At 70.3% G+C, this 55588-nt stretch carries 51 protein-coding genes and 8 pseudogenes; 29 read left to right on the plus strand and 30 right to left on the minus strand.

Features of this window, described 5'->3' with window-relative positions; all coding sequences use genetic code 11:
- Nucleotides 1-1833: tetratricopeptide repeat protein (locus ACZ7DL_RS09165; RefSeq protein WP_470772683.1), on the minus strand; the 1833-nt coding region annotated here is incomplete at its 3' end.
- On the minus strand, nt 1830-2057 hold the full coding sequence (locus ACZ7DL_RS09170; protein WP_470772685.1) for a hypothetical protein: 228 nt from the start codon (nt 2055-2057) through the stop codon (nt 1830-1832). The genes ACZ7DL_RS09170 and ACZ7DL_RS09165, both read right to left, overlap by 4 nt.
- A 749-nt stretch (nt 2058-2806) precedes the next feature.
- Here ACZ7DL_RS09170 and ACZ7DL_RS09175 point away from each other — a divergent pair.
- Entirely contained in the window at nt 2807-3943 is a 1137-nt protein-coding gene (locus ACZ7DL_RS09175) for a winged helix DNA-binding domain-containing protein (protein ID WP_470772686.1), read from the plus strand.
- A gap of 84 nt (nt 3944-4027) precedes the next feature.
- A complete protein-coding gene (locus ACZ7DL_RS09180) occupies nt 4028-4702 on the plus strand; it encodes a DUF5701 family protein (protein WP_470772687.1) in 675 nt (224 codons plus the stop codon).
- A gap of 93 nt (nt 4703-4795) precedes the next feature.
- Here ACZ7DL_RS09180 and ACZ7DL_RS09185 read toward each other — a convergent pair whose 3' ends face one another.
- From ACZ7DL_RS09185 to ACZ7DL_RS09195, 3 genes are all read right to left on the minus strand, one after another.
- On the minus strand, nt 4796-5587 hold the full coding sequence (locus ACZ7DL_RS09185; RefSeq protein WP_470772688.1) for a S1 family peptidase: 792 nt from the start codon (nt 5585-5587) through the stop codon (nt 4796-4798).
- Between the two features lie 234 nt (nt 5588-5821).
- Nucleotides 5822-8641 carry an ATP-binding protein gene (locus tag ACZ7DL_RS09190; protein WP_470772689.1) on the minus strand — a complete coding sequence of 940 codons (2820 nt, stop codon included), beginning with the start codon at nt 8639-8641 and terminating at the stop codon, nt 5822-5824.
- 153 nt (nt 8642-8794) lie between these two features.
- Complete coding sequence (locus ACZ7DL_RS09195; protein WP_470772691.1) at nt 8795-9625, minus strand: helix-turn-helix transcriptional regulator; 831 nt, start codon at nt 9623-9625, stop codon at nt 8795-8797.
- A gap of 168 nt (nt 9626-9793) precedes the next feature.
- Between ACZ7DL_RS09195 and ACZ7DL_RS09200 the strand changes: the two genes are divergently transcribed.
- Together ACZ7DL_RS09200 and ACZ7DL_RS09205 are read left to right on the plus strand one after the other, a co-directional pair.
- Complete coding sequence (locus ACZ7DL_RS09200) at nt 9794-11464, plus strand: AMP-binding protein (RefSeq protein WP_470772692.1); 1671 nt, start codon at nt 9794-9796, stop codon at nt 11462-11464.
- Complete coding sequence (locus ACZ7DL_RS09205) at nt 11461-13053, plus strand: AMP-binding protein (protein WP_470772694.1); 1593 nt, start codon at nt 11461-11463, stop codon at nt 13051-13053. Before ACZ7DL_RS09200 ends, ACZ7DL_RS09205 begins: the two co-directional genes overlap by 4 nt.
- A gap of 116 nt (nt 13054-13169) precedes the next feature.
- Here the strand turns inward: ACZ7DL_RS09205 and ACZ7DL_RS09210 are convergent, their stop codons facing one another.
- Nucleotides 13170-13961: a hypothetical protein gene (locus tag ACZ7DL_RS09210; RefSeq protein WP_470772695.1), complete on the minus strand. Its 792-nt coding sequence runs from the start codon at nt 13959-13961 to the stop codon at nt 13170-13172.
- Nucleotides 13962-14197: 236 nt separating this feature from the next.
- Here ACZ7DL_RS09210 and gcl point away from each other — a divergent pair, with 236 nt between their 5' ends.
- Entirely contained in the window at nt 14198-15985 is a 1788-nt protein-coding gene (gene gcl, locus ACZ7DL_RS09215; RefSeq protein WP_470772696.1) for a glyoxylate carboligase, read from the plus strand.
- Between the two features lie 69 nt (nt 15986-16054).
- Here the strand turns inward: gcl and ACZ7DL_RS09220 are convergent, their stop codons facing one another.
- The 18 genes from ACZ7DL_RS09220 to ACZ7DL_RS09305 form a co-directional block, all read right to left on the minus strand.
- The gene (locus tag ACZ7DL_RS09220) at nt 16055-16795 is read right to left on the minus strand and encodes a TIGR04222 domain-containing membrane protein (RefSeq protein ID WP_470772698.1); all 741 of its coding nucleotides are present in this window, start codon (nt 16793-16795) and stop codon (nt 16055-16057) included.
- A gap of 159 nt (nt 16796-16954) precedes the next feature.
- Nucleotides 16955-17188, minus strand: coding sequence for a hypothetical protein (locus tag ACZ7DL_RS09225; RefSeq protein WP_470772700.1), 234 nt, complete (start codon nt 17186-17188; stop codon nt 16955-16957).
- Nucleotides 17189-17598: 410 nt separating this feature from the next.
- Nucleotides 17599-19062: a catalase gene (locus tag ACZ7DL_RS09230; protein ID WP_470772702.1), complete on the minus strand. Its 1464-nt coding sequence runs from the start codon at nt 19060-19062 to the stop codon at nt 17599-17601.
- Between the two features lie 213 nt (nt 19063-19275).
- A complete protein-coding gene (locus ACZ7DL_RS09235) occupies nt 19276-20169 on the minus strand; it encodes a 2-hydroxy-3-oxopropionate reductase (protein WP_470772704.1) in 894 nt (297 codons plus the stop codon).
- A 49-nt stretch (nt 20170-20218) separates the two neighbouring features.
- The gene (locus ACZ7DL_RS09240; RefSeq protein WP_470772706.1) at nt 20219-21049 is read right to left on the minus strand and encodes a TIM barrel protein; all 831 of its coding nucleotides are present in this window, start codon (nt 21047-21049) and stop codon (nt 20219-20221) included.
- A gap of 149 nt (nt 21050-21198) precedes the next feature.
- The gene (locus ACZ7DL_RS09245; RefSeq protein WP_470772708.1) at nt 21199-21957 is read right to left on the minus strand and encodes a hypothetical protein; all 759 of its coding nucleotides are present in this window, start codon (nt 21955-21957) and stop codon (nt 21199-21201) included.
- 64 nt (nt 21958-22021) lie between these two features.
- Nucleotides 22022-22534 (minus strand): hypothetical protein, encoded by a 513-nt coding sequence (locus ACZ7DL_RS09250; RefSeq protein WP_470772709.1) that lies wholly within the window; start codon nt 22532-22534, stop codon nt 22022-22024.
- On the minus strand, nt 22507-23781 hold the full coding sequence (locus tag ACZ7DL_RS09255; RefSeq protein ID WP_470772711.1) for an MCE family protein: 1275 nt from the start codon (nt 23779-23781) through the stop codon (nt 22507-22509). Before ACZ7DL_RS09255 ends, ACZ7DL_RS09250 begins: the two co-directional genes overlap by 28 nt.
- The gene (locus tag ACZ7DL_RS09260) at nt 23778-25061 is read right to left on the minus strand and encodes an MCE family protein (RefSeq protein WP_470772712.1); all 1284 of its coding nucleotides are present in this window, start codon (nt 25059-25061) and stop codon (nt 23778-23780) included. Before ACZ7DL_RS09260 ends, ACZ7DL_RS09255 begins: the two co-directional genes overlap by 4 nt.
- Nucleotides 25058-26167 carry an MCE family protein gene (locus tag ACZ7DL_RS09265; RefSeq protein ID WP_470772713.1) on the minus strand — a complete coding sequence of 370 codons (1110 nt, stop codon included), beginning with the start codon at nt 26165-26167 and terminating at the stop codon, nt 25058-25060. The genes ACZ7DL_RS09260 and ACZ7DL_RS09265 overlap by 4 nt, the downstream gene beginning before the upstream one ends.
- Entirely contained in the window at nt 26164-27321 is a 1158-nt protein-coding gene (locus tag ACZ7DL_RS09270; protein ID WP_470772715.1) for an MCE family protein, read from the minus strand. Before ACZ7DL_RS09270 ends, ACZ7DL_RS09265 begins: the two co-directional genes overlap by 4 nt.
- The gene (locus ACZ7DL_RS09275) at nt 27318-28358 is read right to left on the minus strand and encodes an MCE family protein (protein ID WP_470772717.1); all 1041 of its coding nucleotides are present in this window, start codon (nt 28356-28358) and stop codon (nt 27318-27320) included. Before ACZ7DL_RS09275 ends, ACZ7DL_RS09270 begins: the two co-directional genes overlap by 4 nt.
- Nucleotides 28355-29611 (minus strand): MCE family protein, encoded by a 1257-nt coding sequence (locus tag ACZ7DL_RS09280; protein WP_470772719.1) that lies wholly within the window; start codon nt 29609-29611, stop codon nt 28355-28357. Before ACZ7DL_RS09280 ends, ACZ7DL_RS09275 begins: the two co-directional genes overlap by 4 nt.
- Nucleotides 29612-29616: 5 nt before the next feature.
- Nucleotides 29617-30432 carry an MlaE family ABC transporter permease gene (locus ACZ7DL_RS09285; protein ID WP_470772720.1) on the minus strand — a complete coding sequence of 272 codons (816 nt, stop codon included), beginning with the start codon at nt 30430-30432 and terminating at the stop codon, nt 29617-29619.
- A 3-nt stretch (nt 30433-30435) separates the two neighbouring features.
- Nucleotides 30436-31206, minus strand: a complete 771-nt coding sequence (locus tag ACZ7DL_RS09290) for an MlaE family ABC transporter permease (RefSeq protein WP_470772722.1) — start codon at nt 31204-31206, stop codon at nt 30436-30438.
- Nucleotides 31203-32132: an ABC transporter ATP-binding protein gene (locus ACZ7DL_RS09295; protein ID WP_470772724.1), complete on the minus strand. Its 930-nt coding sequence runs from the start codon at nt 32130-32132 to the stop codon at nt 31203-31205. The genes ACZ7DL_RS09290 and ACZ7DL_RS09295 overlap by 4 nt, the downstream gene beginning before the upstream one ends.
- A 144-nt stretch (nt 32133-32276) precedes the next feature.
- Nucleotides 32277-33248, minus strand: a complete 972-nt coding sequence (locus tag ACZ7DL_RS09300; RefSeq protein WP_470772725.1) for an RNA polymerase sigma factor — start codon at nt 33246-33248, stop codon at nt 32277-32279.
- Nucleotides 33249-33361: 113 nt separating this feature from the next.
- Entirely contained in the window at nt 33362-34372 is a 1011-nt protein-coding gene (locus ACZ7DL_RS09305; protein ID WP_470772726.1) for a lytic transglycosylase domain-containing protein, read from the minus strand.
- A gap of 233 nt (nt 34373-34605) precedes the next feature.
- On the opposite strand from ACZ7DL_RS09305, the gene ACZ7DL_RS09310 reads away from it, so the two are divergent.
- The 10 genes and pseudogenes from ACZ7DL_RS09310 to ACZ7DL_RS09355 form a co-directional block, all read left to right on the plus strand.
- A complete protein-coding gene (locus tag ACZ7DL_RS09310) occupies nt 34606-34854 on the plus strand; it encodes a YkoF family thiamine-binding protein (RefSeq protein WP_470772728.1) in 249 nt (82 codons plus the stop codon).
- Nucleotides 34851-35219, plus strand: a complete 369-nt coding sequence (locus tag ACZ7DL_RS09315; protein WP_470772730.1) for a helix-turn-helix domain-containing protein — start codon at nt 34851-34853, stop codon at nt 35217-35219. The genes ACZ7DL_RS09310 and ACZ7DL_RS09315 overlap by 4 nt, the downstream gene beginning before the upstream one ends.
- A gap of 126 nt (nt 35220-35345) precedes the next feature.
- Nucleotides 35346-35858 carry a 2-oxo-4-hydroxy-4-carboxy-5-ureidoimidazoline decarboxylase gene (gene uraD / locus ACZ7DL_RS09320; protein ID WP_470772732.1) on the plus strand — a complete coding sequence of 171 codons (513 nt, stop codon included), beginning with the start codon at nt 35346-35348 and terminating at the stop codon, nt 35856-35858.
- 4 nt (nt 35859-35862) lie between these two features.
- Entirely contained in the window at nt 35863-36285 is a 423-nt protein-coding gene (uraH, locus tag ACZ7DL_RS09325) for a hydroxyisourate hydrolase (protein WP_470772734.1), read from the plus strand.
- Between the two features lie 4 nt (nt 36286-36289).
- Nucleotides 36290-37237 carry a factor-independent urate hydroxylase gene (gene pucL / locus ACZ7DL_RS09330; RefSeq protein WP_470772735.1) on the plus strand — a complete coding sequence of 316 codons (948 nt, stop codon included), beginning with the start codon at nt 36290-36292 and terminating at the stop codon, nt 37235-37237.
- A 325-nt stretch (nt 37238-37562) separates the two neighbouring features.
- Nucleotides 37563-37751: pseudogene (locus ACZ7DL_RS09335) on the plus strand (purine permease); the annotation flags it as partial.
- A 69-nt stretch (nt 37752-37820) separates the two neighbouring features.
- Nucleotides 37821-39206 carry an 8-oxoguanine deaminase gene (locus ACZ7DL_RS09340; protein WP_470772737.1) on the plus strand — a complete coding sequence of 462 codons (1386 nt, stop codon included), beginning with the start codon at nt 37821-37823 and terminating at the stop codon, nt 39204-39206.
- A 239-nt stretch (nt 39207-39445) separates the two neighbouring features.
- Nucleotides 39446-40813 (plus strand): nucleobase:cation symporter-2 family protein, encoded by a 1368-nt coding sequence (locus ACZ7DL_RS09345; protein ID WP_470772739.1) that lies wholly within the window; start codon nt 39446-39448, stop codon nt 40811-40813.
- A gap of 105 nt (nt 40814-40918) precedes the next feature.
- The gene (locus tag ACZ7DL_RS09350) at nt 40919-41104 is read left to right on the plus strand and encodes a hypothetical protein (RefSeq protein WP_470772741.1); all 186 of its coding nucleotides are present in this window, start codon (nt 40919-40921) and stop codon (nt 41102-41104) included.
- Nucleotides 41105-41130: 26 nt separating this feature from the next.
- Nucleotides 41131-41340, plus strand: a pseudogene (locus ACZ7DL_RS09355) (DNA cytosine methyltransferase); the annotation flags it as partial.
- A gap of 19 nt (nt 41341-41359) precedes the next feature.
- Here the strand turns inward: ACZ7DL_RS09355 and ACZ7DL_RS09360 are convergent.
- Nucleotides 41360-41637, minus strand: a pseudogene (locus ACZ7DL_RS09360) (transposase); the annotation flags it as partial.
- Here ACZ7DL_RS09360 and ACZ7DL_RS09365 point away from each other — a divergent pair.
- The 5 genes and pseudogenes from ACZ7DL_RS09365 to ACZ7DL_RS09385 all read left to right on the plus strand — a co-directional run.
- A pseudogene (locus ACZ7DL_RS09365) lies at nt 41612-41776 on the plus strand (IS256 family transposase); the annotation flags it as partial. The pseudogenes ACZ7DL_RS09360 and ACZ7DL_RS09365 sit on opposite strands and share 26 nt — an antisense overlap.
- A gap of 111 nt (nt 41777-41887) precedes the next feature.
- Nucleotides 41888-42138, plus strand: a pseudogene (locus tag ACZ7DL_RS09370) (transposase); the annotation flags it as partial.
- A 39-nt stretch (nt 42139-42177) separates the two neighbouring features.
- Nucleotides 42178-42921 carry a methyltransferase domain-containing protein gene (locus ACZ7DL_RS09375; protein ID WP_470772743.1) on the plus strand — a complete coding sequence of 248 codons (744 nt, stop codon included), beginning with the start codon at nt 42178-42180 and terminating at the stop codon, nt 42919-42921.
- A 177-nt stretch (nt 42922-43098) separates the two neighbouring features.
- Nucleotides 43099-43931, plus strand: a pseudogene (locus ACZ7DL_RS09380) (IS5 family transposase).
- Nucleotides 43932-44008: 77 nt separating this feature from the next.
- Nucleotides 44009-44432, plus strand: a pseudogene (locus tag ACZ7DL_RS09385) (NF041680 family putative transposase); the annotation flags it as partial.
- A 22-nt stretch (nt 44433-44454) separates the two neighbouring features.
- On the opposite strand, the gene ACZ7DL_RS09390 reads toward ACZ7DL_RS09385, so the two are convergent.
- The 3 genes from ACZ7DL_RS09390 to ACZ7DL_RS09400 form a co-directional block, all read right to left on the minus strand.
- On the minus strand, nt 44455-45615 hold the full coding sequence (locus ACZ7DL_RS09390) for an outer membrane protein assembly factor BamB family protein (protein WP_470772745.1): 1161 nt from the start codon (nt 45613-45615) through the stop codon (nt 44455-44457).
- A gap of 987 nt (nt 45616-46602) precedes the next feature.
- Nucleotides 46603-46965, minus strand: a complete 363-nt coding sequence (locus ACZ7DL_RS09395; RefSeq protein WP_470772747.1) for a hypothetical protein — start codon at nt 46963-46965, stop codon at nt 46603-46605.
- Nucleotides 46966-47771: 806 nt separating this feature from the next.
- Entirely contained in the window at nt 47772-48386 is a 615-nt protein-coding gene (locus ACZ7DL_RS09400; RefSeq protein WP_470772749.1) for a TetR/AcrR family transcriptional regulator, read from the minus strand.
- A gap of 63 nt (nt 48387-48449) precedes the next feature.
- Between ACZ7DL_RS09400 and ACZ7DL_RS09405 the strand changes: the two genes are divergently transcribed.
- Nucleotides 48450-48932, plus strand: coding sequence for an SRPBCC family protein (locus ACZ7DL_RS09405; protein ID WP_470772751.1), 483 nt, complete (start codon nt 48450-48452; stop codon nt 48930-48932).
- Nucleotides 48933-49098: 166 nt separating this feature from the next.
- Here the strand turns inward: ACZ7DL_RS09405 and ACZ7DL_RS09410 are convergent.
- Nucleotides 49099-49241: pseudogene (locus ACZ7DL_RS09410) on the minus strand (IS3-like element ISRhosp5 family transposase); the annotation flags it as partial.
- 216 nt (nt 49242-49457) lie between these two features.
- On the opposite strand from ACZ7DL_RS09410, the gene ACZ7DL_RS09415 reads away from it, so the two are divergent.
- The 6 genes from ACZ7DL_RS09415 (at nt 49458) to ACZ7DL_RS09440 (ending at nt 53162) form a co-directional block, all read left to right on the plus strand.
- Entirely contained in the window at nt 49458-50453 is a 996-nt protein-coding gene (locus tag ACZ7DL_RS09415) for an ArsR/SmtB family transcription factor (protein ID WP_470772753.1), read from the plus strand.
- A 355-nt stretch (nt 50454-50808) separates the two neighbouring features.
- A complete protein-coding gene (locus ACZ7DL_RS09420; RefSeq protein WP_470772755.1) occupies nt 50809-51168 on the plus strand; it encodes an SRPBCC family protein in 360 nt (119 codons plus the stop codon).
- Nucleotides 51165-51686 carry a DUF6463 family protein gene (locus ACZ7DL_RS09425; RefSeq protein WP_470772757.1) on the plus strand — a complete coding sequence of 174 codons (522 nt, stop codon included), beginning with the start codon at nt 51165-51167 and terminating at the stop codon, nt 51684-51686. The genes ACZ7DL_RS09420 and ACZ7DL_RS09425 overlap by 4 nt, the downstream gene beginning before the upstream one ends.
- Complete coding sequence (locus tag ACZ7DL_RS09430; protein ID WP_470772759.1) at nt 51670-52083, plus strand: hypothetical protein; 414 nt, start codon at nt 51670-51672, stop codon at nt 52081-52083. Before ACZ7DL_RS09425 ends, ACZ7DL_RS09430 begins: the two co-directional genes overlap by 17 nt.
- Before the next feature lie 462 nt (nt 52084-52545).
- Complete coding sequence (locus tag ACZ7DL_RS09435; protein ID WP_470772761.1) at nt 52546-52875, plus strand: hypothetical protein; 330 nt, start codon at nt 52546-52548, stop codon at nt 52873-52875.
- An 8-nt stretch (nt 52876-52883) separates the two neighbouring features.
- Nucleotides 52884-53162, plus strand: coding sequence for a hypothetical protein (locus tag ACZ7DL_RS09440; RefSeq protein ID WP_470772763.1), 279 nt, complete (start codon nt 52884-52886; stop codon nt 53160-53162).
- Between the two features lie 157 nt (nt 53163-53319).
- On the opposite strand, the gene ACZ7DL_RS09445 is transcribed toward ACZ7DL_RS09440, so the two are convergent.
- Nucleotides 53320-54261, minus strand: coding sequence for an RNA-binding protein (locus ACZ7DL_RS09445; RefSeq protein WP_470772765.1), 942 nt, complete (start codon nt 54259-54261; stop codon nt 53320-53322).
- A gap of 130 nt (nt 54262-54391) precedes the next feature.
- On the opposite strand from ACZ7DL_RS09445, the gene ACZ7DL_RS09450 reads away from it, so the two are divergent.
- Nucleotides 54392-54766 carry a hypothetical protein gene (locus ACZ7DL_RS09450; RefSeq protein ID WP_470772767.1) on the plus strand — a complete coding sequence of 125 codons (375 nt, stop codon included), beginning with the start codon at nt 54392-54394 and terminating at the stop codon, nt 54764-54766.
- A gap of 460 nt (nt 54767-55226) precedes the next feature.
- The coding region (locus ACZ7DL_RS09455; RefSeq protein WP_470772769.1) for a hypothetical protein at nt 55227-55588 on the plus strand (362 nt) is incomplete at its 3' end.

The raw sequence follows: 55588 nt of genomic DNA on the forward strand, positions 1-55588 counted from the left end.
CAGCGCGTGGGGGTGGACGTTCCCGAGGAAGTACTCGCGTTGGACGAGGGTGATCTGGAGCAGGGGGATGGCCTGGTCGAGGTCTCCTGCGTCCTGGTAGGCGAGGGCGAGGTTGTTGCGGCTGGTCAGCGCGTGGGGATGGGCGTTCCCGAGGATCTGTTCGCGTTGGGCGAGGGTGGACTGGAGCAGGGGGATGGCCTGGTCGAGGTCTCCTGCGTCCTGATAAGCGAGAGCAAGGTCGTTGCGGCTGGTCAGTGTGTGGGGGTGGGTGTCGCCGAGGGTCCTCTCGCGTTGGGCGAGGGTGGTCTCATACAGGGGGATGGCCTGGTCGAGGTCTCCTGCGTCCTGATAAGCGAGAGCAAGGTCGTTGCGGCTGGTCAGGGTGTGGGGGTGGGTGTCGCCGAGGGACTGCTCGCGTTGGGCAACGATGGTCAGCAGCAGAGGGATGGCGCGAGCGGTGTGGCCCTGCTGGTGGAGGCGGTGGGCAGCAGCGCTGTACGCGTTGGTGAGGGGAATGGTGGCGGGAAGCCCTGCCGGGGTGGTGGCGGCGAGGGCGATCAGGTGGGGCGTGAGGGAGTCCCACCTGATTTCGTCGGCTGGTTCCTGGCTTACCGACGAGGGAAGGGCCTGCAGGACGGCCCGCTCGGCTTGGGCGCGTCCTCGTGGGAGGCGGCGCCTCCATGCCCGGGACCACCAGTGGCGAGGGGCTGGTGTGCGCAGAAAGGTCTGGACCAAACGGTGAACGGTGATGGTGGTGCCGCTGTCAGCGACCATGCTGTAGGCGGCGAGGGTGCCGATTGCCTTGGCGATCTCGTGCGGGTCGCTGTCGTGCGGGCCGAGCAGGGTGTAGGGGATGTTCTCAGGCGCCAGCCACGCGGCCATTTGCAGCAGGCTCACCGCGAGCGGATCGGCCTTCCTCAGAGCGTGCAGCGTGACGAGCCAGACGCGGGCGACGGTGCGCTCGGCGTCGATGCCATCAGCGACCTCCCGCATGTTCGTCTGCAGTCGGCGGCGGTAGGCGTCGATGCTGATACCGCGGTTCTGGTGGAGGTAGGCCCCGGCTTGTTTCAATGCCAACGGCAAGAAACCCAACTCAGCAGCGAGCACAGCTGCATCGGCCCGCTCCCGCGCTGTCGCGCTCCGGCCCTTGAACGCGAGCTGGCACAACAGGTCGGTGGCGTCGTCGGCGCCGAGTATGCCCAGCGCCAGGGTAGGCGCATGGTCCGGCCACCCCGTGGTGCGGCGACTGGTCGCCAGATGATGCCCGCCCTGCAATGCACCTGTGTATGGGGACAAGTCCTGCGGGTTCTCGACGTTGTCGTACACCAGAAGCCAACCGGGATGCCAGGCAAGCCATTGCAACGCCCACGCCACCCGCGACGCGGGGTTTGCCTCAGCCGCCCAGCCCGGCACTAATCGGTCGGTCAGTGTGGCCAGGGACTGCTCGATGGCGGCTGGGGACATGGCGTCGATCCACCACACAAGTGGATAGTCGCCGAGGCGACGGTGGTGATGGGCGTAGTGCAGGGCGAGCGTGGTCTTACCGACCCCGCCAAGGCCGTGCACCGCCCCGCTCTGTGTGATCGCGCCCTCTCCTTGACTCGTCAGCATCCGCCGCAGCTCGGCCAGCTCTTCCGCGCGTCCCAGACATAACCCCCCTTCCGGAAGGTTGGACGTGCCAGGCGCAGCCTCCGCCTTCTTCGGCGCGTCCGGGGACTCTGTGAGCAACACGTCCCCGGTGATCGCGATACCGATGTGCTGGGCGGCGATCGACGCCTTTCCCTTTGCGTGAAACGAGCTTCCTTGCGAGGGCTGGCGCTCGTTTCCGCTCATGAGCGCGGCATGTGGCCGTCCCCGGTGATCGCGGTCCCGATGTACTGGGCGGCGATCGACCGTACACCGGACGCCGTGATGATCGCCGAGCCCGCCGCCGGAACCAGCAGCAGCGCCGCCAATTCCTCACGCAACTCGGGATCGTCCCGCAGCGCCCGCTTCAGCACTGTCCGCAGTGCGGCCTCTGTGTCCGGGCCCCCCGGATCGCTGGCGTGCTCCACCACGGCCTGTTCCGGCTCAGCCCGCCCTGCCTCGCCCCTCCGCCGCCACAAAGCCTGCACAATGCGCTGCCCCGATCCCGCCGTCGCATCCGCGGCTGCACCCTGCGCCCGCGTCGGCACCGCCGCTCCATACGCCTCTACCGCGGCCGACCCCGCTGGCCCCGCCTGAGCCATCCACTGCGTGATCCCCATCCCTGCTGTCCCCCATCACACACAGGCCATGTTCCGAGCAGGCCCTGAGCAGTAGTGCGCCCCTAGATTAGGGACACACCGCTCACCACGAGCCGGGTTTACGGCACTTCGGGGCGCTGAAGGGCACACGGCTGGTGCCGACCGCAAGATCCATGCCGGGCCCGCGGGCTGCTCGCGCAGCTCGCGGTAGGTCTCGGCGAGGGTGGCGGGGGAGGCGACCCGGACGCCGTCGCGGTAGAGCGCGGCCCGCACGAGTCCCGCCGGTTCGGCGGCCTGTGCCGCTCCGGGTGCGGGCGGCTCGCCGGCGGGGGGCTGAGGCGGGGCGGGGGCGCGGCGCCAGACGGACCGGCGTCCGCCGTTCCTGGCGTGGGATCGCTCGGACATCGGCCGCCTCTCCGCGGAGCCTGCGTACGGCGTGCTCACTCAGCGCGGATACGAGCAGAATATCCACGGTCCCTCAACGCCGGCGCCCACGGCGAGCGGGGCCGGCCACGACCGGGCCCCGGGTTCGGTGGACGTCGCGGACAGAAGGTGTCCGCAAGGGGAGTCAGCGTGCGGTCATGACCAAGAGCAGCGTGCAGCACAGCGGTGTCGGCGGGAGCACCGCGGCCGGCCCGGTCCTGGACACTCGCGCCCTGAACCGCGCCACCCTCGCCCGGCAGCTCCTGCTGCGTCGCTCGGCGCGGTCCGCCCGGGACGCGGTCGGCCACCTCCTCGGCCTCCAGGCGCAGAACGTCAAGCCCCCGTACTACGCCCTCGCCGCCCGCCTGCAGGATTTCGCGCCGGAGCAGCTGTCCGCGCTCATGGCACACCGTGAGGTGGCCCGGCTCGTCACCCTGCGCTCCACGATCCACACCCACACCGCCGACGACTGCCTCGCCCTGCGTCCCTTCGTCCAGCCGGCCCGCGACCGCGAACTGGGGAACTTCCGCACGGGGCTGGCCGGCGTCGACCTGGACCGGCTCGCCGCCGTCGCCCGCGAACTGGTCGAGGCCGGACCGCGCACCATGGCCCAGCTGCGCCAGGCCCTCGGTGCCCAGTGGCCGGACGCCGACCCGCGGGCCCTCGCCGTCGCCGCCCGCTGCACCCTCCCGTTGGTCCAGGTCACCCCGCGCGGACTGTGGGAGGAGAGCGGCCAGGTCGCCCTCACCACCGCCGAGCACTGGCTGGGCCGCCCCACCGAACCGGAACCCACGCCCGACTCCGTGGTCCTGCGCTACCTCGCCGCCTTCGGCCCCGCCTCGGTGCGGGACATGCAGACCTGGGCCGGGCTGACCCGCCTGCGGCCCGCCTTCGAACGGCTGCGCCCGCGGCTGCTGACCTTCCGTGACCCGAACGGCGTGGAACTCTTCGACCTCCCCGACGCCCCGCGCCCCGACCCGGCGACCCCGTCCCCGCCCCGCTTCCTGCCCGAGTTCGACAATCTGCTGCTCTCCCACGCCGACCGCACCCGTGTGGTCCCGCCCGCCCACCACGGCCGCACCTGGCAGGACAACCAGGCCCACCGCACCCTGCTGGTCGACGGTTTCCTGGCCGGCCTGTGGAGACTCGACCCCGACGCCCTGGTCATCGAGGTCTTCGGTGAGTTGACGAAGGCCCGGCGTTCGGAGGTGACCGCGGAGGGGGAGCGGATGCTGCGCGTGCTGCACCCGGGGACGGCGTACGACATCCGGTTCGGGGACGTCGTACGACGGTGAGGCCCGGGCGGCCGGGCGGGAACCTTCCAGGGGGGCCGTCGCGTTGCCCCTGGGCCCACCCGACTCGTAGTCCCTGGGAGCATCGTGCCCGACACCACGCCCGCAACCACCACCGTCCTGCCCGGACTCCCGGCCCCGAGCGCACAGGCCGAGCGCCTGATCGAGCTGGGGGTGCACGAGGTCGCCGGACTGTCCGCCACCGAGCTGCGCGCCTTCGCCGAGGCCACCGAGGCCACCGCGGCCGGCGAGGGCGTCCTGCTCGTCGTGCACCCGGACCGCGTCCCGGCCTCCGCCCTCGCGCCGCTGCTGCGCCGCGACGGCAAGCCCGGCTTCGTGGTCACCGACATGACCGACGTCGACCTCTTCGCCCCCCTCGACACCGTGCCGCTGCCCGACGCCCCGCTCTATGTGCTCACCGGCCTCGACCGCGGCGACCGGATGGCCGACTGGAGCCCCGACGAGGCGCTGCCCGCCCTCACCGCCGAGGACCGTACCCCGCTACTGCTCACCGAGGGCATCCACTGGGTGCTTCAGCAGCCCGCCGTCCTGGAGCGCAACCACTGCTTCATGACCATCGGCTCCCGGCTGCGCAAGGCGGGCGGCGCGCTGGACGCGCGTACGCCGGCGATCTGGATCAGCAACGGCACCGGACGGGACGGCCGCGAGCGCCGCAACGCGCCCAAGGTCGGCTGGTGCTGGGCCGGCAACCGGCACACCTGGCTGGGCTTCGCCTCCGCGACGGGCCGCCGGTCCGGCTGACCCGGCATTGGATAGGGGGCGTTGCGGGCCGCTCGTGGTGGCTCGCAACGCCCCCTGGCAATCACCCGAGGGGTGCTCGGGAAGTCTTCCGGGTCACGAGTTGACCTGTGCGGTCACCAGGTCCGAGAAGGTGGTCAGCCGGGTGTAGACCCCCGGGTAACCGGCCTCCGCGCACCCCTCGCCCCAGGAAGTGATCCCTGCCAGGGCGCCCCTGATGAGCAGGGGACCGCCGCTGTCGCCCTGGCAGGTGTCCACGCCGCCGGAGGAGTATCCGGCGCACACCATGTCGGACTGGACGAAGTCCGAACCGTAGGAGGAACGGCAGCTGGAGTCGGACACGATCGGGACGGTCGCGGTCCGCAGCTGGTTGGAGGAGCTGCCGTTCTCCGAGGTGGTCCCCCAGCCGAGGATGCGGGCCGTGGTGCTGGCCGCGTACACGCCCGTCTGGGAGGAGGAGACGTATGACGCCGGGGTGTACGGCATCGACGTCGAGAGGGTCAGTACGGCCACGTCGTCGCCGTTCGTGGCGTCCGTGTAGTCCGGGTCGACCCAGATCTTGCTGACCCGGCTCACCGTGCCGTTGGTGCCGTTCAGGTAGGTCCGGCCACCGATCACACGGACGCTGCCGGCGGTCTCGCCGACCATGCAGTGCGCGGCTGTCACCACCTTCGTCGGCGCCACCAGGGTGCCGCCGCAGAACTGGTTCTGCGACGCGTCCGTGATCTGCATCATGAACGGGTAAGCGGTCGTCGTGGTGGTCGTACCGCCGACGATGGGCTGGGGGGCGGCGCTCGCCGTGGGGGAGGCGAGCAGCGCGGTCGCCGCGGCGGCGGCGGTGGCCACCAGGGTCGCGGCGGTCTGTCTGGCACGTCTGGGCCCGAACATGAGTCTCCTCAGTGGGGGTTGCACCGGTGGGGGGTCGCGCGGGTGTTGCATGGGGGCGGGGGCCCCTGCTCGAGCACAGTCGAGAGCTCGAGGGAGGGACCGACCCCCATATGCCCGGGCGAGCGGCACGCCCTTTACGCTAGGACCCGGAACCCTCGGCTCCCAATGAGGGAACCCCCTAAGGGGTTGGGTGAGGGAAAACCCTCGGTCCGGTTCAGTTAACCGGCCGTGTTCTCACTTCGCGCGCCGACTTGCCGCCAATCGGACGATGTCCACCCGCGAGCGGATCCCCAGTTTGCGATAGACCCGGGTCAGCGTCGCCTCCACCGTCTTCACGCTGATGAACAGCCGGGCCGCGATCTCCCGGTTGGTGGCGCCCTCCATGACCAGCGCGGCGACCTGACGCTCCATCGCGGCCAGCACGTCCAGGGCGTCCAGCGCCTCCGGCGCGGCCGGCGCCGGTTCCGGCTCGGGAATGGCGAGGGCTTCGTCCACCTGGCGCAGCCACGGCAGCGCCCGGCACCGCCGGAACATCCGGGCGGCCTCGTCATAGGCCCCGGTTCCGGAGCGTCGGCCGTGCAGCCGGGCCAGCGCGAACGCGGCCCGCGCCTCCTCCAGGCCGTAGCCGAGCTTGCCCAACCGGTCCTGAGCGGACGTCAGCTGGGCGAGGGCGGCCTCCAGATCGCCCCGGGCGGCGCGCACCAGGGCCTCGGACCGGTCGAGCACGGCGAGGACGCTCTCCCGGCCGAGCCGCAGCGCGTGTTCGCGGCTGACGCAGATGACGTCCTGCGCCTCGGCGGGTTCACCGATCCGGACCAGTGCCTCGGCGAGGTCGCCCTGCCAGCGGCCGCGGGCCGGGTCGGTGATGCCGAGGCCCAGCTCCAGGCTGCGCACCCGGCGCAGCGAGCGGACGGTGCCCACCGGGTCCCCGGCCACCAGCTGGGCGTAGCCGAGAGCGCCCAGTGCCCGGGAGAGGTACATCTGGTCGCCGTCCTCCTCGGCGTGCTCCACCGCCTCCCTGGCGAGGGCCAGCGCGCGGTCCACATCGCCGCCGGAGGCCTCCGCGAGCGAGGTGAGCATCGCCGAGGCGGTCTCGCCGATGCCCGAGTCCCGGGCGAGCCGCAGGCTCTCGCGGGCCAGCTCCAGGGCGCGCCCGCAGTGCCCGGCGCGCAGTTCGGTCTCGGCGAGGCCGCGCAGGAAGTGCACCTCGCTCTCCACCGAGCCGCGCCGGCGCACCTCGCGCAGCAGGCCGGTGACCGTGGCCCGGGCCTCGGCCAGCTGGTCGCCCATGACCAGCCAGCGGAACCGGGCGCTGCCCGCACCGTTGTGATGGCAGGCCACCCGGGGGTCCTGGGGTTCTCTGAGGGCCCGTTTGATGGTGCGGGGCGCCTCCGGATGGCCCATCAGGGTCTCGGTCTGCGCCTGGAAGGCGAGGGCGAGCAGTTCGGTGCGCCGGTCCTTGCCGCGGGCGGCCAGCTCGGCGGCGTGCGCGGCGGCCTCCCGGGCCTCGGTGAAGTCGCCCTCCACGATGAGTGCCCGCCAGGCCAGCTGGTAGTGGACCAGGGCCAGCAGCCGGGGGTCGTCGCCGGCGTCGGCGAGGGCCTGCGGGAAGACCGCGTCGACCTCGGCCATGGTGTGGCCGGCGGTGTCGATGACGATGATCCAGGCCCGTACCCGGTCGGCGGGCACGGTCGCCCGGGTCAGCACCTCCCGGGCGATGTCCCGGGCCAGGTCGACCTCGCCGGCGGTGATCGCGTCCTCGGCGGCGGTGAGCCGGCGCTCCTCCTGGCTCGGCACGCCGTCGGCGGGGGTGTGCCGGGCGGCGAGCAGTCCCAGCTGGGCGGCGACCGACGGGGCTCCGCGGTCCCGGGCGAGGGCAGCGGCCTCGGCGAGCCGGGCGGCGACCTCCGGGTCGGTGCCGGTGGTGGCCAGGGCCAGGTGCCGGGCCCGTTCGATCGGGTCGGAGGCGGCGGTGGACAGCGCCGCGTGCGCGGCCCGCCGTTCGTGCACGGGCGCCTCCGCGTACAGCGCGGCGGAGATGAGCGGGTGCGCGAACCGCACGGCCGGGGCGTCCGGTTCGGTGGCCAGCAGCCCGAGTTCGGCGGCCTGGGCGCACTCGGCCTCGGCGTTCTCCCGGCCGGCCGCGTGCAGCAGTGCCGGGGTGGGCCGGGCGCCGGCGCTGGCCACCAGCAGGGTCCGGCGGGCCTCCACCGACAGCATGTCCAGCCGGCTGAGGACCAGGGCGCGCAGCGAGGTCGGCACCGGCAGCGGTTCGCCGGGCCGGGGCGGGGCCGGGCGCTCGGCGAGGGCGCGGCCGAGTTCCAGGGCGAACAGCGGGTTGCCGCCGCTGGTGCGGTGGATCTCGCGGACCGTGGAGCGGGGCAGGCCGCCGTGGCCGCGGTGGTCGAGCAGCTGGGCGACCTGGGTGTGGGAGAGCGCGCCGAGCCGGACCGCGAGGGTGCCCGGCGGGCAGGCGCGCAGGTGGCGGTCGTACTCCTGGCCGTCCCGGCCCTCCGTGCGGACCGCGCACAGCAGTTGCACCGGGGTTCCCTCCAGGCGGCGGGCGGCGAAGCCGAGGAGTTCGGCGCTGGCCGGGTCCAGCCACTGGAGGTCGTCGGCGACGACCAGGACGGGGCCGTGGGCGGCGAGCGCGCGCAGCGCGGAGAGCACCGCCAGGCGCAGCGCGAGGCCGTCGCGCTGGAGGCTGGACTCGCCGCGGCCGGTGAGCGCCGACTCCAGGGCGGTGCGCTGGGCGGCGGGCAGGCGCGGCGCGACGTCGTCGAGGGCCAGGCCGAGGAGGTCGGCGAGGGCGAGGAAGGGAAGGTGGGATTCGGACTCGGTCGCCGAGCAGCGCAACACGGTGCGCGCGGTGGCGCCGTATTCCTCGGCCAATGCCCGCAGGACGGTGGATTTCCCTATTCCGGCGGGGCCGTGGAGCAGCACACTGCCCCCCGAGGCGAGTTGCTCACGGGCGCCGGCGAACAGCTCCTCGCGGCCGATGACCAGGTCGGGGCGGCACCTGGCAGGCTCCTGGAAGTCCCGTCGCACGGTCACCGCTCCCCTCGTATGTCGTGTCCGGGCCAAATTCTAGGCAACGATCCTTGAAATTCGGACGGAAGCCGTGGTGAGGGAAATAACAAACGCCCAAGCATAAGTAAATTCAAAGTGGCGCCAGGTGAATGGGCAGGTTTCCTTACCGCCGTCGGGCTACGGCAGCAGCCCCGCCCTGCGCGCCGCGGTCACCGCCTCCCCTCGGGTGTGCGCGCTCAGCTTCCGCATCGCCGAGCGCAGATAGCCCTTGACCGTCTCCGGGCGCAGGCCCAGGCGTTCGGCCACCGCCGCGTTGGTGGCCCCTGCCGCCACCCAGGACAGCACGTCGAGCTCGCGTGGCGCCAGGGTCACGTCCCCGGCTCGCGGCGGCGCGGTCAGCAGCCCGCACGCGGCCAGCAGTTCGGCCCGCAGACCCGCATCGGTGATCCGGGGTGCCAGGGCGCGCAGCGCCGCATGCGCCTCGCGCACCTGTTCCCAGGCGGCGCCCTGGTCGGTGCCGGCCGGCGCCGGGCGGGCCGCCGCCACCAGCCCCCGCGCGGCGTCCCGCACCACCAGCGCCTGTTCCACGTCCCGGGCCACCGCCATCGCCGCGCCGAGCGTGCGGTCGCCGAGCGGCTGGGCCGAGCGCAGCGCGCCGTACAGCACCCCGCGTACCCGGCGCCGGACCACGACCGGCACGGCGAGCACCGCGCGGATGCCCTCGGCGGCCACCGGGACGTCGTACTCGTGGCTGATCTGCCGTGAGCTGGAGTAGTCCGTCACCGCGCACGGCCGGGCCAGCGCCACCGCCTTGCCGCCGAGCCCGCTGCCCGAGGTCACCGCCAGCGAGCGCAGCGCGGCCGTGGTCGTCCCGCTCAGCTCGCTGATCCGGATCTGCGGCCGGCCCGACTCCATCAGCCCGCCGAAGGCGACCGGGAGCCCCGTCGCACGCCGCAACCGGGCCAGCGCGCCACCGATCTCCACCGTCCCCACCGCGTCTGCCGTCACCCTGTTCGCCCTTTCGGCCGCCCACCCCCCCGTTCGGGGGTGGTGAGACCTGTATCACGGATTAGACGATGCCAGAGAGCCGCCCGGCAATGGTCGGGAACAGGGGAGTGAGCCGGAGAGGCCGAGGACGCCTCGGAGGTGAACGACCGACGAGGTGGAGGAGGACGGATGACGACGGCGACCGAGGGTTTCAGGAGCGCACGGGACTTCCTGCTGGAACACCGTGCGGACTACCGCACCGCCTACGAGGGTTTCCGCTGGCCGCGGCCCGACCACTTCAACTGGGCGCTCGACTGGTTCGACGAGATCGCCGACGGCAACGGCGCGACCGCGCTGCACATCGTCGAGGAGGACGGCCGGGAGACCCGGCTGTCCTTCGGCGAGCTGTCGGTCCGCTCCGCTCAGGCCGCCAACTGGCTGCGCGCCCGGGGCGTGGCCGCCGGGGACCGCATCCTGGTCATGCTGGGCAACCAGGCCGAGCTGTGGATCACCGCGCTGGCCGCGATGAAGCTGCGCGCCGTCGTCATCCCGGCCACCCCGCTGCTCGGCCCCGCCGATCTGTGCGACCGCGTCGACCGCGGACGCGTCAGGCACGTGATCGTGCGCTCCGCGGACACCGGCAAGTTCGCCGAGGTGCCCGGCGACTACACGCGCATCGCGGCGGGCGAGCCGGTCGAGGGCTGGCTGTCGCTGGACGACCTGTACGGCGCCGACGCGGCGTTCACGCCGGACGGTCCCACCCGCGCCGACGACCCGCTGATGCTCTACTTCACCTCGGGTACGACCGCCCGCCCCAAGCTGGTCGAGCACACCCACACCTCGTACCCGATCGGGCATCTGGCCACCATGTACTGGATCGGCCTCAAGCCCGGTGACGTCCACCTGAACATCTCCTCGCCCGGCTGGGCCAAGCACGCCTGGTCCAACCTGTTCGCGCCGTGGAACGCGGAAGCGACCGTCTTCGTCTACAACTACACCCGGTTCGACGCGGCCCGGCTGATGGCCGAGATGGACCGGGCCGGGGTGACCACCTTCTGCGCGCCGCCGACCGTGTGGCGGATGCTCATCCAGGCCGACCTGACCCAGCTGCGCGCCGTGCCCCGCGAGGCCGTCGCCGCGGGTGAGCCGCTCAACCCCGAGGTCATCGAGCAGGTGCGCCGGGCCTGGGGCGTCACCATTCGGGACGGCTTCGGACAGACCGAGACCGCCGTGCAGGTCTCCAACAGCCCCGGCCAGCCGCTGAAGACCGGCTCCATGGGCCGGCCCAGCCCCGGCTTCCGGGTGGAACTGCTCGACCCGGTCTCCGGCGCGCCCGGCGCCACCGAGGGCGAGATCGCGCTCGACCTCGCCGAGCGGCCGGTCGGTCTGATGACCGGCTACCACGGCGACCCCGACCGCACGGCGGAGGCCATGGCGGGCGGCTACTACCGCACGGGCGACATCGCCGCCAGGGACGAGGAGGGATACCTCACCTACATCGGGCGAAGCGACGACGTGTTCAAGGCGTCCGACTACAAGGTGAGCCCGTTCGAGCTGGAGAGCGCGCTGCTGGAGCACGAGGCGGTGGCCGAGGCGGCCGTCGTGCCCGCCCCCGACGCGCTGCGGCTCGCCGTACCCAAGGCGTACGTCGTGCTCGCCGAGGGCTGGGAGCCCGGCCCCGACGCCGCGAAGGCCGTCTTCGAGCACTCCCGCGAGGTGCTCGCCCCCTACAAGCGCATCCGCCGGCTGGAGTTCGGCGCGCTGCCCAAGACCGTCTCCGGCAAGATCCGCCGGATCGAGCTGCGCGAAGCCACGGCCGCGGGCTCGCAGAACGAGTACCGCGAGGAGGACTTCCGGTGACCGCGCAGCTGTCGTACACCCACGGGACGTCTCCGACCGTCCTGCTCGCAGACACCATCGGCGCCAACCTGGACCGGGCCGTGGCGGCGTGGCCGGACCGCGAGGCGCTGGTCGACGTGGGGTCGGGGCGGCGCTGGACGTACGCCGAGTTCGGCGCAGCCGTCGACGAGCTGGCCCGGGCTCTGGTCGCCGCCGGGGTCGCCAAGGGCGACCGGGTGGGGATCTGGGCGGTCAACTGCCCGGAGTGGGTCCTGGTCCAGTACGCCACCGCCCGCATCGGCGCGATCATGGTCAACATCAACCCGGCCTACCGCACCCACGAGGTCGAGTACGTCCTCGACCAGGCCGGCGTCTCCTTCCTCTTCGCCTCCCTCAGTCACAAGAGCAGCGACTACCGGGCCATGGTCGGGGAAGTGCGGGGCAGGTGCCCGCAGTTGCGGGAGACCGTCCACTTCGGCGACCCGAGCTGGGAGGCGCTGCTCGCGCGCGCGACCCCGGACGCCTCGTTCGAGGAGCTGTCCTGCGACGACCCCATCAACATCCAGTACACCTCGGGCACGACCGGCTTCCCGAAGGGCGCCACCCTCTCCCACCACAACATCCTCAACAACGGTTACTTCGTGGGTGAGTTGATCGCCTACACCGAGCAGGACCGGATCTGCATCCCGGTGCCCTTCTACCACTGCTTCGGCATGGTCATGGGGAACCTGGCGGCGACCTCGCACGGCGCCTGCATGGTCATCCCGGCCCCGTCCTTCGACCCGGCGGCCACCCTGGAAGCGGTGCAGCGGGAGCGTTGCACATCCCTGTACGGCGTCCCCACCATGTTCATCGCGGAGCTGAACCTCCCGGACTTCGCCTCCTACGACCTCTCCACCCTGCGCACCGGCATCATGGCGGGCTCGCCCTGCCCGGTGGAGGTGATGAAGCGGGTGGTCACGGAGATGCACATGGAGCAGGTCTCCATCTGCTACGGCATGACCGAGACGTCACCGGTGTCCTTGCAGACGCGCATCGAGGACGACCTGGAGCACCGCACCGCCACCGTCGGCCGCGTCCTGCCCCACCTGGAGGTCAAGGTCGTCGACCCGGCCACCGGCGTGACCCGACCGCGCGGCGCGGCGGGCGAGTTGTGCACCCGCGGTTACAGCGTGATGCTCGGCTACTGGAACGAGCCGGAGAAGACGGCCGAGGCGGTCGACGCGGGCCGCTGGATGCACACCGGGGACCTCGCGGTGATGCGCGAGGACGGGTACGTCGAGATCGTCGGCCGGATCAAGGACATGATCATCCGGGGCGGCGAGAACATCTACCCGCGCGAGGTCGAGGAGTTCCTCTACGCCCACCCGAAGATCCGGGACGTCCAGGTCGTCGGGGTGCCGCACGAGGAGTACGGCGAGGAGGTCCTCGCCTGTGTCGTCCCGAGCGACCCCGCGGACCCGCTCACCCTGGAGGACCTGCGGTCCTTCTGCACGGGCCGGCTCGCCCACTACAAGATCCCCAGCCGGCTCCAGGTGCTCGACTCCTTCCCGATGACGGTGTCCGGAAAGGTACGCAAAGTGGAACTGCGGGAGACGTACGGGGTGTGAAACGGGTGGAACGGAGCATCCGGTGACTGCTCCACGGTGGGTCCCGGGCAGGCGCGCTGTCGGCGGCGCACTGCGCCCGGGGCCCGTCGGGGTGTTCGGCCGCGAGCGGCGACCGGTCAGGCGCGCCCGTCCCGCGCCCGGGTGCCCGGTTCCGGCGCACCCGTGGCGTGCAGGGTGCCGGCGGGGTCGTTCACCGGCTGCGGGACGCCCGTGGGGCCCAGTACGAACAGCGGGATCCCGAGCGCGTCCGCGCCCGTGCGGGCGCTGCCGGTGAAGCCGGCGAGCGAGAAGTACACACAGTCCGCGGACTCCGTCATCGCGGTCAGCCACAGACACTCCACGTCCCGCGGCGCGGCCGGGCGCGCGGTCGGGTCGACCTGGGCGAGCAGCCGGCGGGCGGCCAGCCCTATGCCGTGCGGGGGCCGCTGGTCGGCCCGGCGGATGCCGCGGTAGCCGAGCCAGCGCAGATAGAGCGCGGCGGTGGTGACGGCGTCGCGCGCGGTGCGGATGGGCCGGGGCTGGAACGGGGACCGCCGCCCGGCCGCCCCCTCGGCTCCCGCCGGCTCATGAACGGCGGGCTGTGTCGTGCGGGCCTCCGGCGCGGCCGCCGGGTCCGGCGGCATTCCGGCCGATGTGCCCGCCGGGGCCGGACCGGCCACCGGAATGCGCAGCACCGTGCCGCACGGGCAGCCCAGCTCCGGGTGGGGCCACTGATTGCCGCGCCCGCAGGCGGTGCACGGCACGGCGAGCCACTCGTCGTCCCAGGCGCGGTGTGCCGCCACGGCCGGCTCCGCCGCCGGATCCAGGCGCGGGGTGGTCGGCGCCCCGCACACACAGGGATACGACGGCGCGGTGTAGACGTGCGCGCGCCGGCAGACCGGACAGCGCACCGGAACCCTCTCGGGCATGGCCCACTCCAAGGCGTCGCGTCGGGACGGCGCTCCCATGGTGCTCCTTCCCGGCCGCTCCTGTCCGGCGCTTTCCGGGGAACGGACCGCTCTTGACGACCTTCGCGCGCCCCCCTACATTGCTTCCAGATAGTAGAAGTTAATTTCCGCAATGCGGAAGCTTGGAATCCTGGAGACTGTGCTCACCGCGGGGCGCGACGGGAGTACGCATCCGACAGCCGAAGCAGGAGTACTCGATGGCTCGTATGACCGCTGCCCGCGCGGCAGTTGAGATCCTCAAGCGCGAGGGCGTCACCGACGCCTTCGGTGTGCCGGGCGCGGCGATCAACCCGTTCTACAAGGCGCTCAAGGAGGGTGGCGGCATCAACCACACCCTCGCCCGCCACGTCGAGGGCGCCTCGCACATGGCCGAGGGCTACACCCGCACCAAGCCGGGCAACATCGGCGTGTGCATCGGCACCTCGGGCCCGGCCGGCACCGACATGATCACCGGCCTGTACTCCGCCATCGGCGATTCGATCCCGATCCTGTGCATCACGGGCCAGGCGCCCACCCATGTGATCCACAAGGAGGACTTCCAGGCCGTCGACATCGCCTCCATCGCCAAGCCGGTCACCAAGATGGCGGTGACCGTCCTGGAGGCCGCGCAGGTCCCGGGCGTCTTCCAGCAGGCGTTCCACCTGATGCGCTCCGGCCGTCCCGGCCCGGTCCTGATCGACCTGCCGATCGACGTCCAGCTCACCGAGATCGAGTTCGACCCGGAGACCTACGAGCCGCTGCCGGTCTACAAGCCGACCGCGACCCGCGCCCAGATCGAGAAGGCAGTCTCCTTCCTGCTCGCCTCCGAGCGCCCGGTCATCGTCGCCGGCGGCGGCATCATCGGCGCCGACGCAGCCGACCTGCTCGTGGAGTTCGCCGAGCTGACCCAGACCCCCGTCATCCCGACCCTGATGGGCTGGGGCGCGCTGGCCGACGACCACGAGCTGAACGCCGGCATGGTCGGCGTCCAGACCTCGCACCGCTACGGCAACGCCACCTTCCTGGAGTCGGACTTCGTCCTCGGCATCGGCAACCGCTGGGCCAACCGCCACACCGGCTACAAGCTCGACGTCTACCGCGGCGACCGGAAGTTCGTCCACGTCGACATCGAGCCCACCCAGATCGGCAAGATCTTCCCGCCGGACTACGGTGTCGTCTCCGACGCCAAGGTCGCCCTGGAGCTGTTCATCGAGGTGGCGAAGGAGCTGAAGGCCGCCGGCAAGCTCCCCGACCGCACCGACTGGGTCGCCGCCACCCAGGAGCGCAAGGCCACCCTGCTGCGCCGTACGCACTTCGACAACGTGCCGATGAAGCCGCAGCGCGTGTACGAGGAGATGAACAAGGCCTTCGGCCCGGAGACCCGGTACGTCACCACCATCGGCCTCTCCCAGATCGCCGGTGCCCAGATGCTGCACGTCTACAAGCCGCGGCACTGGATCAACTGCGGCCAGGCCGGCCCGCTCGGCTGGACCATCCCGGCCGCGATCGGCGTCGCCAAGGCCGACCCGGACTCCCCGGTCGTCGCGCTCTCCGGTGACTACGACTTCCAGTTCCTGATCGAGGAGCTGGCGGTCGCCGCCCAGCACAAGATCCCCTACGTCCACGTCCTGGTGAACAACGCCTACCTGGGCCTGATCCGGCAGGCGCAGATCGGCCTGGACATCAACTTCCAGGTCAACCTGGAGTTCGAGAACATCAACGCGCCGGAGCTCGGCGTGTACGGCGTCGACCACGTCAAGGTCGCCGAGGGCCTCGGCTGCAAGGCGATCCGGGTCACCGAGCCGGACCAGCTGGGTGCCGCCTTCGAGCAGGCGAAGAAGCTGGCCGCCGAGTACCGGGTGCCGGTCGTCGTCGAGGCGATCCTCGAACGGATCACCAACATCTCGATGAGCCGCACCATGGACATCAGCGACATCTCCGAGTTCGAGGACCTGGCCACCGAGCCCGGCCACGCGCCGACGTCGATCAAGACGCTGAAGGTCTGACGGACCTGACGCAGCAGGGGCGGCCCGTCCAGGGGAGACGGGCCGCCCCTTCGCCGTGCCCGCGGTCCGTCAGCCGTACCCGCCGCCTCCGCACCCGCCGCCGTAGTCATGGCCGCCGTACGAGCCGCCGTGGTGATGGCCGCCGTGGTCGGGTCCGCCGTGGTCGGGTCCGCCGTGGTCGGGTCCGCCGTACGCGCCACCGCCGCCCTCGCGGTCGTGGTCACCGTCCCAGCCGGCCTCGCCCTCGTCACCGACGATGCCGCGCAGGCTGTTTCCCCGGCCGAACGGAAGGCGGCCCTCGTCCGCGAGCGCGCCCCGGCCGGTGAGCCCGGCTTCGCGGGCGAACCGCGGCAGGAGGGCGGTCAGGGCCCGCTCGCCGTGCAGCGCGACCGCGAGCAGCGTCTCCTCCTCCGGCAGGCCGTCGGGACCCTCGGGGAGCGGCCGGCGCTCGCGCAGTGCAGCGAGCTCACGGCGGGCGGCCCTCGTACGGCCGGGCGGCAGCGTGCGCAGGAGTCCGGCCGCCGCGAGTTCGGCGCGCATCCGGGCCAGCGCCCGCCGCACCACCGCGCGGCTCGGCAGCTCCCGTGGCCCAGCGGGCCGGTAGAGGCCGGTACGGACCGCCTTCTCCAGCGGATGCCGGAAGGGCCCCGCGCCGCCCGTCGCGGTCCTGCGCAGCGTGCCCGGCCGGCCCGCCTCCACCAGGCCGGCCAGATGCAGTCCGGCCACGGCGACGGTCACGGCGGCGCGGTCGCCCCCGCGCAGCAGCGCGACCGCGCACGGGTCCTGCGGAATCGACGTCGTACGGCCCATGAGGCACCCCCGTACGGGGCCCGCCGCCCCCGTGCCGGCGGACCCCGTGTGCCCTCAATGTGCCCGCGCACAGCGGCGGTTGAAGCGTCGTCGGCGCTGTTCAGAGGTTGATTTGAGGATTGCGTAGCCCGGCTACGACCCCTGACGTACGCGGCGCCGCTAGATCTCGTGTTCCGACAGTCCCGGCCAGTCGTCCGGGCCGCCGCCCTGCCATTCGATCAGGTCGCTCTCCTCCACTTCGATCCGGTCGAGGTCAGCCAGCCGGAGGATCTCCACGACGTCGTCCAGATGGGACGCGAGCCCCAGGGTCACGTCCCCCTCGGTGACCCGCCGGGAGCCGTCCAGGGCGGGCGCATGGACCACGATGTGCGGGTGGTGCGTCGGATTGCCCATGGGTTCAGCGTGCTGCGGAACCGGCCGGTGCGCACGCCGGAGCCGGAACAGCACGAAGCGCCCCCTGAGCAGGGAGCGCTTCGCTGTCGCCTGGTAGCCGTCCGACGGCGCGAGGCTGGGCGCGACAGGTCGTTCGCGCCGCCGGACGGGGCGGGTGGCCCCCGTGGCCGGGGGCTGGGTGGGACCGCGGTGGCTGCGACGGAGCCGGACGCCCTTCCCTCTGGTCGAGAAGGTGGTTCGGATCCTTCACCACCGCACTGGCTCGCATACCGCCGCGGTCCTCGCCCTGCCCGCGCCCTCCGCCCGGCGGCCACCCCTCATCCGGGCCGCTCCGGCGTACTGCGCGGGCCGCGTACGAAGACCCTGACCTCCCGTCAGGCTCCGTACGCTGCTCGGGGATCCCCTGGTGCTCAGTCCTCGCGCAGGGCGCGGACCGCCTCCTCCACGCGCTTGCCGTACTCGGGGTCGGCGGCGTGGAAGTGGGCCAGGTTCTTCTCGATCACGTCGTCGCGGGAGACCTGCGAGAGGCCGCCGGCGATGTTCGCGATCAGGCGGGACTTCTCCTCCTGCGACATCAGGCGGTACAGCTCGCCCGCCTGGAAGAAGTCGTCGTCCTTGGTGTGCAGCGGGGCCTCGTGGGTGCCCGTGTGGCCGCCGACCGCCAGTGGGGCCGAGAGCGGGCGGCCGGTCTCGGCCGGGCCGTCGTAGGAGTTCGGCTCGTAGTTCTTGGCGTTACGGCCCTGCGCGTTGAGCGCCATGAGGCCGTCGCGGCCGTAGTTCTGGGCGCCGCCCGGGACCGCCTTCGGGGCGTTCACGGGGAGCTGCGTGTGGTTGACGCCGAGGCGGTAGCGGTGGGCGTCCGCGTAGGCGAACAGGCGGCCCTGGAGCATCTTGTCCGGGGACGGGCCGATGCCGGGCACGAAGTTGTTCGGCGAGAAAGCGGCCTGCTCGACCTCGGCGAAGACGTTGTCCGGGTTGCGGTCGAGGACCAGGCGGCCCACGCGCTGGAGCGGGTAGTCCTTGTGCGGCCAGACCTTGGTCAGGTCGAACGGGTTGAAGCGGTAGTCCGCCGCCTCGGCCGCCGGCATGATCTGCACGTACAGCGTCCAGGACGGGTGCACGCCCCGCTCGATCGCCTGGAGCAGGTCGGTCTGGTGCGAGTTGGGGTCCTTGCCCGCGAGCTCCGCGGCCTGCTCGCTGCTCAGGCAGCGGATGCCCTGGTTCGTCTTGAAGTGGTACTTGACGAAGAAGCCCTCGCCCTCGGCGTTCGTCCACTGGTAGGTGTGCGAGCCGTACCCGTTCATGTGCCGGTACGACGCCGGGATGCCGCGGTCGCCCATGAGCCAGGTGATCTGGTGCGTGGCCTCGGGGGCGTGCGCCCAGAAGTCCCAGACGTTGTCCGGCTCCTGCTTGCCGGTGAACGGGTCCCGCTTCTGCGAGTGGATGAAGTCGGGGAACTTGATCGGGTCCTTGATGAAGAACACCGGGGTGTTGTTGCCGACGAGGTCGTAATTGCCCTCCTCGGTGTAGAACTTCACCGCGAAGCCGCGCGGGTCACGGACCGCGTCGGCACCGCCGAGGGAGTCGGCGACGGTCGAGAAGCGCAGGAACACCTCGGTGCGCTTGCCGATCTCGCTCAGGAAGTCGGCGTGGGTGTAGGCGGTGACGTCGTCGGTCACCTCGAAGTGGCCGTAGGCGCCGGAGCCACGGGCGTGCACCACACGCTCCGGGATCCGCTCGCGGTTGAAGCGCGCGAGCTTCTCCAGGAGGTGCTGGTCCTGGATCAGGAGCGGGCCGCCGACGCCGGCGGAGGCGGAATTCTGGTTGTCGGCGACCGGGGCGCCGGACTCTGTCGTGAGCACGCGCTTCGACATCTGGACCTTCCGTGCGAGAGGGCAGCGGGAATCTGCGGAACATTCGGAATCTTCGGAAACAGACTTCCGCTTTATGGAGCTTCCGCTGGCGTGAGCCTAGGTTGGGGCGAACGGGGCGTCAACAGTTTGTTGAAGTCGATTCCGGGCCGCGGCACCGCCTGGGCGCGACAGGACAGGTGTCGGCGGCACCGCGGCCCGGAAGTCTGGGGGCGTTCAGACCTGGGCGCCGGACAGGCGCTCCACGGCCCGCAGCAGGGCCGAGTGGTCCAGGCCGCCGTCACCCTGGGCGCGCAGCGACGCCACCAGCTGGGCCACCACGGCACCGACCGGCAGGGCTGCGCCGACGTTGCGGGCGGCGTCGGTGACGATGCCCATGTCCTTGTGGTGCAGGTCGATCCGGAAGCCGGGCTTGAAGTCGCGGTTCAGGAAGTTGTCCTTCTTCCGCGTCAGCACGGTGGAACCGGCCAGGCCGCCGTTGAGGACGTCCAGCGCGGCCGCCAGGTCCACGCCCGACTTCTCCAGGAAGACCACGGCCTCGGCGCACGCCTGGATGTTCACGGCGACGATCAGCTGGTTGGCCGCCTTCACGGTCTGACCGGAGCCGTGCGGGCCGCACAGCACGATGGTCTTGCCGAGGGCCTCGAAGATCGGCTTGGCCTGCTCGAAGTCGGCCCGCTCGCCGCCGACCATGATCGACAGTACGGCCTCGACGGCGCCGGCCTCACCGCCGGACACCGGGGCGTCCAGCACCCGGATGCCCTTGTCCTTGGCGGCCTTGGCGAGGTCCACGGAGGTCTGCGGGGTGATCGAGGACATGTCGATCAGCAGGGCGCCGGACTTCGCGTTCTCCAGGACGCCGTCCGGGCCGTAGGCGATGGCCTCGACCTGCGGAGAGGCGGGCACCATCGTGATCACGACGTCGGCGTTCCGTACGGCCTCGGCGATCGAGGAGGCGGCCGCACCGCCGGCGGCGGCCAGCCGGTCCAGCTTCTCCTGCTCCAGGGTGAAGCCGGTGACCTGGTAACCCGCCTTGATCAGGTTCTCGGACATGGGGGAGCCCATGATGCCGAGGCCGATCCAGGCGATCTTGGGAAGTGCGTTGCTCATGAGGGTGCCTCTCTGAAACTGCTGTGCAAAGTCAAGGGGTGCGGCGCGTTCAGCGCGCTTCGCGCGGGAGCCAGTCGAAGGCCTCGGCGCTCGGGCGGTCGCCCGGCTTGTACTCGAGGCCGACCCAGCCGTCGTAACCGGCCTTCCGCAGCTGGTCGAGCAGCTCCTCCAGCGGGAGCGAACCCGTGCCGGGGGCGCCGCGGCCGGGGTTGTCGGCGATCTGGACGTGGCCGGTCTTCGCCGCGTACCGCTCGATGACCGAGGGCAGGTCCTCGCCGTTCATGGACAGGTGGTACAGGTCCATGAGGAACTTGGCGTTCCCCAGCCCCGTCGCCGCGTTGACCTCGTCGACCACTCCGACCGCCGCCGGCGCCGACACCAGCGGGTACAGCGGCGACTCGGGCCGGTTGAGGGCCTCGATCAGCAGGACGGCGCCGATCCGGTCGGCCGCCCGGGCCGCGAGGGCCAGGTTCTCCAGGGCGAGCGCGTCCTGCTCGGCCGGGTCCACGCCCTCGACGCGGTTGCCGTAGAGCGCGTTGAGGGCCGTGCAGCCGAGGGAGGCCGCGAAGTCCGCGGCGACGTCGATGTTGGCGCGGAATCTCGCCGACTCCTCACCGGGGATCGAGAGGGCGCCGCGGTCCGGGCCGGGCAGCTGTCCGGCGTAGAAGTTCAGGCCCGTGAGCTGGACTCCGGCGTCCTCAATGGCCTTCCTGAGGGCGTCCAGCTCGGACTGGGCGGGGGTGGGCGAGTCGATCCAGGGCCACCACAGCTCGACCGCGGAGAAGCCCGCCGCGGCGGCGGCCGCGGGACGCTCCAGAAGCGGGAGTTCCGTGAAGAGGATCGACAGGTTGACGTTGAAGCGCTGGTCTGCAAATCCCACGGGGGCGGCGCTCCCTTCCCTGTAATTCCATATTGCGGAAGTTCGTTTCTGCTTAATGGAAGATTGCCTGTGAGGGGGGAGGACTGTCAAGAGAGCCCACGAAAAAGTGCCCCCGCGCGTACTGCGCGAGGGCACTCGTGGAGGACGGGTCAGAGGGCGTCGATGCCGCTCACCTTCCAGCCGTCGGAGGTGCGCGCAAGGGTCATCCGCACCCGGTTCAGGTCCAGGCGGGGTCCCGAGACCTGGGTGCTCTCGGTGACCTGGTTGACGAAGAGCAGGACGACGGCCTTGTCCGCTCCGGCCGACACGACCGAGACCGCCGGCGCGCCGCCGTCGGCGGGGGTGGCCACGGTCGCCGTCACCACGCCGTGGTACTTCTTCGCCGTCGGCGCGACCACCGTCTTCGTGGTCCTGCCGTACTGCTCGCGGAAGTGCCCGGTCAGCAGGGCGCGGCCCCGGGCGAAGTCACGGTCCAGGTGCCGGTAGTCGTACGACAGCACGACCGGCGCCGCCCTCCGCGCGGCCGCGAGGGCCTCGCCCCGGGCCTGCTCCGCCCGCTGCCCCTCCCGGTACCGCCACCCGAGTACGGCGGCCACGATCAGGCCGGCCACCACGACGGCGCACAGTGCGGCGGTGAGCAGCCTCCGTCCCGCCCGGCGCGGCGGCGTGCTCTCCTCGGGCCCTTCCCCGCCCGACTCGACCGGCGCGGGCTCCGGCGGGTCCTCCCAGCCCTTCGCCGGGGGCTCGATGAGCAGGGTGCGCCCGGACGAGGTCTCTCCTTCCCGGCGGGCACCGCGCTCAGGGCCCTCCAGCCGCCCGGCGCGCTTGGCCGCCGCGCGTGCGGCCGCGGTCATCGTGCGGCGGGCCGGGGAGCCGGTGCCGCGGGTGCGGGAGGTCGGGTTCGCCACGGTGTCTCTCCTTACTGGTGGGGCAGCACTGGTGGGGCAGCGCTGATGAGGGCAGGCCGCCGGGTCAGCCCACGAACGTGACGTCGGAGGTCAGCCAGCGGCTGTCCACCCGCACGAGATCGAGCTGGAGCCGGTAGGTGCGCGCCTGGCCCTCGGGTGCGGCGGTGTTGGTCACCAAGCTGTCGGCCACGACCAGGACCCGGGCCGAGCGCTCGTCGGACCGCACGATGCCCGCTTCCAGCACCTGCCCCTCGGACACCGACTTGTTCCGGGCGACGAGCTTCGTCAATTGCGCGGTCTGCGCGGCGAACTGCTTCTTGAAGTCGCCGGTGGCGCCCTTCAGCACGTTGCCGCTGTCCCGGCCGTAGTGCCGGTAGTCGAGCGAGGTGAAGTTCAGTGCCGACTGGCGGGCCGCCGCCAGGACGTCCTGACGGCGCTGCTCCACCTCTCGCCCGTCGGCCAGCCTCAGGCTCAGCCACACGGACAGCACGGTCGTCAGCGCGGTCGCGGTGACCAGCCCCACCGACAGCAGCCTCCTGCGCGCCCCTGTCATGCCATCGGTCCCACGAGCAGCCATTGCCACGACTCCTTTCCGAACACGGTCTGTTCGCCGCCCGTCGAGCCGATCTCGACGAGCGTTCCGTCCGGGCCGGTCGCGGTGCCGGTCTCCGGGTCGTACGGGGCCACGAACGCGGCCTGGTCGGCGCCGGCCGAACCGGCCCTCGCGCCGGGGGCGTTCTGCGCGCCGCGCACCGAGGTCTTGCTGCCGCGCGGTGCCGTGCAGCGCGCGCCGGTGTTCGCCGGGCGCCTGCCGGTGTCGGCGGGGTCGCGCCGCTGGGTGCCGTAGCCCTGGGTGCAGGCGGGCGGGTCGTCGGCGTTCACGGTCAGCCCGAAGTGGGTGGTGCCGTCGCCGGGGATGACCGTGTAGCTGCCCGCCACGTTGAGCGGGAGGGTGACCAGGGCCTGCTCGACGCCGGGCAGCCGGGCCACGGTGACCTGGCCGCCGCTGATGAGGTTGGCCAGCAGGACCGGCACGTGCGGTCGCGTGGACCTCAGCAGGGAGCCGACCTCCTGCGCGGCGGGCACCGTGTTGCCGATCAGCCGGCGCAGATCCCCGTCGCTCGACTTCAGCTGCGCGCTGAGCATGGCGAGATCGCGCGAGAACGACTCGATGGCCGAGCCCTGGTCGGCCTGCGTCTTGAGCACCTTCCGTGAGTCCTCGATCAGCGAGACCGTCTGCGGGAGCGCCTCGGACGCCGACTCCACCAGCGCGTTGCCGGAGTCCACCAGGCGGCTCAGATGCGGCCCGGTGCCGGAGAACGCCTTGCCCAGCTCGTCGACGGTGACGCGCAGATCGTCCCTGCCCACCGATGTGACCAGCCGGTCGAGGCTGAGGACCAGGTCGGTGACCGGCAGCGGGGTCCGGGTGCGGCTGCGCGGGATCGGACTGCCGTCGATGAGGTACGGCCCGCCCGACGTCCGCGGCTGGAGGTCGACATACTGCTCGCCCACCGCCGAACGGTTGGCGATCACCGCGAGGGTGTCGGCCGGGATCTTCGGGGCGCCGTCCTCGATGTCCAGGGCCACGGACACCCCGGATCCGGTCAGCTTCAGATCGCCCACGCGGCCCACCGGCACACCCCGGTAGGTGACCTCGGCGCCGGGGAAGACGCCCCCGGACTCGGCGAAGTCGGCGCGCACGGTGTAGCCGCGGGCGAGGAGGTCGTCCACCAGGCCGGTGTACCGCGCGCCGACGTACGACACCCCGAGGGCGGTGACGGTCGCGAAGGCGAGCAGCTGGGCCTTGACCGTACGTGTGATCACGGCAGTATCCCCTTCAGCATCAGCTCGGCGAGGCCGAGGTCGACCCCTGGCGGAAGGCGACGCGAGCCGTCCCCGGTGCCGTAGGCCGCGGTGCACACCGGCGGGCACAGGAGGGTGCCGCCGTCGGAGGGCGTCGAGGGCACGGCGGGTGCGGACGGGGTGTCCGGCAGGGACGGGGTGCCCGGGGCGGACGGCAGGGACGGGAGTGGGGTGGGCGTGGGGACGCCGGGAAGATCCGGGGTCCCGGGCGTCGGGGAGGGCTTGCCCTTGCCCGGCTTGTCGCTGACGTTGCCGTAGACGTCCGTCAGGTCGAGGTCGGCGGTGATCCTCAGGTTGACGTAGTCGCCCTTGATCGCGTCCGTGGCGTTGCGCGGGAACGGGTAGGTCGTCAGGATCTCGAGCGAGTTGGGCAGGTCGTCGCCCGCCTTGTTCAGTTCCTCCAGGATGGGCCGGAGTTTCTTGAGGTTGGCGACGGTGTCGTCCCGGGAGGCGTTCACCACCCTGGTGCCCGTCTTGCCCAGCTTGGACAGGGCGGTGAGCATCCTCGTCAGGTCCTTGCGCTGGTCGGCGAGGGCCTTCAGCGCGGGCGGCATGGTGTCGACGGCCCGGGCGATCGTCTTCTTCTCCTTCTTCAGCCGCCCGGCCAGCCGGTCGACGCCCTTGAGCGCACGCACGATCTCCGCCCGCTGGTCGTCGAGGCCGCCGAGGAACGTGTCGAGCTGCTTCAGCAGGGACCTCACCCGGTTCTCGCGGCCGCTGAGCGCCTTGTCCAGCTCGACGGTGATCGTCTTCAGCTGGGCCACCCCGCCGCCGTTGAGGAGCGCGGACAGGGCCGACAGGACCTCCTCGACCTCGGGGTTGCGGCCGCTGCGGGAGAGCGGGATGCGGTCGCCGTCGCGGAGCCGTCCGACGGGCCGAGTGCCGGCCGGCGCGGACAGGGCCACGTACTTCTCGCCGAGCATGCTGGTCTGCCTGAGGTCGGCGACCGCGTTGCCCGGCAGCTTCACCGAGTCGGCGATCCGCATCCGCACGCGCGCGTGCCAGCCGTTCAGCTCCACCTTCTCGACCGTGCCCACCGTGACGTTGTTGACCTTCACCGCCGACTGCGGGACCAGATCCAGTACGTCCCTGAACTCGACGGTGACGTGGTAGGCGTGGCCGTCCGAGGCGGCGGCGCCGGGAAGCGGGATGTCGTACCAGCCGTTGAACTCGCAGCCGGTCAGCAGCAGCGAGCCGACCGCCGTCCAGGCGGCCACCTGTCCCTTGCGCAGCGCGCTCATGCCCGCGCCCCCAGGATTCCGCCGAGGGTCCTGTCGACCGTGCCCGTCGCCGCCGGGGCCGACGGCACCTCGGGCAGGGAGTCGAGGAGTTTCTTCAGCCCGGCGCAGTTGTCGTGGTCGTCCCCGGTCGTCTTCAGGATCGAGCAGAGCAGGGCCGCCGGGTCCTGCGAGGTCTGCGCGTTGTTGCGGGTGTCGAGGGTGCCGGCGGCGGGGTTGTAGGCGTTCTGCAGGTTCGACAGGCCCGTGGGGGCGACGGTCAACAGCTCCTCCAGTGCGGCCCGTTGGGTGACGAGGACCTTGGTGACCTTGGACAGGCCCCGCACGTCCGAGGTCAGCGCCTTCTTGTTGCCCTTCACGAAGCCGGCCACGTCACCGAGCGCGGCGGCCAGGTACTTCAGCGCGGCCGCGAGATCCTTGCGCTCCCCGGCGAGCTGCTCGGCCACGTCGGCGAGATCGGTGTTGAACGCCCGCACGCTCGTGTCGTCCGCCGCCAGTGCGGCCGTGAACACCTGGAGGTTCCGCACGGTGCCGAACAGGTCGCCGCGCCCGTCGGACAGCGTGGTGACCGCCTGCGAGAGGTCCTCGACCGTCTGGTTGAGGTTCTCGCCCTGTCCCTGGAGGTTGTCCGCGCTCACCCCGAGCAGCCGGGACAGCGAGCCCTTCTTGTCGGCGCCGTCCGGGCCGAGCGCCTCGGCGGTGGTGTGCAGGCTGTCGAAGATCCGGTCCAGCTCGACGGGGACGGCCGTGCGGGACTCGGGGATGACGTCACCGTCGCGCAGCACCGGGCCCCTCCGGTACACCGGCAGCAGCTGCACGTAACGGTCGCTGACCACCGAGGAGTTGACGATGGCGGCCTGCGCGTCCGCGGGGACCTTGCGGCCCTGGTCGTACTCCAGCTCCACCCGTACCCGGCCGCCCTCCGGCGTGATCGTCCTGACCTCGCCGATGCGGACACCGAGGACGCGGACGTCGGAGCCGGGGTAGATGCCGACGGTGCGCGGGAAGTACGCCGTGACCCGGACGGGGTCGGGGTGCGGCCACAGGGCCACGGCGAGCGCCACGACGACGGCGAGCGCGGTGAACAGGGCCAGGAGTCTGCGGGTCATCGGGTGCCTCCCGCCCGTGGCGTGACCGGGGCGGCGACCATGTTCTGGACGTAGGAGTCGAACCAGCGGCCGTTGCCCAGGGTGTTGGTGAAGAGCCGGACGTACGGCGCGAGCAGCCGGACGCTGCGGTCGAGGCTCGACTGGTTGCGTTCCAGCATCTTCACGAAGACGTTGAGGTTCTTCAGGGCGGGTCCGATCTCCTTGCTGTTGTCGTCGACCAGGCCGGACAGCTCGATTCCCAGCAGCGCGGAGCTCTTGAGCAGCTTGTGGATGGCCGTGCGCCGCTTGCCGATCTCCTTGAACAGCTCGTCGCCGTCCTTCACCAGCGCGGAGAAGTCCTTCGTGTGGCCGGCCAGCACCTTGGTGACTCCGTTCGCGTGATCGAGGAGCCCGCGCAGCGCCTTGTCCCGCGAGGCGACCGTCCTGGAGATCCTCGACAGTCCCTTGATCGACGCGCGCACCTCCGCGGGCGAGTCCTGGAAGGTGACGGAGATCGTGTCCAGCGCCTTCGCGAGCCGGTCCGTGTCGACCTCCTCGGTGGTGGTCGTCAGGTCGCTGAAGGCCTGGACGACGTCGTACGCCGACACGGTCCGCCCGATCGGGATCTCGCTGCCCGGCCTCAGCCGGCCGTGCCCCTTCGGGTGCAGGGCCAGGTACTTCGCTCCGAGGATCGTCTTGACCCGGATCGACGCGCCGGTGTCGGTGCCGAGCGCCGGGTCGCCCTTCACCTTGAAGGTGACCTTGACGTGGTCGCCGTCGAGGTCGACGTCCTCGACCTTGCCGACCTTGACCCCGGCGATCCGCACCTCGTCGCCCGGCTTGAGCCCGCCCGCCTCCGAGAAGGCCGCGCTGTACGTGTCGCCGCCGCCGATCAGCGGCAGGCTGTCGGCGTTGAACGCGGCGACCGTGAGCAGCGCGAGGACGGTGAGGCCGACGGCGCCGACGACGACCGGGTTGCGCTCGCGGAAGGGCTTCAGCCGCGGGCGCTTCAGCCGGATCCCGGGCAGCTTCGGCGGCAGGACGCGCACCTTCACCAGGGGTTCGGGGCGGGCCTTGCGCCGGGGCAGCCGGGGGAGTTTCGGCAGCCGCGGTGGCAGCACCCGTACCTTCACCAACGGCTCGGGGCGACGCTGCCGTAGGACACGCAGTCTCATCCGCCACACCTCGCCCGTGCCACGTGCAGCTCCGGAGTGATCACCTGCTTGGTCCTCGGCAGCACGATCCGGCCGTCGAAGTCGCAGAGGTAGAAGTTGAACCACGAGCCGTAGGACGCCGTCCCGGTCAACTTGTCGAGCTTGTTCGGCAGCCGTTGCAGGACGCCCTCCACGGTCTTCTCGTTGTCGTTCAGCGTTCCGGTGAGCCGGCCCAGACCGGCGATGTCGTCCTTCAGCGGCGGACGCGCGTCCTTCAGCAGCCCCGATGTGACCTCCGTGAGGTCACCGATGCTCACCAGTGACTTCCCGATGGGCTTGCGGTCGGCGGACAGCCCCGAGATCACCCGGCGCAGCTGCTTGAGCAGCCCGGAGAAGCGGGAGCCGCGCTTGTCGAGCGTCTCCAGCACGGTGTTGAGGTTGTCGATCACCGAGCCGATCAGCTGGTCGCGGTCGGCGAGGGTGGTGGTGAGCGAGGCGGTGTGCGCGAGCAGGCTGTTCACCGTTCCGCCCTCGCCCTGGAGGGTCCTGATGATCTCGGTGGCGAGTTGGTTGACGTCGCTCGGGCTGAGCGCGGCGAACAGCGGCTTGAAGCCGTTCAGCAGCGCGTTGAGGTCCAGCGCAGGCTGGGTCCTGGACAGCGGGATCGTGCCGCCCGGCCGCAGCCGGGTGGTGCCGTCGCCGGTGCCCTCGGTCAGCGCGATGTACCGCTGCCCGACCAGGTTGCGGTAGCGGACGACCGCGTGGGTGCCCGCGAGCAGCGGCCGGTCCGCGGTGACGGTGAACGTGACCTCGGCCAGGGTCCGGTCCGTGATCCGGATGTCCTCGACCTCCCCGACCCGTACGCCGGCCACCCGGATGTCGTCGCCCGTCTCCAGTCCTGTGACGTCGCTGAAGACCGCGTGGTAGCTGTCCTTCGGGGTGAACGAGACGTTGGCGATGGTGGCGGCCAGCAGGGCCGTCGCCGCGATCGTCACCAGCGCGAAGAGACTGAACTTGATCAGTGGGGCGGCGGTCTGCCGGGCTCCTGCCCTGCTCATGCGACACTCACCGCCGTTCCGCGCGCGAGCGGCCCGAACAGCAAGGTCGCGACGGGCGGCACCTCGTCCGCGGGGACACCCATGACGGGGGCCACGAGTGAGCCGACGGCCCGCTGCTCGGCCTCGGTGGCGGACACGTTGACACCTCCGGGGCGCGCGCCGCCGGAACTCCGGGCGGACGTGCCGTCGTCGAGACGGGGTTTCGGGCCGGGCACCTGCGGATGCGGCAGGCCTCGGCAGTCGGGACCGGACCGCTCGCCGTAGACCGGCTCCTCACCGGGCCGGTACGCCCCCTGCGGCCGGACGACTTCAAGGGTGATCCGCATTTCCCCGCCCCGGAACGCGTCCTCCGACGCCTCCTCCTGCCGGACCAGGCCCTTCAAAAGGCAGGGATACTCGGGGGAGTAGCGGGCGAACAGCTCCAGCGTGGGGCGCGAGACACGGCCCAGGGTGATCAGCCGGTCGCCGTTCTCGGACAGGAAGTCGTTCGCGGTGCCCGCCATGGCAGCGGTCGAGCGGAGCCCTGCGGCCAGCTGGTCCCGCTTCTCCACGATCGTGCGGCTGGTGGTGACCGTGTTGCGCAGGATCCGCATCAGGTCGGGCGCGGCGTCGCCGTAGACCTCGGCGACGTCGGCGAACCGCGAGATGTCCTCCTTGATCGACGGCAGGTGGGGGTTGAGGTGGCGCAAGTAGCCCTCGACCCGGGTCAGGTTGTCGCCGATCCGGTCGCCGCGGCCCTCCAGTGCGGTGGCGAACGCCGACAGCGTGGCGTTGAGTTCACCCGGCCGGACGGTCCGCAGCAGCGGCAGCAGGTCGTTCATCAGCTGCTGCACCTCGATCCCGACCTTCGTACGGTCCTGGGTGATGACGTCTCCGGCGCGGATGGACCGAGCCGACGAGTGCGCAGAGCGGGCGGGCGCCACCAGGTCGACGTACTTCTCGCCGAACAGCGTCTTGGGCAGCAGACGGGCGTGCACGTCGGCGGGGATGTCCGTGACGTACTGGGGCTTGAGCGCGATGTCGAGCGTGGCCTTGGTGCCGTCGGCGTGCACCTCGCGCACCTCGCCGACCAGCAGCCCGCGCAGCTTGACGTCGGCGCGCGGATCGAGCTGGTTGCCGAGGGCGTCGGCCTGCAGGGTGACCCGTACGACGGACGTGAACGCCTGCTGGTAGACGGCGACCGCGAGCGACAGCAGCAGTGCGAGCACGGCGATGAACGCGATGCCGTACAACCTGAGTCTCAGCACTCTCACCCGCCTCACCCCGCGATCCGGACGGTCGTGTTGGCGCCCCAGATCGCGAGGCTCAGGAAGAAGTCCAGGACGTTGATGGCGACGATCGACGTCCGCACCGCCCGACCCACCGCGACGCCGACGCCCGCCGGGCCGCCGCTCGCGTAGTAGCCGTGGTAGCAGTGCACCAGGATGATCAGCACGGCGAAGACGATCACCTTGCCGAAGGACCAGAGCACGTCCACCGGTGGCAGGTACTGCTGGAAGTAGTGGTCGTAGGTGCCCGTGGACTGCCCGTAGTACCCCGTGGTGATGGTGCGGGCGGCCAGATAGGACGACAGCAGCCCGATCACGTACAGCGGGATCACGGCGACGAAGCCGGCGATCATCCTCGTCGTCACCAGGAACGGCAGCGAGGGGACGCCCATCACCTCCAGCGCGTCGGTCTCCTCGCTGATCCGCATCGCGCCGAGCTGCGCGGTGAAGCCGGCGCCGACCGTCGCGGACAGGGCGAGTCCGGCCACCAGCGGGGCGATCTCCCGGGTGTTGAAGTACGCCGACAGGAACGCCACGAAGTTGGAGGTGCCGAGCTGGTTGAGGGCCGCGTAGCCCTGGAGGCCGACCTCGGTGCCGGTGAAGAAGGAAAGGAAGGCGATCACGCCGACCGTTCCGCCCACGACGGCGAGCGCGCCACGCCCGAAGCTCACCTCGGCGAGCAGCCGCAGGACCTCCTTCTTGTAGCGGCGCAGGGTACGGCCCGTCCACGCCAACGAACGGCCGTAGAAGGACAGTTGGATGCCCAGCTCTTCGAGCGAGCGCAAGGGGCGGTCGAGAGGTCTCATCGGCTAACCCCTCTGCGGGACGACCTGGAAGTACACCGCGGTCATCACGAAGTTGGTCACGAACAGCAACATGAAGGTGATCACCACGGACTGGTTGACGGCATCGCCCACGCCCTTCGGACCACCCTTGGCGGTGAGCCCCTTGTACGAGGCGACGATCGCCGCGATCGCCCCGAACACCAGCGCCTTGATCTCGGCCGCCCACAGGTCGGACAGCTGGGCGAGCGTCGTGAAGGAGGCCAGGTAGGCGCCCGGCGTGCCGTTCTGGAGGATGACGTTGAAGAAATAGCCGCCTGCGACACCGACCACCGAGACCAGGCCGTTGAGCAGCACGGCCACGACCATCGAGGCCAGCACGCGGGGTACGACGAGCCGGTGGATCGGGTCGATGCCGAGCACCTGCATCGCGTCGATCTCGTCCCGGATCTTGCGCGCCCCGAGGTCCGCGCAGAGCGCGGTACCGCCCGCGCCCGCGATCAGCAGCGCCGTGACGATCGGCGAGGCCTCGCGCAGGACGGCGAGCACGGACGCGGCACCGGAGAAGGACTGCGCACCCAACTGCCGTGTCAGGCTGCCGATCTGGAGCGCGATGACGGCCCCGAAGGGGATCGACACCAGCGCCGTCGGAAGGATCGTGACGCTCGCCACGAACCACGCCTGCTGGATGAACTCCCTTGCCTGGAAGGGCCGTCGGGGCAGGGTCCGGACGACGTCCAGTGCCATCGCGAACAGGTCGCCCGAGTGCCGCAGCGCACTCGTCGGGGAGAGCCTCATGCGCTGCTCACCCCCGTCCCGTGCAGCTGGGCCTCACGTCTCGCGATCGCCTCCCAGCGGGGCGGGCGGGTGATGCCGGGGCTGGGCAGCAGGCGGGGTGGCGGCGCGTCGCCCGTGCCGCCGTCGTCGATCCCGGCCAGCTCCTGCTCGACCTGCGCCGCGTCCTTCTCCTCCGCCATGCCGATCGGCCCTTGCATCCGGCCGTTCAGGAACTGCCGTACGACGGGCTCGTCACTGGTCAGCAGTTCTTCGCGGGGCCCGAACATCACCAGCTCGCGCCGGAACAGCAGCCCGATGTTGTCGGGCACCTGGCGGGCCGAGGCGATGTCGTGGGTGACGATCAGGAAGGTGGCGTCGATCTGTGCGTTGAGATCGACGATGAGCTGGTTGAGATAGGCGACGCGCACCGGGTCCAGGCCCGAGTCCGGCTCGTCGAAGAGGATGATCTCCGGGTCGAGGACCAGGGCGCGGGCCAGCCCGGCCCGCTTGCGCATACCGCCGGAGATCTCGCCGGGCAGCTTTCCCTCGGCGCCGATCAGCCCGACCATGTCCATCTTCTCCAGCACGATCCGCCGGATCTCGCTCTCGGACTTGCGGGTGTGTTCGCGCAGCGGGAAGGCGATGTTGTCGTACAGGTTCATCGAGCCGAACAGCGCGCCGTCCTGGAACAGCACCCCGAACAGCTTCCGCACCTCGTACAGGTCGTGCTCACGGAGCTTCGTGATGTCCCGGCCCGCGACCTTCACCGAGCCGCGCTCCGGCTTCAGCAGCCCGACGAGCGTCTTGAGGAACACCGACTTGCCCGTCCCCGAGGGGCCGAGCATCACCGAGACCTCCCCGGCCGGCAGCGCCAGCGAGACGTCCTGCCAGATGACCTGGTGGCCGAAGGACTTGGTCAGCCCTTCCACACAGATCTCGACACCCATCCGGTTCCACCCTTCGCCCGTGGAGCAGCTCCGACATCTGCTCTACGGGGAGGGGCGGGGCGTCCGTCGCGGCGACCGTGAAATTTTTTTCCGGTCGGGTTCACGACCTGCTACGGCGGCTTGCGGCGGGTGCTGCTCGGGGTGCTAGGGCAGCTTCACGGACGGCAGGCTCGGGGTGGGCACGGGAAGCGAAACGGACGGGCGGGCCGGTGCCGAGGGGAGCGGCGGCACCGACGGTACGGACGGCACCGACGGCTCCACCGGCAGAGTGGGAAGGGCAGCCGAGGAGACCTCCGGCAGGGGCGGCACAGAGAGGGGTACGACGGGTTCAACGGCGGACGGCCGAGTCGCCGCCCGACTCGGAGCAGCCACCGACGGCCTGCGTGTCTCCGGTGCGCGGACCTGCCCGGTGGTGTCCGTCCGCAGCACCTGCGCTCCGCTGGACACCGCCGGCCGCCGCGGAGTGGGAGCGGCCCCGCCACCGTGCGCGTCGAGCGCGTACGGCAGCATGAAGCCCGCCACCGCCAGCGTCGCCGCCGTCGAGGTGACCGCCACGGCCTGCACCTTGCCGTCCCCGCGCGGCCGCCCGCGCCCGATCAGGAACAGGACGAGTCCCAGCGTCCCGGCCAGCGAGGCTCGCAGCGTCCGCCGGGCCCGGGCCAGCAGCGACTCGACGGTCCGGTAGCTCAGACCCATCCGCACGGCGACCTGGCCGACGTCCAGGTCCTCGGACTTCAGCCGCAGTGCCTCCGCCTGCCGGGCGGGCAGCTCCCCGCTGCGCACGGCGAGCCACTTCGCCTCGGCCCGGTCGCACACCGCCTCCTCGACGGGCACCGGGCCCGGCGCGACGAGCATGGGGCGGCTGCCGACCTCGGCCTCGCGGTTGACCTGCCGGTGCCGGTCGACGCACAGCCGCATCGTCACCGTCGTCAGCCAGGCGCCGAGCCGCTCGTCGTCGAGGTCGGGGCGCTCCGCGGCCCTGAGCATCGCCTCGTGCACGGCGTCCTCGGCGTCCTCCGGGCTCATCGAGCGGCGCCGGGCCACCTTGAGCAACTGCTCGCGGTGGCTCCACATGCGCTGCCAACGTTCGTCGGCGGCCTCTGTGTCCGCAGGCATGTCCGTCGCCATGAGGGCCCCTTCGCACTCACCCGCCGGTCCTGTGCTCCCGGCGGGTGGCGACATTACCGCCGGGTATCCGCGGTTGTGGAGGGGGAGACGCTCATCGTGTTCTAGCCGTTGCCCGTCGTCAGCGGCCCCGTGTCGGGCAGCACCCCGCCGCCGGGCAGCGTGAGGGCCGGCTCGGGGAGGGGCGCCACCGGCGTCTTCGACTCCTTCGGGACGTCGGCCGGACGGGACGGGGCGGGCGAGGGCGAGGGCGAGGCGGGCGGTTCCGGCGGCGTGGGCCTCGGGACCGGGCTCCGGTCGGGCGACGGCTCGGGCGTGGGCTTCGGGGGCCTGGTACGGGACGGCTTCGGCCGGTCCCGGGACTCGCCGGACGCGTCGGGCACCACGCGGTGCCCGGTGAGGTAGTACGCGTACCAGGCCTTGACCGTGCGCAGATAGGCCTCCGAGTGGTTGTAGCCGAGGATCGCCCGGTCCAGGTCGGCGGGGTCCCACAGGTCCCGGCCGCCCGCGCACAGGTAGCGGCCGGCGGCCAGCGCCGCGTCGTACACGTTGTCCGGGTCCGCCCGCCCGTCGCCGTTGCCGTCCGCGCCCCAGTGGGCCCAGGTCGACGGGATGAACTGCATGGGGCCGACCGCGCGGTCGTACTCCGTGTCCCGGTCGTAGGCGCCGCCGTCGGTGTCCGGTACGACGGCGAAGGCGCCCCCCGTCAGCCGGGGACCGAGGATCGGCGTCACCGTCGTACCGTCCGAGGTCACCCGGCCGCCCCGCGCCTGCCCCGACTCCACCTGCCCGATCGCGGCCAGCAGCTGCCAGCGCAGCCGGCAGCCGGGCGCGGTGTGTGCCAGCTCCGTCTCGGCCCGCCGGTACGCGTCGAACACGCTCGCGGGCAGTGCACCCCCCTTCACTCCCTGTGCCGAGGCCTCCTCACGGGTCCGCAGCGGGGGCAGGTCGGTGCGGAAGGGGGTGTCGCCGGACACGCTGGGGCCGTGTTCAGCGGGTGCCGCCTTCCGAGCGGACTCCGAGGCCTGCGCCGATACCGCCCCCGGCGCCTGGGACGCGGTCAGCACGGCCATCGCCGTCGCCGCGATCGCCGTCCCCCGGGCGCCTCTGAACACGCCTCTCCCGAATGTGCGCACCTCGCGGTCCCTTCCCTGTGCGGTCTCCGTCCTCTGCTCTACGCGGGCGGGCGGTCCGTCCGTCGCAGGAAGACCGCGGGAAGCCGGGATTCGCGCGAGGCCGGGTGGGTCCGGGCGTCCGTTAAGGTCTCCCCAAGCGGTCTGGGCGGTCGGACGCCGCCGCCGCGGACCTGGCGGAACGCGCGGGTCGGAGCAGATGCCATGGGGGCACAGTGCGACTGAAAGTGGAGTTCACGACCGAGCCCTTCGACCTGGACGAGGCACCCGCGCACGCGCTGGCGGCCCGCGAGGTGATCGAGGCGGCGGAGCTGGACGCGGTGGACGTCGGCCCGTTCGGCAACACGGCGGAGGGCGGCGCCGACGCGGTGCTGACCGCCGTGGACGCGCTGCTGCGCAAGACCCTGGAAGCCGGGGCCACCCGGATCTCGCTGCAGGTCAACGTGATCGGAGGGGGCGAGTGACCGGCAACGGGGACGAAACCTTCATCACGGCGGTGAAACCGCTGGTCGACGCCATGGGCGGGGAGCTGCTCCCGCCGGACGAGGCCGGTCCCGAGGACGTCGTCCTCGCCTGGCAGGGCGTCGACGTCGTCGCCGTACGCCTGCCCCAGCTGGCCGACTCCCTCGACCACATTCTCGCCGCCATGGAGCGCCGGGAGGGCCGACCGCTGGCCGACCTGGACCGCAAGGCGAAACAGGAGGTCGTACGGATACTGGAGGCGCGCGGCGCCTTCGCCGTGCGGCACGGCGTGGAGACCGTGGCGAGCGCGCTGGGCGTCAGCCGCTTCACGGTCTACAACTACCTCAACCGGGAGAAGGGGGCCTGAACGCGGCCGCGGGATCCGTCGGGGGACCACCGAATTTTCAACAAAGTGTTGACGTCGTGTTTCGGAGGGCGTTAGCTGTTCGCAGCCCGTTCAGCACGAAGGCCGAATCCGGCCACGGAGGCTCCCGTGACGTCGACTTCCACGCCCCCGGGCCTGGCCCGGTTCAACGATCTCGGGGAGCGCGCGGCCCTCGCCGCCCTCCACGAGGCGTGCGCCTCCACCGAGTGGGCCCGGCGGCTGCTCGCCGCCCGCCCGTACGCCACCGTGGAGGACCTCTACACCGCCAGCGACGCCGCCATGGCCGAGCTGACCACCGCGGACCTTCAGGAGGCGATGGCCGGGCACCCGCCGATCGGGCGCCCCAAGCCCGGCGACCCGACCTCCGCCCGCGAGCAGCGCGGCATGGCCGGCGCCTCCGACGCACTCAAGGCGGAGATGCTCGAACTCAACCTGGCCTACCAGGAGAAGTTCGGCCATGTCTTTCTCATCTGCGCCACCGGCCGGACCGGCGAGCAGATGCGGGACGCGGTCAAGGAGCGGATCGGGAACTCGCCGGAGCAGGAGCGGGAGATCGTCCGCACCGAGCTGGGCAAGATCAACCGCATCCGACTGGCCCGACTCGTCGAAGAGGACGCCTGACACCATGAGCACCAGCACCACCGCCTCCGTGTCCACGCACATCCTGGACACCTCGATCGGCCGCCCCGCCGAGGGCGTCGCCGTCCACCTCTCCGCCCGCGGCGGCAGATCCGCCCATTACGGGCAGGGAGGGGACTGGCAGGCGCTCGGCGGCTCCGCGACCGACCCCGACGGCCGGTGCAAGGACCTGCCGGCGCTGCCGGAGGGGACCACCCACGTACGGTTGGACTTCGCCGTCGAGCCGTACTTCGAAGGAAAAACTGCGAAGAAGCAAGCCGATGCGCAGCAGGACGCCCCCGCGAATCGGGACAGCGGTGCCGTGTTCTTCCCCGAGGTGGCGATCACCTTCGCCGTGAAGCCCGGGGAGCATTACCACGTACCGCTGCTGCTCAACCCGTTCGGCTACTCCGTTTACCGAGGGAGCTAGCTACATGACCGTCAATTCCCGCCCTGCCCGCCCGGTCATCCTGGGACAGAACCAGTACGGCAAGGCCGAGAACCGAGTCGTCAAGATCACGCGGGACGGCGCCACCCACCACATCAAGGACCTCAACGTATCGGTCGCGCTGAGCGGCGACATGGAGGAGGTCCACTACTCCGGCTCCAACGCCAACGTCCTGCCGACCGACACCACCAAGAACACGGTGTTCGCGTTCGCCAAGGAGCACGGCATCGAGTCCGCCGAGCAGTTCGGCATCCACCTCGCCCGGCACTTCGTCACCAGCCAGGAGCCGATCCACCGGGCGCGGATCCGCATCGAGGAGTACGCCTGGGAGCGGATCGAGACCTCCGACGCCAACTCCAAGTTCATCGGCGCGGACGAGGTCAAGCACTCCTTCGTCCGCAAGGGCCAGGAAACCCGCCTCACCCAGATCACCTACGACGGCGAGCAGTGGGAGATCGTCTCCGGCCTGAAGGACCTGGTCGTCATGAACTCGACCAACTCCGAGTTCTGGGGCTACGTCAAGGACAAGTACACCACCCTCCAGGAGGCGTACGACCGCATCCTGGCCACCCAGGTCTCCGCCCGCTGGCGGTTCAACTGGACCGACGACGAGCAGAAGATGCCCAACTGGGAGAAGTCCTACGAGCAGACCAGGAAGCACATGCTCCAGGCCTTCGCCGAGACGTACTCCCTGTCGCTCCAGCAGACGCTGTACCAGATGGGTGCGCGCATCATCAACAACCGCAGCGAGATCGACGAGGTCCGCTTCTCGCTGCCGAACAAGCACCACTTCCTGGTGGACCTGGAGCCGTTCGGTCTCAAGAACGACAACGAGGTCTACTTCGCCGCCGACCGCCCCTACGGCCTCATCGAGGCCACCGTCCTGCGGGACGGCTGTGAGGCCCGTATCCCGGTCGACATGACCAACCTCTGACGCGGGACGCGCGCCCCCGGCCCGGCCATCCGGGCCGGAGGCCCGCGACACCGGAGGGAACGAAATGGCACAGCCTGCGAAGGGGCCCGACACAGCCCCGTGTTCCACCCCACCGGTGCACACCGAGGACGCCGTCACGTCCGTGCACCCGGTGGACGAGAAGCTCCGCTTCCCGCGGCTCGTCCCCGCCGCGCTCCAGCACATCGCCGCGATGTACGCGGGCGTCGTCACTCCTCCGCTCATCGTCGGCCAGGCCTGCGGACTCGACACCGCGGCCCGCACCCGGCTCATCGCCGGCGTCGTCTCCCTCACCCGGGTGCGCACGGTGGCCCTCGGCGCCGGCATCATCCCGCTGGCCGCGCCGACCTTCTACGCCGGTTTCCCGGCCTGGGCGCAGACCGTGCTCGGCTCCGGCATCAGCGCGGGCGCGCTCGTCGCGGTCCTGCTCAACCTGTTCTTCCATCACCTCGGCACCCGGAGCCGGCAGCCGGCCCCGGCACTCAAATCCTCCTAGGGTCCTGCCGTGCCCTCCCCGTGGACACTCTCCCGTTCTCGGGCCGTCACTGAAAGACAAGGAAGCACGATGGCACCATCGGCAGCCCAGCGCATCATCATCGAGAACTGTGCGATCGCCACCGTGGACGCGGGCGACACGGAGTACGCCTCCGGGTACCTCGTCCTCGCCGGCAACCGGATCGAGTCGGTCGGCGCGGGCAAGGCCCCCGAGGGCCTGGAGAACGTGGTGCGCCGGATCGACGCGAGCGGCCATCTGGCCACGCCCGGTCTGGTCAACACCCACCACCACTTCTACCAGTGGATCACCCGGGGCCTGGCCACCGACCACAACCTGTTCAACTGGCTGGTCGCGCTCTACCCCACCTGGGCGCGCATCGACGAGCAGATGACGTACGCGGCCGCACAGGGGTCCCTCGCCATGATGGCCCGCGGCGGTGTCACCACCGCCATGGACCACCACTACGTCTTCCCGCACGGCTCCGGCGACCTGTCCGGGTCGATCATCCGGGCCGCCGCCGAGATGGGCGTCCGCTTCACGCTGGCCCGCGGCTCGATGGACCGCAGCGAGAAGGACGGCGGCCTGCCGCCGGACTTCGCCGTGGAGACGCTGGAGGGCGCGCTCGCCGCGACCGAGGAGACCGTACGGAAACACCACGACGCCTCCTTCGACGCGATGACCCAGGTGGCGGTCGCCCCCTGCTCGCCGTTCTCCGTCTCCACCGAGTTGCTGCGCCAGGGCGCCGAGCTGGCCCGCCGGCTCGGGGTGCGGATGCACACCCACGGCTCGGAGACGGTGGAGGAGGAGAAGTTCTGCCACGAGCTGTTCGGCATGGGCCCGACGGACTACTTCGAGTCCACCGGCTGGCTCGGCGAGGACGTGTGGATGGCGCACTGCGTTCACATGAACGACTCCGACATCGCCGCGTTCGGCCGTACCAAGACCGGTGTCGCCCACTGCCCGTCCTCCAACGCCCGGCTCGCGGCCGGCATCGCCCGCGTCCCCGACATGCTCAAGGCGGGCGTCCCGGTCGGCCTCGGCGTCGACGGCACCGCCTCGAACGAGTCCGGCGAACTCCACACCGAGCTGCGCAACGCCCTGCTGATCAACCGCCTCGGCGCCCACCGCGAGGCCGCGCTGAACGCCCGTCAGGCGCTGCGGCTCGGCACCTACGGCGGCGCCCAGGTCCTCGGCCGCGCCGAGCAGATCGGCTCGCTGGAGCCGGGCAAGCTGGCCGACCTGGTCCTGTGGAAGATGGACACGCTCGCCCACGCCTCCATCGCCGACCCGGTCACCGCGCTGGTCTTCGGCGCGGCGGCCCCGGTCACCGCGTCCTTCGTCAACGGCCGACAGATCGTCGAGAACGGCCGCCTGGTCGCCGTCGACGAGGACGCCATCGCCGTCTCCACCCGGGCGGAGGCCCAGCGCCTGGCCCGGATCGCCGCACAGGCCTGACACCGGGCCCCACAGACTCCGGCCGGGAGGGACGGCTCCCGGCCGGGACCGTGGATCCGAGCGGGATCCACGGCAAGCCGTCTCCAGGGTGCGCGCCGACGCGCGCGCCCTGGAGACGGTCACCCCCCACCGCTCACCCACCGCTCGATTCCATCCCCCCCGTCACGGTCCCGCACGACCCGCACCACCTCCTGAAACCCACGTCGACGGCGACGTGTTACCCGACCGGAGGAGCCGCCGTGGCCGCCCATCCCGTAGACGAGAAACTCCCCGCCCTGAAAATGGTGACCAGCGGCCTGCAGCACGTGGCCGCCATGTACGCAGGAGTCGTCGCCCCACCGCTCATCGTCGGCGCAGCCATCGGGCTGTCCGCCACCGACCTGACCTTTCTGACCGGCGCCTGCCTGTTCACCGCGGGCCTCGCCACCTTCCTCCAGACGCTCGGCATCTGGAAGATCGGCGCCCGCCTGCCCTTCGTCAACGGCGTCACCTTCGCCGGTGTCGCCCCCATGACCGCCATCGTCGCCTCGACCGAGGACAAGTCGGACGCCCTGCCGATCATCTTCGGCGCGGTCATCGTCGCCGGACTCCTCGGCTTCCTCGCCGCCCCCTTCTTCAGCAAGGCGATCCGCTTCTTCCCGCCGGTCGTCACCGGCTCCGTCATCACCCTGATCGGCGTCTCCCTCCTGCCGGTCGCCTTCGGCTGGGCCCAGGGCCCCGACCCCAGGGCCGACGACTACGGCTCCACGACCTACCTCACCCTCGCCGGCATCACCCTGCTGATGGTCCTGCTGCTGCGCCGCTTCACCCGCGGCTTCGTCAAGCAGATCGCCGTACTGCTCGGTCTGATCGCCGGCACCCTCGTCGCGATACCGTTCGGCGTGACGGACTTCAGCCCCGTCGCCCACGCCGACGTGGTCGGCTTCCCCACCCCGTTCCACTTCGGCGCGCCCCAGTTCCAGCTCGCCGCGATCCTCTCGCTCTGCGTCGTGATGGTGGTCTCCATGACCGAGTCGACCGCCGACATGCTGGCGCTCGGCGAGATCGTGGAACGCCCCGCGGACGAGAAGATCATCGCGGCCGGTCTGCGCGCCGACACCCTCGGCTCGGCGCTCAGCCCGCTGTTCAACGGCTTCATGTGCAGCGCCTTCGCCCAGAACATCGGGCTCGTCGCGATGACGCGCATCCGCAGCCGGTACGTCGTCGCCACCGGCGGAGGCTTCCTGGTCCTGATGGGCCTGTGCCCGATGGCCGCCTCGCTCATCGCGGTGGTGCCCCGCCCGGTGCTCGGCGGCGCCGGCGTCGTCCTGTTCGGCTCGGTCGCCGCGAGCGGCATCCAGACCCTGGTCCGGGCCGGCCTGGACAGGGACAACAACGTGCTGATCGTCGCCGTTTCCCTCGCGGTCGGCATCATCCCGATCACCGCGCCCGAGTTCTACCACGCGTTCCCAGAGACCGCGAAGATCGTCCTGGACTCGGGCATCTCCACGGGCTGCGTCACGGCCGTGGTGCTCAACCTCCTCTTCAACCACCTCGGCAAGGACCGCGAGGCCCAGGACGTCACCCATCCGATGGAGGCGGGGGAGGAGATCGCCGCTGTCCACTGACACCGACGCCCAGGACTTAGAAGGCCGGGGGACACGGGGACGGCGCCGTGACCCCCGGCCCAGTCATGAGGCCGGCGCACCGCCCGGTCTGCTCGGGATTCAGCCGTGGCCGCCCGGTCCGTCCCGACCGGCAGTGCCGCCACGCCGGAGTGCGAACTCACCCAGGTCGCAGACGAGTTGTACGACACCCTGCGACGGCTGACCGACTGGGCCGAGTGCAACCGGGTGTACGTCGCCGAGGCACGGGCGGCCTACGACGCCGAGCACCGGCCCGAGTCGCTCGACGCGTAGCCGCCCGGCGGGCTAGGTCCTGTCGTCAAACTCCCGACGTCCTGCCCCTGTGGCGGCAGTACGCCGCCGTGCTGCGTACCTGGGGGTTCTCGGTGTGGACCGGGATCCTCAACGCGGCGGACCACGGCGTCCCCCGGACCCGCCGTCGCGCGGTCCTCCTCCCCTCCCGAGTCCGTATCGCCGAGCCGCCACCACCCACGCACGCCCAGATCGCCGAGCCCACATCGTTGGGTCCCACCCACCAACCGCGCCGCTCGCCGATGGTTCGGCCTCCCGCCCCTCCCTCTGTCGTAAGAGTTGCCTGAGCAAGCCGTTGAGCTGGGTGAACACGCCTTCCTGCTGCCACTTGGCGAAGTAGCCGTAGACCGTGTTCCAGTGCGGGAAGTCGTGCGGGAGGTAGCGCCACTGCACGCCGGTGCGGTCCACATACAGGATCGCGTTCAAGATCTCGCGAAGGTCGTGCTCGGCGGCCGGCCGAAGTCCAGAGCCCTGCCGCGGCGCTCGAAGCGCCAGGCAGCAAGGGCCTTCCCCACCGAGCAGGCCGCCCTGCAGTGCGTCTACATGGCCATCATGTCGCTCAAGGGCCAGGCCCGCTGGACCATGCGCTGGAAGACCGCACTGAACGCTTTCGACATCACCTTCGACGGCCGACTCCCAGCGGCCCGTCAGTAACGCTCGCAGCGTCTGGGCCGCCACCGCTGGATCGTCGAACGGGCCGTGTCCCTTGCGGTCCTACCGACCGGCGGGAACCGTAAAGGTGCGACGCGGCTGCTGCCGCTGCGGCGAGGCATCGTGCCCGCAATCGCTCGCCGCGGAACGAAGCACGGCATCGGGCTGGGCACTACCGCTGGGTGATCGAGCGGGGCTTCGCCTGGTTGCAAGGCTTCCGACGCCTGCGGAGCCGTTGGGAACGGCGAGCCGATATCCACGAAGCGTTCCATGGACTCGCCTACTGCCTCATCACCCACCGACAGATCCATTCACTACACGCGCAACTCCGAACTTCTGTGGCAGGCACGGGATTTCGTGGATGAGCACGGCCTTGGTCACGCCCGCCTTGCATACTTGCTGCCATGGCGACCTATGACACGCTCGGTACGACGTATGCCCGGACCCGACAGCCTGATCCGCGGATCGCCGCGCAGATCTACGCTGCACTCGGGGACGCCACAGACGTGGTCAACGTCGGAGCGGGCAGTGGTTCGTACGAACCGCCACAGACGGTCCTCGCGGTTGAGCCCAGCCGGATCATGATCAACCAGCGTTCGCCGGGAGCGGCGCCAGCGGTGCAGGCCGTCGCAGAACACCTCCCGCTGCGCGACGACGCCGCCGATGCCGTCATGGCATTGCTGACCGTCCACCATTGGACCGACTTGACGGCCGGAATCAGAGAACTGCGCAGGGTTGCGCGCCGCCGAATTGTCATCCTGACATGGGACCAGCACATCTTCCGCGAGCGGTTTTGGCTCGTACGCGACTACCTCCCGGAGGCAGCAGCGTACGACGACACCCGCGCCATCCCTACTGACCAGTTGATCGATCTGCTCGGCGGAGGGCGACAGGAACCGGTCTGCATCCCCCACGACTGCGTCGACGGCTTCGGCGCCGCATACTGGCGCCGCCCACACGCCTACCTCGACTCGCACGTGCGCGCGGGGATCTCCATGCTGGCCCAGAGCGGCGACGACGCACTCGCGCCGGGGCTGACCCGGCTCGCGGACGACTTGAGGGTCGGCCGCTGGCACACCCGCTACGCCGAGTTGCTTACGCTCGAAGCCATTGACGTTGGCTACCGGCTACTCGTGACCGACCACTGAGTGCCTGAGAAGGACGGTCGCCCGGACCACCGACACCAGCTGCGGCGGGGAGTGCAGCCTCAGCTCGTCTGAGCTCCGTGATCATTGCGGCAGGCCGGACTCGGCCGCCCGGCGGAAGACGCCCCCGCACGCTCCTAACGAAATGATCTCCGAGGTGGTTGGATCACTCCGAGACCGATGATCCGGGAGTGCGGGGTGGCGCGGCCGAAGCCGCGGGAAGCCGACGACGAGTTGGGGACAGTTATCGAGCCGCTGCTGCTCAAGGTGGAACGACGGAATCCGGCAATCCAGGGCGCAGACGGCATCCGGACCGGCTGGTGTTCCACGGCTCCTGTTTCTTCTGCACACTGGGATCGCTTGGGAGCACTTGCCGCAGGAACTCGGCTTCGGCTCGGGCATGACCTGCTGGCGGCGCCTGGCTGAGTGGACCGAGGCCGGGCTGTGACCCCCGACTCCACGAGGTCCTGCTCGCCCACCCCGCAGCGCGAACGCCCTGGACTTCTCCAGGCAGCCGTCGACGGCTCCCACATCCGCGCGTTAGGGAGGGAGCCAAGACCGGACGAAGCCCCGTCGACCGGGGCAAGACGGGCAGCAAACACCGATGCCCCCGGCATCCCGCTCGCTACCACCCTGACCGCCGGCAACCGCAACGACGTCACCCAGCTGATCCCACTACTCCAAGCCGTGCCGTCCGTGCACGGCAAGCACGACGGGCCCGGGCGCCGCCCGGACGTGGTACTGGCCGATCGCGGCTACGACCACGACAACCACCGCCGCGTCTGGGGCCTCGGTGTGAAGCCACTGATCGCCCGACGCGGCACCGCGCACGGCTCCGGCCTGGGGGTCCCAACGCTGGGTCGCAGGGCGCACGTTCGCCCACCTGCACTGGTTCCGCCGCCTACGGATCCGCTGGGGAGATCCGCGACGACATCCACGAAGCCTTCCCCACCCTCGGATGCCCGCTCTTCTGCTGGCGCCGACTGGCAGTAGTTCAGCGGCGCCACTCGTAAGCTCCTGGCGAAGTCCGAAGGACTTCGCTTGGGCCACTCCCGCCGCACCTGTTCGAGCAGCCTCCGTTGATCGTTCGCAGACGCTCGGATGGATCCGGCCGCGGCTTCGCAGCTCGGAGGCGGCCGACCTGTGGACGTGGCTGGTGATCGCCGCCTACGCCCGGCTCCGGCTCGCACGTCCGCGGCGGCCCTGGAGAAGCCGGCCAAGCCGAACAGACTGACCCTGCCCGCGTCCGGCAGGGATTCAGGAACCCGCGCGCGAAGACCAGTTCGCAAGCCGGTGCACCGAAACCGTACCGCCCCGGGGCCGGCCGGCCGCCAGGCTCGAAGAATCGTCGGCTGGCCACCCGTCACGACGTTGGCAGAATCCTCATGACCGGCGAGGCATATGGCCGACCCGCCCACCACAAGCTCAGTACGAAACCCCCGCCGCGCTGGACAAACAACAAGCTAAGCCCCCGTCCCTTGCCCTCGGCCGTGCTTCACCGTGACTTGCGATGACGCGACCGCGTGCGGGCGCGCTTCACGGCTTGGTGGCGGGAAAGACAAAAAAGCCGTCGTCGGTGTGGAGCCAGCCGTAGTCGGTCTGGTCGAAGTGCGGGACGAGCTCTCCGGGCAGGTCTTTGATGAGCACCTTCTTGGTGCGGGCCTCCACCGCGATGACGGTCGCCTTGGCGTCGGCCGAATTCTCTTGCTGGGTGCCGTAGAGCACTCCTGTGGGCGAGAGCTCCTTGGCCTCCATGAGTGTCTCACCCTCCTGCTGGTCCCACAGCTTCTCGCCGGTCTTCAGGTCCCAGACCATGGCGCCGTTCTCCTCGGTGGTCGCCGCGAGTTGCTGCGTCTGGTCGAGAACGGGGGCCTCGTCGGAGTCGTAGACGGGACCGGCGGCGAGCGCCTTCGGCGAGGTGAGGTCGTACGTGGCGATCACGCTCTTGCCCAGTCCGCCGGACCCCCACCGGGTGAGGATCTTCCCGTCGGCGACGCGCAGCACCTCCAGGCCGGCGGCGCGTTCACCGTTATCGAGGACCTGGACACCCTTGGGCGGCTTGACGTCCTGGGTGCTCCACACCTTCTTGCCGGTCGCCAGCTCGTGCATCACCAGGTGTGTCTTCTCTCTGAAGTCGGTGCCGTACTTCGTCCCGCCGATGACGCTGAAGTAATAGTCACCGGTGATCAGCGGCGCTCCGGCGCCTTCCGCCTCGACCCCGAACGGCGCCGTACTGCCGAAGCAGTCCTCGTCCATCAGCTCGTTCTCACACTTGAACGATTTCACGGTGCCGGTGTCGATGGCGGTGGCCTTCACCTGCCTGGAGCCCGCGTCCGCCTCGATGAGGTAGCCGTCCTGGACATGCAGGCCCGAGCCGTCGCCTTCCCGTTGCACGCGGCCCAGCTTCTTCCCGGAGCCGTCGTAGACGGTGATGGTGACGGTGTGCTTCTCCGCACTGAGCCCGTCGGAGGGGGTGGTGGCCACGGACCTGACCTGGAGCGCGGGTACATCGCCGTGCCAGGTGGTGACTCCCACCTCCTCGTCGGAGAGCTTCAGCGTGCCGCGCACCTCACCGGTCTTGCGATCACGGAACTCAAGGGTCCCCGTTTCCGCTTCTCCCACCTCGGCTTTCTGGTCCCCGTACGCGGACTGGACGTCGACCATCCCGTCCTTGGAGAACACCAGGGTGTTTCCCATGCTGTAAGCCGCCTTCGGCACGTCTTTACCGGAAAGACCCCACACGGGCTGCTTCGCCAGCCCGGGGACAGCCGGCCCCTTGTACGCAGTGCCCTCGGGCGCGCTCTTCCCCCCCTTTGAACTGCTGGCCTTGGCCAGCGGGTTTCTGTCGTTCTTGTCGGCCCCCGAGCTGCACCCCACGACCAGCCCGAGCGACAGTGCGATTCCGGTAGCCGCCATGAGTCGATTCCGGTTCACGTCCCTACCTCCCTCGCCGCCGTCTCCAGCTCCTTGGCATGGACACACGCCATTGTTGATCAACCACCTTCCGATAAGAGTTGGGCCGGATTTCATGGTGTCCGCCCCCCCCACGGCCACTCGACTCAGGTGAGGACAAGACCGCCGCCAGGGGCCTCGCCATCACCCGCCCACGCCGGCCCTTGACCTGCGGGTCCTTCCACCCGATCATGGGCCGAGGCGAACCTCGCGCTCTTCGACTACATCGGCTTCTGCAACAGCCGGCGCATCCAGGAACGACTCGGCTTCCTCAACCGCATCGAGTTCGAGGAGAAGCACCACACCGCACGGGCGACAGCCGAACAAGCGAACCTGGCAGCACCCTCCTGGCCAGCTGATCAGCACCTCCCGCTCAACGGAGGAACCTCAGAAACCGGTCAGGTGGGCCGGGCCGGGACGGCCGCCCAGCTGGGTCGGGTGCTGGCCGGGCGCGCTGTCGTTGCGATCGTGCCCCGCAACCGAGTCGGCCCACTTATGGGGGCCGGTAGGGGCTCTTGGTTCTTCAGGCACGGCGTTGCAGGACGACCCCTTGCCACTGGCTCAGCAGCTCGACGATTTCCTTGTAGGACGCTGCTTTTCATCGCCGTCGCGGTGTAGGTCAGCACGTCACTCACGGTGTGTGTGATGCTTCGAATGCTCAGCTCCAGGCAGGTCTCTTCGGCGGGTACGCAGCAACCAGCGGGGCCCGGGTGCGGCACGCGGCTCGCCGCGTCACGTCGCGTGAGGCGGGTAGTTGGTCGCGACGCACCCCTCTTCGAGGCGGACGACGGTATAGCCGACCTGGGGCGGCTCGAAGCCCGGGACGCAGTACAGGTAGAGGAGACCGCCCTCCAGCAGCTCCTTCTCAAAAATCCGGTCGGTCTGCACACCGAAGTCCCGGCCGATCATCATGGACCTCGTTCCTCGCTCCTCGCCGGCCGCCGCGGCCCAGCTCCGGACGAACTGCCGCATGTCCGAGGCGTGGAAGAAGTCGGTGCCGTACTCCCCCTCCTCCGTGTCGCACGTCCCCGCTCCGTCGACGCCGGCCATCTTCTCCTGAAGCTTCTCGAGCCTCCAGGGACTGCGATAGGTCACCTTCGTGCAGGGCAGTTTCGTACGGAGTAGCGCACCCACCGCCCCCTGGTCGGCTGCCGCCGGCAGGCTGTCCCGGTCGTTCTCTCCACACGCTGTCGCCAGGGCGGGCAGGAGCAGGAGAGCTGCACATGTAGCCAGTGTGCGAGAGCGGGACCGCGGGCGGACGCAGCCAGAAGCAGCCATGAGGTTTCCTGAACGACTCGAGGGATAAGCCGCCGGAACGCTAGTAACTCCGCCCGGCACCACGCCAGGTCATTCGAACTTCCTCGAATCATCTGCCGGACACCTCGAGAAGGCGGATAGGCTCTGGCGGGTTGAGGCGGCCTCGGACGCGCGAGCACTGGCAGCCACGGTCGGGGCAATCGGGGCGAGGGCGCTCACGGAAGCGCGTGAACCGAACTGCTGTTCAGTGTCGTATGCATGGCGGCAGTCAAGCCTTCCGGTACGCGGGGGTGCACCCGGCTGTTTCGTTTGGACGGGACGCAAGTGGCAGGCGAGTGCCGCCGCCCTGAGGAACCTGTCAACACGCTCCTCGGCTGTCTCTGCCACTGCCTCCAAAGCCGCACGAAGCACGACGCCGGCCAAGCCTTCGCGAATCACCGGCACTCGCCGCATCAACCCTGAAGTTCACCTTCAGCGACCTGAGACGACTTGCACTTTCTGTGAAGATCTATAGGATCCGGACCCGTCGCCCCCTTGTTGCCCGCATATTCACCGAGCCGATCGCACGCCGCGGCCGGTTCAGGGCTCCGCGGGCGCCCGGCACGTAGCCGTCGATGCCCTCCCCTCCCTCGCGCGAGAGGTCGTCACTTGGGCCGGGACGCTGGCCCCGTGGGAAGCGAGCCGAGCAGTGCTGCGGTGCACTCTTCGGCGAGATCCTCGGCGTGCACAGGGAGGGGATCACTGGTCCGGAGGTGACGGCGGACCAGCGAGAGGGGCAGGTCGACTACGGCAAGCAGGACACGTTCGGTGGCCTGCGGGCTGGCAGCGCCCAGGTCGGCTGCGAGGGAAGCCAGAGCGGCGTGCACGCGCCGGTCGTCGCGGTCCGCGCGCAGGAGGTGTTCCTGGGACCAATCGGCGCGCCCGAAGTCCTCGGCGCCGTAGAGCAGGACGGTAGCCTCCTGTGGGTGTGCGCGGCTCCAGGCGACGACCTGGCGCGCCGCCGCGCACGCTGCCTCCCGCGCGTCGGCGCGTGCAGCGATGGCTTCGAAGTAGCCCCGCTGAAAGCTCTCTACCGTCCGTAGCCACACCTCGGCGAGCAACGTGCTTCGTCTGGGAAAGCGGTGGTATACCGACCCGCTCGGGGCGCCCACCTCCGCAGCGACCGCGGACATCGTCACCGCGGCCGGGCCGGCTGTCGCAGCCAGGCGCACGGCGGCGTCGAGAAGCTGATTCGTATCGAAGCGGGGTGGCCTGGCCATAAGTTGGAGAGTACTCTCTAGATATTAGAGACCATCATCTAGAACGAGCTCGGGGAGGACGTAATGGGCGTCTACAACGTGCACGAGCGCCTTCTGCCCGCCAACCGAAGGGAGGTGGGAGCGCTGATAGACACCCTGGCGAGCGGCACCGACAAGCTGTGGCCGAAGGGAGGATGGCCGACGATGCGGCTCGACCGCCCCTTGGAAGCCGGTGCGGCCGGAGGGCACGGGCCGGTCCGCTACACCGTCGCCGCCTACGTCCCATCGCAATGGGTGCGCTTCACTTTCAACGGGCCGCGCGGCTTCCATGGCTTTCACGAATACGCCACCTTCGCTGTCGATCAGGAGCACACACTGCTCCGCCACACCCTCGCCATGGACGCCCACGGCCCAGCCCGCCTCACATGGCCGCTCATCTTCCGCCCCTTCCATGACGCCTGCCTTGAAGACAGCCTCGACCGTGCCGAACTGGCCTGCACGGGCGCGGTGGCTCGCCCGGCGCACTGGAGCCGCTACGTGCGCCTATTGCGCAAACTTATGCGCTGAGACGGGCAGGCAGGCGCAGTACACACATCGACCGCATCAAAAGGCGGGGCGAGAACGGTAAGGGGGTAGGCGCTCTCCTGGACGGTTGTCCTGCTTAAACGGTACGCGTGCCGGACCGATGAAGCCGCCCTTCTGTCCGCAGGGGGCTCCCCCCGTAGCGAAGACCCCGTTTTCCTTGCAGGGTCTCTCTTTGCGGGGGCGCGTTGAAGCTACCCGCGGGGCGCTGCCCGCGCTGGTGTCGGCCGCTCCGCGCGAGCGGGTCACGCCGAGCCGGCGGCATACCTTCGCGAACTCCTTCGCCGCGCACTGGGTGGACAAAACCGGTGATCATAACACCTCGTAGTGGGAGGCGGAGTGATCGGGAAACGGCGAGCGCTTCGACATCGTTCGAATGATGATCATCCACTGTGCCAAGATGTGGGGCCATCAGAAACGATCAAGGCGGCGGCATTGCTACGGATCACTCTGGACGCTGATGCGTTGGCTGCTACGCGCTTCGCGGTCTCCCCCCTTATGCAGGCCGCTGTGGCGCTGCATCCCATGGCTGCATCGACCAAGTACGTCCGTGGAGGCCCCACGCCGCTTGACGTCGACCGATCCCTTGATCGGCGGCGTCTGTACATCATCCCAGCTCTACGTGCCCAGATCGGCCCATACACCCCGGACTTCTTGACACCGGGACCACTGGCCGAGCCGGCGCACGACGTTGACGCGGAGCTGCACCGAGTCGCCACCACGCCGGCTGACGTTGTCGGCCGCCAGATGCACCGGCTCTTCGACACGGCTGTTCAGCATCCAAACGGGAACGATGAAGCCCTCATGACGCTGCGACGGTTTCTCGACCGAGGCGAGCATGACTTCGCCGAGCGCGCCGCGCAGGAGATGGCTGACTTTTGGAGCTGCTGTCTCACCCATGTCTGGCCCCGGCTTCAAGCACATGCCAACGCCGATCTCGAACATCGGGCAATGGAGGCCGTCAGTGCGGGCCTGGGTGCGGCACTCAGCTCGTTGCACCCGGCTGTCACCTACCAGTCAGGAAGTCTCTACCTCGCGGACAGCAGAGCCCTCGATGTCACTACCGCCAGGCCACTCAGCCTGTTCCCCTCAAGCCTGGCCGCCAGCTGGCTGCTCAGCGTGGATCCGTGGGACGAGCGCGGACCCTATCTGATCTATCCGGCCCGCCCGCGCCGAAGCAAGGCAGTTCGCACCACAAGGCAGGCCGCCATCCACCCGCCTAACGCGCCCTTCGCCCAGGTCATCGGCCACTCCCGGCTCACTCTCCTCGATGATCTGCAGCTGCCCAGGACCACGACAGAGCTCGCCGATCGTCATTTCATGAGTGCTTCCACGGTCTCGTATCACCTCACCCGTCTGCACCGTGCTGGCCTGCTGACGAGAAGCCGATCAGCGCACCGCGTTTACTACCGGCGTACGCCGCAGGCAGACCTGATGTTCCATCCGTCAGAATCCCTCACTCGTGGAAGCACCGAGAGCACCCTCAGCGCGGTGGTCTCGGCCTGAGTAGCCAGACCGCAGGCCCATCAGGCGAGTTGGCGGACCCGAAGTCCTCGACGTAGAGGAGGAGGGCGGCCTCCTGTGGGTGTGCACGGCTCCAGACTATGACGTGGTGCGCCGCCGCACACCCCCCTCACGCGCTGTCGGCATGCTCCTCGATGGCCTCGAAGTAGCCCCGCTGAAGGCTTCGCTGCTGTACGCCACCACATCGCTCTGCGAGCAGCGATCTTCGTCTGGGGAAGCGGTGGTACACCGACCCGCCCGATGGTTCGAATCGAAGCACGGTGGTCTGGGCGCAATTTAGAGAGTACTCTCTATAATATTAGAGACCATCATCTAGAACGAGCTCGGGGAGGACGTAATGGGCGTCTACAACGTGCACGAGCGCCTTCTGCCCGCCAACCGAAGGGAGGTGGGAGCGCTGATAGACACTCTGGCGAGCGGCACCGACAAGCTGTGGCCGAAGGGAGGACGGCCGACGATGCGGCTCGACCGCCCCTTGGAAGCCGGTGCGGCCGGAGGGCACGGGCCGGTCCGCTACACCGTCGCCGCCTACGTCCCATCGCAATGGGTGCGCTTCACTCTCAACGGGCCGCGCGGCTTCCATGACTTTCACGAATACGCCACCTTCGCTGTCGATCAGGAGCACACACTGCTCCGCCACACCCTCGCCATGGACGCCCACGGCCCAGCCCGCCTCACGCTTGGAGAACACATATGAACGGCCTCGCCCGATGGGTGCCGCGATTGATAATCGCGACGGCTGTGCTCCACTTCGCCTGGGCCTTCGCCCAGCCGAACTCCTGGTCCGACATCCTCCATGACGGCTTCGTCGCCACCGCCGTCGACCCAGACACGGACGGATTCGACGCCCGCGAGGCGACCGTGTGGTTCATGACCGCCGGCCTGGCGTTCCTGGCCCTGGGCACCCTGGCCCAGCATGTGGTCCGGGCGACCGGATCTCTTCCCCCACAGGTCGGGTGGTACTTACTGGGGATCGGGATACCGCTGTGCGCCATCTACTTTCCTGCCACTGGCAGTTGGTCGATGCCCGTCGTCGGTGTGCTCGCGTTGATCGCGGCTCGAGAGCCGGGCCGGAAGTACCGGCGGACCGGTTGCTGGCGCCCGCGCGGCATGCGACGACCGGGCGCAGCGCCGTCCGTCCAGGCCGCCGCCCGTTCCGCGCCTATCCTCGCCCCGGAGCCCGAAGCAGGTCCCGACGATGTCGTCCCGTCATAGCCTGCAGACGGTTCTCCTGCTGCTCGCTCTGATCGTCGTCGGCACCGGCACGCTTGATGTCAGCCCCGGGCTGGCCGCGCTCTCGGGACACCCCGCGGTAAGCGCGACCGTAAACGGCAAGTACCGGTTCCTGGCGGGCCTGCGGATCGCTCTCGGCGTCGTCCTCGACCTCGTCGTATCCGTCCGCACGAGCCGGCACAGCGGACACCGAAGGGCCGTCCAGATCGACGACGGTGTCCTCGCGATGCCCATCGGCGACTCCACCACGCTGAGCGTCACTCTGCGCGAGCCCTATCCTGTCGCGCCCAAATCCGGGAAGCCGCTGCAGGAGGTACGGGAGATCCGGTTTGCCGCCGACAGCACCCGGGAGGCCGTTCGCGTCCTCACCGCCAACTGATCCCTGCAGCTCTGCTCCGCCCGTCAGGGCAGGCTGGCTTCCGTGCCGGCGGCGCCGTCTTCACCGCCGGCGCGTCGGCGGTCCGCGTTGCGTTGTGGATCTTCGGTTGGGCTGCTCTGACTGTTGCGCGATCTGTGATGAGGTCTCAGGGCAGGGTGACGTGGCCCCTTGCTCGTACCTGATGAGAATCCCCCTGACCGAGACGGTCTGGAACACAGCAGAGCCGTGCCGCGGCTGACGGGAGCGAGAGCGCGAGCCGGTTGCCGACGAGGTGGCGCGGGAAACCCGTGCAGTCCCGGCGCCTGATCGCTCCCAGAGTAACTACAGAGCAACGTCCGCGACGTTTGCCAATAAGCGCGCTGAGTTGCCAACTGCGATGCATCGTCACAGTCGTCATGCCTCCCACCGTACGGACGGCGGGCGCTCTGCTCTGTCCCCAAGTGATCCATGGTCCCTGGAGGTATGAGCGATCACGAGCAGCAGCCGCCGGCCCCGCGCCGGGGCAAGGTCCTGGGCGCCCCCGCTCGGGCGGAGCGGAAGATGTTTACCCGCCCTGCGACGAAATCCGCAAAGGCGCAGGTGAAATTCCTCCTCACGCGGGCGAAGGGGTCGACCAAGGCCCTGGCGGAGCGCCTGGGCGTCTCGCGCCGCACAGTGGAGCGCTACCGCGCCGGGAAGCTGACGACCCCGCAGAAGCGCCTGCAGGCCGCCCTGGTGGAGGAGACCGAATTCGAGTGGCAACCGCAGGTCAGAGCAGGGCGCGCGAGCAGGCAGCCACCTCCGGCGGCATGATGGTGGAGGTGACGGCCTACTTCGGATTCACCTGCACGGGCAGCTCGGACGACGGCCGCATCCGCACCATCACCACCCCGATCTCACCCACCTACGCGAAGCAAATCCTCGAACTGCAGGAGGCCGGAGCGACGGAGGAAGGCCTGCATCCAATCGTAGCGGGGGCCATCACCGAGTCGTATTTCACGGAATGGGGCACCCGGGCCGATGACCTGCGCGCGAATTTCACGCACGCCCAGTCCATAGATTTCCAGTTCAGACACGGACGAATTCCTGGCCTGCTATAAAAAGCGTTGAGCCGAAGCATGATAGCTGTCACATCGGCAGGGTTGTTGTCACCGACGCTGCTGTGTGACTGTGCGCTTCAGCTGACAACTGGGCGGTCGAGTTGGCGGTCAGCATGCTGACGTGCGGGTTTCGTCGGGCTGGCTTTCATGAATCGGGTCACCATCGTGCGCGCAGCACGCCGTCGCTGTCGGGTAGAACGGCTTGGAGCAGTGGACTGCGTTCGTCGGTGTAGAGGGGCAGGGCACGGGCCGCTCGCGCGTCGGCCACCAGGGCAGCGAGCTCCTGGTACTCGGTCTCATCGACGACCACGTCTCTGATCGTTCCATCCTTCGTCTCCCAGACGAACTCAATGTGCCATTCGGACGGCAGCGCGGTCAGGACCGCGCCGACGTCGGGTTGCAGGTCGGGCCAGACGGTCAGCAGAGCGCGCGGGCCGAGACCGGCGCGCACCGCGTTGAGGTTTTCCGTGGTGAGACGGTGCCAGCGTGTGGCGTTGACGATGGGGGTCTCCTCCAGGAGCAGGCCTTGTCGCGCCGCCAACTCGGTGCGCACCAACGCCCAGAAGCCTTCGTCGGCGGCCTCTGTCACCTCTGGTTCCGCGGCGTAGGGGGAAGCCTCTACCGGTTCCGCGAAGAGGCCGAGTTCCCGCGTACGGGCCACGGCGTCCGTGCAGGGCTGGTCGCTGCCCACGTACACGTACTGGTCCCATCCGACGTGCACGGCGAAAGCGTCTCCCGCCTCCAGCCGGCACCAGGCGCCCTGCTCACGGAGCATGACGCGGATCAGCTCCAGGGCCACCGCCAGGCAGACCTCGGCCCCGTCGTGGTAACCGGTGAGGTCAGCCGGGAAGAGCCCGCTGAGACCGTGCCCCTCGACCGCCGGCTGGGCACCGAGGTGGACGAGCCCGGCGACAGAGGGCTCACGGATCTCCAGCCGGTCAATGCCCGCAGCTTCCGCGAACGCGGAGATCGCCTCCAGATACGCGGCCTCGACCGGCCCGTGGTCGCTGACCGCCTCCTCCGCGCCCCGGTAGCTGCCGTGTTCGTCACGGTCGGCGGGGTCGTACTTCGTGATCCGGTGAACGAAGGCAGGCGGCACGCTACTCCTAGACAGGGTGGAAGGTAGCGCCAGCGTAGGTCCCGGGCCGAACTCGCAGTTCCTAATTCCGCTGCACAGCCCGACAGATTCAGTGCTCAGTCACAGTGTGCGATGCCGTTGGGCTGCACGGGTGATCGTCCGCTGCCACCAAATCATCAGCCCCGCGACCGGCAAGGTGGTGCCGGAGCACCCGGGCATCCGGGTGGGGGCGGACTACCCGGTACTGGAGATCATTACCTCGGCGAATCGCGTGCTGCTGCGCATCCCTGAGCGGTTCGACACCAGCACCGACCGGGACAGCCCCGGATTGTGGGACGCGGCCATGTGCACCGTCGTCAGCGAGCGGATGCCGAGTTGCTGGGTGGCCGTCTTGGAGGGCGGATCCCTGACGCTGGCGCCCCCGGAGTGGCAGCGTCCCGGCTTCTGGGAGGACTACTTCGATGCTGAGCCGGCCGCGGTCGCCCAGTATGACCGGAGACGAGCGGAAATCATCGCTCAGGCGTAGCGAAGGTAGCGGCCACCCTCGGCTAGGGGGCTTCGTTTGGATCAGCCCGGGTCCGCGACGCCCGGCACGGCACCTCGCCGCGTTGTCGGACCACCCGAGTACGCCCAGTACGCGGGTGATCCTCCGCCTTGCGATGCACCGCACCATGCGCCGCGGCCTGATCCGACCTGATCCAAACGAAACCCCCTAGTCAGCGCTCAGCTACCCGCCGGAGCCGTTGTCGATTGCCTTGGCCAGGTGCCTGGCGTGGTCTTCGAGCAGTGGCTTGAGGGCTCCGTAGTAGGGCTGGTGGTCAGCTTTGCGGAGCCAGTGGAGCACGTTGTGTCGCTCCCGGGTCCAGACAGCGCGTAGTGCTGGGTCGGGTGCGATGTGTGGTGGGCATGGGGCGAAGTCAGGCTCGCCTTCGGTGACCCGGGTCCAGATGTAGGAGCTGACGGCCAGGCGCCTGCGGTCGTCGCTGATGGATCTTCAGATGGCTTGTGAGAACCGAAAGCTGGGCGAGTATGCGCTGCCAGTTCTCGGGTTCCAGCGTCCAGGAGGCGAGGGCTTCGCGTCGGTGCTGGTAGTCGATGACGGGGCCCGCGAGGAGTTCGGCGGTGATGGCGTCGAGGGCTTGTTCGAAGTCGCGGGCCGTGCCGCGGGTGCGGAGGTGGTGGTTCAGCAGGATCTTGTGCTGGAGCGCGAGGCGGGATCAACCGGCTCAAGCGCCACCGGGCCGTCGCCACCCGATACGACTGTGAGGATGTTGGGGTGCCGCCTTGGGTGGTGGTCTGGCCCGCGATACGACTGGCCCTGGTGCCTTGCGTTTGATCTGCCGGCTGC

Source organism: Streptomyces sp. NPDC036984 (assembly GCF_055607665.1).

Coding starts and splice junctions, on each gene's coding strand:
- ACZ7DL_RS09175 (WP_470772686.1), top strand. CDS start 2,807: ATGACCAAGAGCAGCGTGCAGCACAGCGGTGTCGGCGGGAGCACCGCG.
- ACZ7DL_RS09185 (WP_470772688.1), bottom strand. CDS start 5,587: ATGTTCGGGCCCAGACGTGCCAGACAGACCGCCGCGACCCTGGTGGCC.
- ACZ7DL_RS09200 (WP_470772692.1), top strand. CDS start 9,794: ATGACGACGGCGACCGAGGGTTTCAGGAGCGCACGGGACTTCCTGCTG.
- ACZ7DL_RS09210 (WP_470772695.1), bottom strand. CDS start 13,961: ATGCCCGAGAGGGTTCCGGTGCGCTGTCCGGTCTGCCGGCGCGCGCAC.
- gcl (WP_470772696.1), top strand. CDS start 14,198: ATGGCTCGTATGACCGCTGCCCGCGCGGCAGTTGAGATCCTCAAGCGC.
- ACZ7DL_RS09220 (WP_470772698.1), bottom strand. CDS start 16,795: ATGGGCCGTACGACGTCGATTCCGCAGGACCCGTGCGCGGTCGCGCTG.
- ACZ7DL_RS09225 (WP_470772700.1), bottom strand. CDS start 17,188: ATGGGCAATCCGACGCACCACCCGCACATCGTGGTCCATGCGCCCGCC.
- ACZ7DL_RS09230 (WP_470772702.1), bottom strand. CDS start 19,062: ATGTCGAAGCGCGTGCTCACGACAGAGTCCGGCGCCCCGGTCGCCGAC.
- ACZ7DL_RS09235 (WP_470772704.1), bottom strand. CDS start 20,169: ATGAGCAACGCACTTCCCAAGATCGCCTGGATCGGCCTCGGCATCATG.
- ACZ7DL_RS09250 (WP_470772709.1), bottom strand. CDS start 22,534: ATGGCTGCTCGTGGGACCGATGGCATGACAGGGGCGCGCAGGAGGCTG.
- ACZ7DL_RS09260 (WP_470772712.1), bottom strand. CDS start 25,061: ATGAGCGCGCTGCGCAAGGGACAGGTGGCCGCCTGGACGGCGGTCGGC.
- ACZ7DL_RS09265 (WP_470772713.1), bottom strand. CDS start 26,167: ATGACCCGCAGACTCCTGGCCCTGTTCACCGCGCTCGCCGTCGTCGTG.
- ACZ7DL_RS09270 (WP_470772715.1), bottom strand. CDS start 27,321: ATGAGACTGCGTGTCCTACGGCAGCGTCGCCCCGAGCCGTTGGTGAAG.
- ACZ7DL_RS09275 (WP_470772717.1), bottom strand. CDS start 28,358: ATGAGCAGGGCAGGAGCCCGGCAGACCGCCGCCCCACTGATCAAGTTC.
- ACZ7DL_RS09285 (WP_470772720.1), bottom strand. CDS start 30,432: ATGAGACCTCTCGACCGCCCCTTGCGCTCGCTCGAAGAGCTGGGCATC.
- ACZ7DL_RS09290 (WP_470772722.1), bottom strand. CDS start 31,206: ATGAGGCTCTCCCCGACGAGTGCGCTGCGGCACTCGGGCGACCTGTTC.
- ACZ7DL_RS09295 (WP_470772724.1), bottom strand. CDS start 32,132: ATGGGTGTCGAGATCTGTGTGGAAGGGCTGACCAAGTCCTTCGGCCAC.
- ACZ7DL_RS09300 (WP_470772725.1), bottom strand. CDS start 33,248: ATGCCTGCGGACACAGAGGCCGCCGACGAACGTTGGCAGCGCATGTGG.
- uraH (WP_470772734.1), top strand. CDS start 35,863: ATGAGCACCAGCACCACCGCCTCCGTGTCCACGCACATCCTGGACACC.
- pucL (WP_470772735.1), top strand. CDS start 36,290: ATGACCGTCAATTCCCGCCCTGCCCGCCCGGTCATCCTGGGACAGAAC.
- ACZ7DL_RS09340 (WP_470772737.1), top strand. CDS start 37,821: ATGGCACCATCGGCAGCCCAGCGCATCATCATCGAGAACTGTGCGATC.
- ACZ7DL_RS09375 (WP_470772743.1), top strand. CDS start 42,178: ATGGCGACCTATGACACGCTCGGTACGACGTATGCCCGGACCCGACAG.
- ACZ7DL_RS09390 (WP_470772745.1), bottom strand. CDS start 45,615: ATGGGAAACACCCTGGTGTTCTCCAAGGACGGGATGGTCGACGTCCAG.
- ACZ7DL_RS09400 (WP_470772749.1), bottom strand. CDS start 48,386: ATGGCCAGGCCACCCCGCTTCGATACGAATCAGCTTCTCGACGCCGCC.
- ACZ7DL_RS09405 (WP_470772751.1), top strand. CDS start 48,450: ATGGGCGTCTACAACGTGCACGAGCGCCTTCTGCCCGCCAACCGAAGG.
- ACZ7DL_RS09420 (WP_470772755.1), top strand. CDS start 50,809: ATGGGCGTCTACAACGTGCACGAGCGCCTTCTGCCCGCCAACCGAAGG.
- ACZ7DL_RS09425 (WP_470772757.1), top strand. CDS start 51,165: ATGAACGGCCTCGCCCGATGGGTGCCGCGATTGATAATCGCGACGGCT.
- ACZ7DL_RS09430 (WP_470772759.1), top strand. CDS start 51,670: ATGTCGTCCCGTCATAGCCTGCAGACGGTTCTCCTGCTGCTCGCTCTG.
- ACZ7DL_RS09435 (WP_470772761.1), top strand. CDS start 52,546: ATGAGCGATCACGAGCAGCAGCCGCCGGCCCCGCGCCGGGGCAAGGTC.